Annotated in this window: 53 protein-coding genes and 1 tRNA gene (1 of these 54 running past the window's edge); 34 read left to right on the plus strand and 20 right to left on the minus strand. The window is 39.9% G+C overall.

The window, feature by feature from the left end; translation table 11 throughout:
- The 6 genes from EHQ52_RS20125 to EHQ52_RS17180 all read left to right on the plus strand — a co-directional run.
- Nucleotides 1–3,253 (plus strand): polymorphic toxin-type HINT domain-containing protein (locus EHQ52_RS20125; protein WP_279638308.1); only part of this gene is annotated, 3,253 nt, incomplete at its 5' end.
- Nucleotides 3,254–3,276: 23 nt separating this feature from the next.
- Entirely contained in the window at nucleotides 3,277–4,200 is a 924-nt protein-coding gene (locus EHQ52_RS17160) for an MORN repeat-containing protein (protein ID WP_135616403.1), read from the plus strand.
- Between the two features lie 258 nt (nucleotides 4,201–4,458).
- Entirely contained in the window at nucleotides 4,459–5,106 is a 648-nt protein-coding gene (locus tag EHQ52_RS17165; RefSeq protein ID WP_167492230.1) for an alpha/beta hydrolase family protein, read from the plus strand.
- Between the two features lie 386 nt (nucleotides 5,107–5,492).
- Nucleotides 5,493–5,756, plus strand: coding sequence for a putative periplasmic lipoprotein (locus tag EHQ52_RS17170; protein ID WP_135616405.1), 264 nt, complete (start codon nucleotides 5,493–5,495; stop codon nucleotides 5,754–5,756).
- Nucleotide 5,757: 1 nt separating this feature from the next.
- Entirely contained in the window at nucleotides 5,758–6,117 is a 360-nt protein-coding gene (locus EHQ52_RS17175) for a hypothetical protein (RefSeq protein WP_135616406.1), read from the plus strand.
- Nucleotides 6,118–6,234: 117 nt separating this feature from the next.
- Entirely contained in the window at nucleotides 6,235–6,636 is a 402-nt protein-coding gene (locus EHQ52_RS17180) for a TIGR04452 family lipoprotein (protein WP_135616407.1), read from the plus strand.
- 270 nt (nucleotides 6,637–6,906) lie between these two features.
- Here the strand turns inward: EHQ52_RS17180 and EHQ52_RS17185 are convergent.
- The 7 genes from EHQ52_RS17185 to EHQ52_RS17215 form a co-directional block, all read right to left on the minus strand.
- Nucleotides 6,907–6,983 (minus strand) — tRNA-Ile (locus tag EHQ52_RS17185).
- A gap of 44 nt (nucleotides 6,984–7,027) precedes the next feature.
- Nucleotides 7,028–7,528 (minus strand): hypothetical protein, encoded by a 501-nt coding sequence (locus EHQ52_RS17190; protein ID WP_135616408.1) that lies wholly within the window; start codon nucleotides 7,526–7,528, stop codon nucleotides 7,028–7,030.
- Nucleotides 7,525–8,016: an LIC_11959 family protein gene (locus EHQ52_RS17195; RefSeq protein ID WP_135616409.1), complete on the minus strand. Its 492-nt coding sequence runs from the start codon at nucleotides 8,014–8,016 to the stop codon at nucleotides 7,525–7,527. The genes EHQ52_RS17190 and EHQ52_RS17195 overlap by 4 nt, the downstream gene beginning before the upstream one ends.
- Nucleotides 8,016–9,401 carry a HEAT repeat domain-containing protein gene (locus tag EHQ52_RS17200; RefSeq protein ID WP_208653529.1) on the minus strand — a complete coding sequence of 462 codons (1,386 nt, stop codon included), beginning with the start codon at nucleotides 9,399–9,401 and terminating at the stop codon, nucleotides 8,016–8,018. The genes EHQ52_RS17195 and EHQ52_RS17200 overlap by 1 nt, the downstream gene beginning before the upstream one ends.
- A complete protein-coding gene (locus EHQ52_RS17205; RefSeq protein ID WP_100725242.1) occupies nucleotides 9,334–9,825 on the minus strand; it encodes a response regulator in 492 nt (163 codons plus the stop codon). Before EHQ52_RS17205 ends, EHQ52_RS17200 begins: the two co-directional genes overlap by 68 nt.
- Nucleotides 9,826–9,936: 111 nt before the next feature.
- On the minus strand, nucleotides 9,937–11,268 hold the full coding sequence (locus EHQ52_RS17210) for a 6-hydroxymethylpterin diphosphokinase MptE-like protein (RefSeq protein ID WP_135616410.1): 1,332 nt from the start codon (nucleotides 11,266–11,268) through the stop codon (nucleotides 9,937–9,939).
- 42 nt (nucleotides 11,269–11,310) lie between these two features.
- A complete protein-coding gene (locus tag EHQ52_RS17215; protein WP_135616411.1) occupies nucleotides 11,311–11,817 on the minus strand; it encodes a DNA primase in 507 nt (168 codons plus the stop codon).
- Between the two features lie 131 nt (nucleotides 11,818–11,948).
- On the opposite strand from EHQ52_RS17215, the gene EHQ52_RS17220 reads away from it, so the two are divergent.
- The 13 genes from EHQ52_RS17220 to EHQ52_RS17275 all read left to right on the plus strand — a co-directional run bounded on the left by EHQ52_RS17220 (nucleotide 11,949) and on the right by EHQ52_RS17275 (nucleotide 26,706).
- Complete coding sequence (locus tag EHQ52_RS17220) at nucleotides 11,949–12,578, plus strand: TlpA family protein disulfide reductase (protein WP_135616412.1); 630 nt, start codon at nucleotides 11,949–11,951, stop codon at nucleotides 12,576–12,578.
- Nucleotides 12,575–13,270 (plus strand): type 1 glutamine amidotransferase, encoded by a 696-nt coding sequence (locus tag EHQ52_RS17225; protein WP_135616413.1) that lies wholly within the window; start codon nucleotides 12,575–12,577, stop codon nucleotides 13,268–13,270. The genes EHQ52_RS17220 and EHQ52_RS17225 overlap by 4 nt, the downstream gene beginning before the upstream one ends.
- 66 nt (nucleotides 13,271–13,336) lie before the next feature.
- Nucleotides 13,337–16,057 (plus strand): preprotein translocase subunit SecA, encoded by a 2,721-nt coding sequence (secA, locus tag EHQ52_RS17230; RefSeq protein ID WP_135616414.1) that lies wholly within the window; start codon nucleotides 13,337–13,339, stop codon nucleotides 16,055–16,057.
- Nucleotides 16,054–16,542, plus strand: a complete 489-nt coding sequence (locus tag EHQ52_RS17235; protein ID WP_135616415.1) for a hypothetical protein — start codon at nucleotides 16,054–16,056, stop codon at nucleotides 16,540–16,542. Before secA ends, EHQ52_RS17235 begins: the two co-directional genes overlap by 4 nt.
- 107 nt (nucleotides 16,543–16,649) lie before the next feature.
- The gene (locus EHQ52_RS17240) at nucleotides 16,650–17,006 is read left to right on the plus strand and encodes a hypothetical protein (protein ID WP_244244941.1); all 357 of its coding nucleotides are present in this window, start codon (nucleotides 16,650–16,652) and stop codon (nucleotides 17,004–17,006) included.
- 234 nt (nucleotides 17,007–17,240) lie between these two features.
- Entirely contained in the window at nucleotides 17,241–18,533 is a 1,293-nt protein-coding gene (locus EHQ52_RS17245; protein ID WP_425269407.1) for a TolC family protein, read from the plus strand.
- Nucleotides 18,530–19,525 (plus strand): efflux RND transporter periplasmic adaptor subunit, encoded by a 996-nt coding sequence (locus EHQ52_RS17250; RefSeq protein WP_135616417.1) that lies wholly within the window; start codon nucleotides 18,530–18,532, stop codon nucleotides 19,523–19,525. Before EHQ52_RS17245 ends, EHQ52_RS17250 begins: the two co-directional genes overlap by 4 nt.
- Before the next feature lie 5 nt (nucleotides 19,526–19,530).
- Nucleotides 19,531–20,274, plus strand: coding sequence for a hypothetical protein (locus EHQ52_RS17255; protein WP_135616418.1), 744 nt, complete (start codon nucleotides 19,531–19,533; stop codon nucleotides 20,272–20,274).
- Entirely contained in the window at nucleotides 20,274–23,564 is a 3,291-nt protein-coding gene (locus EHQ52_RS17260; protein WP_135616419.1) for an efflux RND transporter permease subunit, read from the plus strand. Before EHQ52_RS17255 ends, EHQ52_RS17260 begins: the two co-directional genes overlap by 1 nt.
- 147 nt (nucleotides 23,565–23,711) lie before the next feature.
- Nucleotides 23,712–24,113: a hypothetical protein gene (locus EHQ52_RS17265; RefSeq protein WP_135616420.1), complete on the plus strand. Its 402-nt coding sequence runs from the start codon at nucleotides 23,712–23,714 to the stop codon at nucleotides 24,111–24,113.
- A 157-nt stretch (nucleotides 24,114–24,270) separates the two neighbouring features.
- Nucleotides 24,271–25,467 (plus strand): RtcB family protein, encoded by a 1,197-nt coding sequence (locus EHQ52_RS17270; RefSeq protein WP_135616421.1) that lies wholly within the window; start codon nucleotides 24,271–24,273, stop codon nucleotides 25,465–25,467.
- Nucleotides 25,468–25,630: 163 nt separating this feature from the next.
- On the plus strand, nucleotides 25,631–25,774 hold the full coding sequence (locus EHQ52_RS20130) for a hypothetical protein (protein WP_167492231.1): 144 nt from the start codon (nucleotides 25,631–25,633) through the stop codon (nucleotides 25,772–25,774).
- A gap of 341 nt (nucleotides 25,775–26,115) precedes the next feature.
- Nucleotides 26,116–26,706: a hypothetical protein gene (locus EHQ52_RS17275; RefSeq protein WP_135616422.1), complete on the plus strand. Its 591-nt coding sequence runs from the start codon at nucleotides 26,116–26,118 to the stop codon at nucleotides 26,704–26,706.
- A gap of 211 nt (nucleotides 26,707–26,917) precedes the next feature.
- Here EHQ52_RS17275 and EHQ52_RS17280 read toward each other — a convergent pair whose 3' ends face one another.
- The 5 genes from EHQ52_RS17280 to EHQ52_RS17300 form a co-directional block, all read right to left on the minus strand.
- Nucleotides 26,918–28,504 (minus strand): outer membrane beta-barrel protein, encoded by a 1,587-nt coding sequence (locus tag EHQ52_RS17280; RefSeq protein ID WP_208653531.1) that lies wholly within the window; start codon nucleotides 28,502–28,504, stop codon nucleotides 26,918–26,920.
- A gap of 282 nt (nucleotides 28,505–28,786) precedes the next feature.
- Nucleotides 28,787–30,082: a CCA tRNA nucleotidyltransferase gene (locus EHQ52_RS17285; protein WP_135616423.1), complete on the minus strand. Its 1,296-nt coding sequence runs from the start codon at nucleotides 30,080–30,082 to the stop codon at nucleotides 28,787–28,789.
- Nucleotides 30,079–30,438: a hypothetical protein gene (locus tag EHQ52_RS17290; protein WP_135616424.1), complete on the minus strand. Its 360-nt coding sequence runs from the start codon at nucleotides 30,436–30,438 to the stop codon at nucleotides 30,079–30,081. Before EHQ52_RS17290 ends, EHQ52_RS17285 begins: the two co-directional genes overlap by 4 nt.
- Before the next feature lie 151 nt (nucleotides 30,439–30,589).
- Nucleotides 30,590–30,985 (minus strand): ribonuclease HI family protein, encoded by a 396-nt coding sequence (locus EHQ52_RS17295; RefSeq protein ID WP_135616425.1) that lies wholly within the window; start codon nucleotides 30,983–30,985, stop codon nucleotides 30,590–30,592.
- 5 nt (nucleotides 30,986–30,990) lie between these two features.
- Complete coding sequence (locus EHQ52_RS17300; protein ID WP_135616426.1) at nucleotides 30,991–31,302, minus strand: hypothetical protein; 312 nt, start codon at nucleotides 31,300–31,302, stop codon at nucleotides 30,991–30,993.
- Nucleotides 31,303–31,358: 56 nt separating this feature from the next.
- Between EHQ52_RS17300 and EHQ52_RS17305 the strand changes: the two genes are divergently transcribed.
- The 3 genes from EHQ52_RS17305 to EHQ52_RS17315 all read left to right on the plus strand — a co-directional run bounded on the left by EHQ52_RS17305 (nucleotide 31,359) and on the right by EHQ52_RS17315 (nucleotide 34,519).
- A complete protein-coding gene (locus EHQ52_RS17305) occupies nucleotides 31,359–32,150 on the plus strand; it encodes an arginyltransferase (protein ID WP_135616427.1) in 792 nt (263 codons plus the stop codon).
- A gap of 132 nt (nucleotides 32,151–32,282) precedes the next feature.
- Nucleotides 32,283–33,008, plus strand: a complete 726-nt coding sequence (locus EHQ52_RS17310) for an SDR family NAD(P)-dependent oxidoreductase (protein ID WP_100725239.1) — start codon at nucleotides 32,283–32,285, stop codon at nucleotides 33,006–33,008.
- A 17-nt stretch (nucleotides 33,009–33,025) separates the two neighbouring features.
- Nucleotides 33,026–34,519: an FAD-binding oxidoreductase gene (locus EHQ52_RS17315; RefSeq protein ID WP_135616428.1), complete on the plus strand. Its 1,494-nt coding sequence runs from the start codon at nucleotides 33,026–33,028 to the stop codon at nucleotides 34,517–34,519.
- Between the two features lie 149 nt (nucleotides 34,520–34,668).
- On the opposite strand, the gene EHQ52_RS17320 is transcribed toward EHQ52_RS17315, so the two are convergent.
- A complete protein-coding gene (locus EHQ52_RS17320; protein WP_135616429.1) occupies nucleotides 34,669–36,198 on the minus strand; it encodes an LA_3751/LA_3752 family putative glycosyltransferase in 1,530 nt (509 codons plus the stop codon).
- Between the two features lie 121 nt (nucleotides 36,199–36,319).
- Here EHQ52_RS17320 and EHQ52_RS17325 point away from each other — a divergent pair, with 121 nt between their 5' ends.
- Entirely contained in the window at nucleotides 36,320–37,966 is a 1,647-nt protein-coding gene (locus EHQ52_RS17325) for a hypothetical protein (protein ID WP_244244942.1), read from the plus strand.
- Between the two features lie 95 nt (nucleotides 37,967–38,061).
- Nucleotides 38,062–39,345 carry an EAL domain-containing protein gene (locus EHQ52_RS17330; protein ID WP_208653532.1) on the plus strand — a complete coding sequence of 428 codons (1,284 nt, stop codon included), beginning with the start codon at nucleotides 38,062–38,064 and terminating at the stop codon, nucleotides 39,343–39,345.
- Nucleotides 39,346–39,348: 3 nt separating this feature from the next.
- On the opposite strand, the gene EHQ52_RS17335 is transcribed toward EHQ52_RS17330, so the two are convergent.
- Nucleotides 39,349–40,203 (minus strand): fatty acid desaturase, encoded by an 855-nt coding sequence (locus EHQ52_RS17335; RefSeq protein WP_135616432.1) that lies wholly within the window; start codon nucleotides 40,201–40,203, stop codon nucleotides 39,349–39,351.
- 123 nt (nucleotides 40,204–40,326) lie between these two features.
- The gene (locus EHQ52_RS17340; RefSeq protein ID WP_135616433.1) at nucleotides 40,327–41,487 is read right to left on the minus strand and encodes a DUF1577 domain-containing protein; all 1,161 of its coding nucleotides are present in this window, start codon (nucleotides 41,485–41,487) and stop codon (nucleotides 40,327–40,329) included.
- Nucleotides 41,488–41,574: 87 nt separating this feature from the next.
- On the opposite strand from EHQ52_RS17340, the gene guaB reads away from it, so the two are divergent.
- The 3 genes from guaB (at nucleotide 41,575) to EHQ52_RS17355 (ending at nucleotide 44,631) form a co-directional block, all read left to right on the plus strand.
- Nucleotides 41,575–43,101 (plus strand): IMP dehydrogenase, encoded by a 1,527-nt coding sequence (gene guaB, locus EHQ52_RS17345; RefSeq protein ID WP_135616434.1) that lies wholly within the window; start codon nucleotides 41,575–41,577, stop codon nucleotides 43,099–43,101.
- An 88-nt stretch (nucleotides 43,102–43,189) separates the two neighbouring features.
- Nucleotides 43,190–43,933: an outer membrane lipoprotein-sorting protein gene (locus tag EHQ52_RS17350; protein WP_135616590.1), complete on the plus strand. Its 744-nt coding sequence runs from the start codon at nucleotides 43,190–43,192 to the stop codon at nucleotides 43,931–43,933.
- Nucleotides 43,933–44,631, plus strand: a complete 699-nt coding sequence (locus tag EHQ52_RS17355; RefSeq protein WP_135616435.1) for a 16S rRNA (uracil(1498)-N(3))-methyltransferase — start codon at nucleotides 43,933–43,935, stop codon at nucleotides 44,629–44,631. Before EHQ52_RS17350 ends, EHQ52_RS17355 begins: the two co-directional genes overlap by 1 nt.
- Here the strand turns inward: EHQ52_RS17355 and EHQ52_RS20135 are convergent, their stop codons facing one another.
- Nucleotides 44,632–44,970, minus strand: coding sequence for a hypothetical protein (locus tag EHQ52_RS20135; RefSeq protein WP_167492232.1), 339 nt, complete (start codon nucleotides 44,968–44,970; stop codon nucleotides 44,632–44,634).
- Nucleotides 44,971–45,072: 102 nt separating this feature from the next.
- On the opposite strand from EHQ52_RS20135, the gene thiS reads away from it, so the two are divergent.
- The 3 genes from thiS (at nucleotide 45,073) to EHQ52_RS17370 (ending at nucleotide 46,878) form a co-directional block, all read left to right on the plus strand.
- Nucleotides 45,073–45,273, plus strand: coding sequence for a sulfur carrier protein ThiS (gene thiS, locus EHQ52_RS17360; RefSeq protein ID WP_135616436.1), 201 nt, complete (start codon nucleotides 45,073–45,075; stop codon nucleotides 45,271–45,273).
- A gap of 7 nt (nucleotides 45,274–45,280) precedes the next feature.
- Complete coding sequence (locus tag EHQ52_RS17365; protein ID WP_135616437.1) at nucleotides 45,281–45,949, plus strand: thiamine phosphate synthase; 669 nt, start codon at nucleotides 45,281–45,283, stop codon at nucleotides 45,947–45,949.
- A gap of 98 nt (nucleotides 45,950–46,047) precedes the next feature.
- Complete coding sequence (locus EHQ52_RS17370) at nucleotides 46,048–46,878, plus strand: WecB/TagA/CpsF family glycosyltransferase (RefSeq protein ID WP_135616438.1); 831 nt, start codon at nucleotides 46,048–46,050, stop codon at nucleotides 46,876–46,878.
- A gap of 1 nt (nucleotide 46,879) precedes the next feature.
- On the opposite strand, the gene EHQ52_RS17375 is transcribed toward EHQ52_RS17370, so the two are convergent.
- Nucleotides 46,880–50,614, minus strand: a complete 3,735-nt coding sequence (locus EHQ52_RS17375; protein ID WP_135616439.1) for a tetratricopeptide repeat protein — start codon at nucleotides 50,612–50,614, stop codon at nucleotides 46,880–46,882.
- 122 nt (nucleotides 50,615–50,736) lie between these two features.
- On the opposite strand from EHQ52_RS17375, the gene EHQ52_RS17380 reads away from it, so the two are divergent.
- The gene (locus EHQ52_RS17380; RefSeq protein ID WP_100707209.1) at nucleotides 50,737–51,615 is read left to right on the plus strand and encodes an early set domain-containing protein; all 879 of its coding nucleotides are present in this window, start codon (nucleotides 50,737–50,739) and stop codon (nucleotides 51,613–51,615) included.
- A 30-nt stretch (nucleotides 51,616–51,645) separates the two neighbouring features.
- The gene (locus EHQ52_RS17385; RefSeq protein WP_135616440.1) at nucleotides 51,646–52,368 is read left to right on the plus strand and encodes a hypothetical protein; all 723 of its coding nucleotides are present in this window, start codon (nucleotides 51,646–51,648) and stop codon (nucleotides 52,366–52,368) included.
- Nucleotides 52,369–52,381: 13 nt separating this feature from the next.
- On the opposite strand, the gene trxB is transcribed toward EHQ52_RS17385, so the two are convergent.
- Complete coding sequence (gene trxB, locus EHQ52_RS17390) at nucleotides 52,382–53,329, minus strand: thioredoxin-disulfide reductase (RefSeq protein WP_135616441.1); 948 nt, start codon at nucleotides 53,327–53,329, stop codon at nucleotides 52,382–52,384.
- Nucleotides 53,330–53,499: 170 nt separating this feature from the next.
- On the opposite strand from trxB, the gene EHQ52_RS17395 reads away from it, so the two are divergent.
- Nucleotides 53,500–54,810 carry an LA_2490 family SGNH/GDSL-type esterase gene (locus tag EHQ52_RS17395; protein WP_135616442.1) on the plus strand — a complete coding sequence of 437 codons (1,311 nt, stop codon included), beginning with the start codon at nucleotides 53,500–53,502 and terminating at the stop codon, nucleotides 54,808–54,810.
- Nucleotides 54,800–56,230 carry an MBOAT family O-acyltransferase gene (locus tag EHQ52_RS17400; RefSeq protein WP_135616443.1) on the plus strand — a complete coding sequence of 477 codons (1,431 nt, stop codon included), beginning with the start codon at nucleotides 54,800–54,802 and terminating at the stop codon, nucleotides 56,228–56,230. The genes EHQ52_RS17395 and EHQ52_RS17400 overlap by 11 nt, the downstream gene beginning before the upstream one ends.
- A gap of 111 nt (nucleotides 56,231–56,341) precedes the next feature.
- Here EHQ52_RS17400 and EHQ52_RS17405 read toward each other — a convergent pair whose 3' ends face one another.
- Together EHQ52_RS17405 and EHQ52_RS17410 are read right to left on the minus strand one after the other, a co-directional pair.
- Nucleotides 56,342–57,385, minus strand: a complete 1,044-nt coding sequence (locus EHQ52_RS17405; protein ID WP_135616444.1) for an LA_2486 family SGNH/GDSL-type esterase — start codon at nucleotides 57,383–57,385, stop codon at nucleotides 56,342–56,344.
- Nucleotides 57,382–57,671 carry the 3' portion of a tetratricopeptide repeat protein gene (locus EHQ52_RS17410; protein ID WP_135616445.1) on the minus strand. 259 nt of this gene lie beyond the right edge of the window, so 290 of the gene's 549 nt are visible here — the last part of the coding sequence; the start codon falls outside the window, past its right edge; its stop codon occupies nucleotides 57,382–57,384. The genes EHQ52_RS17405 and EHQ52_RS17410 overlap by 4 nt, the downstream gene beginning before the upstream one ends.

Raw genomic sequence — 57,671 nt, forward strand, 5'->3', positions numbered from 1 at the left:
GTCACAGAAGCTTGTAGTATTACAATCTTTGGACAGCCTCTATAATATTCCAAAAACCTATGAAGAAACAATAGGTGCCGCCAATAAGGATCTAGGAAAACAACTCGTCCAAAAAGTAATCCAAGATGGCTTTATGCCGGTTGGGGATTTGCTTATTAGGCAAACAGTTGGACCAGACGGACAACCTCAACAACAGATCCTTCCAAACTATACAATCTACGGATATGAAGGCCCTAAACAATTACCAAAAGTAAAAGATAGCGACGGTAAAGAGTGGGATTTAAGTAATTTCAATGCGCTTGCCGCAGATGGAGGACCATCCACCGCAGAACTCCAACAAATGGTTAAGCTTGCAATTAGCGTACTGGATAAGGACTTCAAGAAGACCTACGATCCAGTAAACCAAGAAAACAGAGAAGAGAAGATTGCAGCCTTAGATCCGATGGCCATGGCCAAAGTTATGCAAGCGGCACAGGGATCGTTAAGAAGCTTACTTAGTGATCCAAAATACATGATGGCTAGCGCTTCCGATAAGAAGCTGATGGAACAGAGTGCCATGTCATCCGGCTACTTAGTTGGATCCACAGAAGGTGGAGTCTTCGGAGATTGGCACTTTAATCAATTCTATACGCCTTTAAAATTAAAAGAGAAATACGACCAAATGAAGGCAGAGGGCGAATCCTTAAAGAGCGATGGATTTGCGAGTGCCGTAGGAGATACGGTAGCCTTTGCAGTTCAAATTACTCCGTTAGGATACGTAGTAGATACAAAAGCACTCTCGAATACAGTTTCTAAAGCCTACCATGATAATAAAGAAGTCGTGGATGCAATTACTGCAGTAGCAGCGATTGTAGGTGCGCCGTTTACAGGGGGAGCGTCCCTCATAGCATTCGCAGCTTATAAATCAGTGCAAGGAGCATACGAAGGTGGTGTCTTAGGTGCGGTAGCTGGCGCAGCGAACGTAGGTAATGCTTACTTACAAGGATTAACTGCAGGTGCAGTATCTTATGAAATGTCTTACAGTTATAAAGATGGCTTTGGAGTAAGTGTAGGTGGCGGTTACGGTAAAGCTGGCATAGGAGTTGGAGGAAGTATTTCTTGGAATGCGAAGACAGGAGATATTTCAGGTAGTATAGGACTACAAACAACGTTAGGATCAAGCGGTAGATTGACAGGTAACGTGGGAATGTCGTTTGATAAGAACGGATTTACCGGAGTGGATGCCGGTATTGGTATCGGTTTAGGCACCAAAACCAATGGCAACTATGCCGCCGCACTAAACTTAGGCTTAAGTTATGATAAGAACGCAGGATTTGGGCAGTCAGCCGGATTCTCTGAAAATACGAACAAATATCTACCTCAGTCAAGTTTGGATTACAGCCATACTGCTTTTGGTGGAAATACGTATAGTGTAACTACGCCATCTGTTGCAGGTATGACTGGAACATTATCTTATAATGATATATCGCAAGGTTACACAACTTCTTTAAATGCAAATGGAGCTACAGCATTAACTTACGATTCGATCAGCGGCGATGCAGTTTATAATAAGAATTTCTTTGGTGATGTTGGTAAGGCACAGGCTCTTTCTCTTGGTGGTATGACTGAGGAGGAATATAAGGATCATGTTAAGAACCAGTCTAAATTGAGAGAAGAATCCCTAGGATTGTGGGAAGGAACACTTGGAATTGTAGGATCCGCTTGGGATGGAATCAAGTCTGGTGCCCAGTCTCTCTGGAATGGAGCCGGTTATATGCTTGGTTGGGGGGACTCAACAGGGCATACGATTTACGGAGACGTAGGAAATTATGTAAGCGAGAAATGGACTGAAAAAGTTAAACCAAAATTGAATGCGTTAGGTGAAGGCATTCAATCTGCATGGAATGGAACAGTAGATGCGGTAACAAATGCCGCAAAATATGTAACAGGTTTCTCAGAGGGTGGATATTGGGAGAGAAGGTCAAATGAAGAGACGTATGGAGTAAATATAACGAATAAGGAACTTGCTGGCTCAATGGACCAGTTTACGAAGGATTGGTCTAGGAAAAGCTGCTTTGTAGCAGGGACACTTGTTCATGTGCCTGGAGGATATAAAGCGATCGATCAAATCAAAATGGGAGATCATGTATTATCTTGGAATGAACGAACGGGAGAATATAAATATAAAGAAGTGAGCGAGTTATTCGTTCATGATGTAGTTGAGTTGTTCGATTTAGAAGTAAATGGTGAAGAAAGCTTTCAGGTTACCGGGAACCATCCTTTTTGGGTAGTAGATAAGAATGCGTGGATAGAAGTGAAAGATCTATCTGTGGGTGATACATTACTACTTCATGATCGCTCAAGAGTTCCGGTCACCGGATTGAGGCAATATCATGTAGAACCAACGAAGGTGTATAACCTTGAAGTAGAAGACACCCACACATATGCGGTAGGAGAGAATGGTGTGGTTGTGCATAATTACCAAATTGGTTTTATGGAAGGTATATTGGGGACCATAAATGGTTGGTTCGGAAAACCGGCCCCATTTTTGGATAACCATGAGCAATTAGCACTTGCGGCAGGCTATGAATCGAACATGTCTGAAGCTGAGATCAATGCCTTGAAAGAAGGTATCCGTAATCCGGATGTTCCAGCAAGTGGACTCTTTACGGCTTTAGTAATCGGTTTACAACATGCGGGACTCGGTTTTCTTGTAGATGGGACAGAAACATATAAGTCACATTTTGGTGAAGATCAGTGGAAACATTCTATGGCATCGAAAAAAGGACAAACGAATGAAGAAGCAGTTACTGATATGAAGAATGGACTAAAGAACTTATATGAAAAGGCAAATGATCCTAATATAAGTTATTTGGATAGAGTAAAAATACTGGGAGAAATATTACATACAGTAACGGATGCATTTGCTCTCGGGCACGTAGCTAGAAACGAGAAGGGTGAGATTTATCAAGTCCAGGATTATACGAACCAGGATAGTACATTGCACGGAGGTCCGGATAAGGCGCCTCCTGATGTGGCACCAGGAACTACATCTGCTTTGGACGCGTCCAAAGAGATGATTAGAATGTGGCAAGCAGGTAAAAGCTGGGAGAAAGTAAGCGAATATTTAGACAGTAATGTCTATAACATCGCCGACGGACGAAGGGACGCAATTACAGGTTCCACGAAGGATTATCAGAAAGCGGAATCCGTTCCTTGGACCCTTCCGAGCTGGATGGAAAGACCAAATAATGGTTGGGCTCCCGTACACTAGTAGAATAGAAAGGATAATAAGATATGAGAATCGCATATAAAAGCTACTGGCTACTGTTTCTATGTATGTTTACCATGATGTGCAATCAATGTTCTCCCCCTCGCATGGGGACAAGATACTGTGTAAAGGGTGGATGCAAGAGCGGATATGGAGAGCAAAAAGTAGATTTTTTTGGTCCTGAACAAGGAGATAAATTCCGCGGTTATGCAATTTATAAAGGAGAGTTTAGGGATGGCTTGCGTTGGGGAAGGGGAACGTATGAAAAACGCACAAAGTCAATCGAAGGGGAAAACTACGAGGGTGAGTTTTTAGACGATAATTTCCATGGTTATGGTAAATGGGAGAAGTTACGAACGAGTCCTTGGCCTAAGGAAGAGTTAGATAGTTGTCCTTGGAAGTATGAAGGAGAATTCAAAAAAGGAGTTCCAAATGGTCAAGGGACTTTAACGATGAGAACAGGTAAAGTGTATAGTGGGATCTTTGGTAAGACCTATTATATTGGAGGACTTTGCTACGAAGGGAACTGCGAAAATGGAAAAGGTTCTGTGATCCATTGGAATGGTCTACATTATCGTGGTGAATTTAAAAATAGAAACTGGAACGGCCAAGGAACGGAGTATGATGCAAACAATCATGTAAAGTATGTTGGTAGTTTTAAAGACGGAAGATATGAAGGCTATGGTGTTCAGATACGCTACGATAATACTAGTTTATATAAAAATGGGAATTGGAATGATCCAGAGCCTTACGCACGCTATGAAGGAATGTTTGTGGATGGAAATATGAATGGATATGGTAAGCTTATTTTTCCTGGCAATGGTCCAGATGGGAAGGATGATATACAAGAGGGAGAATGGGATGGTAAACATCATTGCAGTGGACCAAAATGTAATGGGGCTTTAAAACCTCCTTCAGAAGAAGAGTGGGGAGAGGACGCTAATCAATAAATGGAAAAAAAGAAATCTATTGTTTTACTTATTGGAAGGATTGCTGGAATCTTTCTGTTTCTATTGACTTGTCGAACGTATTCTATCCGGATCTTGGAATCAACACCGATCCATCCAGGAAATTATATTAAGGCAAGGGAGGAGTTTTCATCTAAGAAAATCCAACCTAAAGCAAAATTACAATATTCCAAGAGTATAGTTCCTTCCGGAGCAAAGGAAGTATATTACCAATCTGGAAATTTACAACTGTCAGCTTGGTTGAGTGAAACTCCAAATGACGATATAAAACATCCAGCAGTAGTATATGCGCATGGAGGATTTTCAAAAGACCATCGCGATTGGCCAGATCTTAAACCGTTTATAGAAGCGGGTTTTATCGTATTGTATCCCTCATGGAGATCGGAAGATGGAAATGCAGGGGATTTTGAGTTTTTATACGGTGAAGTAGAGGATGCGATCGCCGCAGGTAAATATTTGGCGGATTTACCCTATGTCGATTCTAATTCTATCTACATTTGTGGCCATAGCATAGGTGCTTCTATAACTTTGTTTTCTGCGATGTTGCCTTCTCCATTTAAAAAAGCCGCGGCGATGGAACCGAATATTAAGACATCATATTTGATCGGCGACTTTGAATATTTTGTGGCCTTTGATGTGGAAAACCCGAAGGAAGTAGGGATCCGATCGCCACTTTCTTACGCAGAGAGTTTACAGATTCCCCTTCTTATATTACATGGCAAACATGACTATGAATCTCGCGGGAAAGTTTTTTTTGAGAAAGCGCGAAAAGCTGGACTGGATGTGGATTACAAGATAATCTTTGGAGATCATTTTACGGTGGTTCGAGAGGGGATTCCGACAGCAATTCAATATTTTTTGGGGACTGCAAAGTTAGTAAATCCATAAAACCAAAAGTATTCTTTAGTGTCCTGATCCAAAAACCGCCCTGTGCAGAGTATGCATTAAAAAATAGTAAACTAGTTTATTGCGTAGATAAAATAACTTTTTTTGGCAGAGATCATTCTGAGAATGAAGGATTGGACATAGAAGATCGTTTTTCTTAATCTCCGCGTGAGAAACGAGATCCGGGCTAAAGGCCTAAGCAGAGGCCATAGGCGGTGCAGCTTTTCTAATTTAACATTAGTTTCTGTTTCTGCATTCGGTGGAAGATGTTTTAATTTTAGGAGATTATTAACTGAAATATTCGATAATTCGAATTTATAAAGAGTTAGTTGTTATTGACTCTCTGAATTTACACGCAAAAATTAGCAAAATTTAAAACAGAGGAAAGAATGAAAAGAATTCTGATATTAAGTACAGCTTTAGTTCTTATGACAGGCTGCTTTACGATTGGTCGTGTCGGTTACGTAGTTCCAGCTCAAAATGATTCAGCTGAACTATCCGAGGAAATTATTGGAGAGGATTGTCCTTTCGTGGTAACTAATGTCCTGAACGATCTGAATAAGAACATAGAAAGTAAAGGTAAAGGTGACCTATCTAAAGTTGGGCTTAAATTTACAGCAGGGAATTGCGCACAAGCAAGGAGTTTGAAATAATATGAAAAGAGGAATTAAGTTTTCCATTTTACTATTCGCTTTTGCTCTTGCTGCAAACTGCTCCTATAACTGGGGTCAGTTCAATAGATATGCTGTAGTTGCTCCAGCTAATTTAGAAGTAGTTGGTAGTGGAGAAAGAGTAGTAGGTCGTGATTGTGGCTTTTCTCCTTCACGTTGGTATTCTAACAGTATAGCTGAAGCAGTTCGAGATGCTTTAATTGCTGCACCTGGATCAACTGGTTTAAAAGATGTGGATGTAAAAGCTAGATCTTATCATTATTTTTTCTTAAGCTGTGTAGAAGTTGAAGGAACTCCTGTTAAAGAAGTTGTAGCTGAGAAAAAAACAAATAAGAAAAAGTAGAATATATCAAATAGATTAATATATTTCTCTTTTGGTATGGAGAGTCTTATTCATTTAATGTGCTTAGGACTCTCTTTTACGTTTTCTGTCTTCTTTTGATAATATTTGAGGTATAAAATGCGAATCCTTACTGCTATATTGTTTTTAAGTTTTTTCATTAGATGTTCAGAAATAGGGCAGCCAAATTCATTTCGCGGAAATGAAGCTAAGGAAAAGTTAATATTAGCTGCTGAAATCGGAGACTATGCAGCCTACAAGGCAGTATTTACTGAGCAAGGGTTGACTGGATCGGATTTAGAAAATCGCACTACGGAAGAAGTGCTTAATGCAACTTTAATAAATTTAACAGTGATTGATTTGGATTCTTCCAAGTTCTATACAAAAGCTAAAATAGGCGAATGCGAGACAGTATTGCAGACCTACGGAGTCCTTTTGAAAATCAGTTCATATATTACATATTCAACTTTTGACGAATGCGATTTTTCTTCAGCAGGTATAATTGCTACGAAGAAAAAATAAGTTACATTGAGTGATTTTGCACCTGCAACCCGGAGATTCTGCATCTGCTGTATCGGCAAATGGGAAAAAAACGTTGGGCCCAGAAGGACTTGCCGTTACGCAGTCTCACATCCTGCTCGACTAAGCTCCACGGCGTCTTTTGCACTCGCTTCACCATCCTGGCTCGCGGCGCATTTGCGACGCTTCCTATGGGTCGCTGCAAATACTTTCGTGCAAAAGCTTCAAGCCCTTCTGGGCCGATTTAACTGAAATTGAAATATGGGAAAAAAATGGTGGGCCCAGAAGGACTTGAACCTTCGACCCGCAGATTATGAGTCTGCTGCTCTAACCAACTGAGCTATAGGCCCGGAGGCTCCATTTTTTGAGAACCACGCCTCCTAGCAAGTCGATTTTATTGAGCGTTTAGGTAACGGTTCGGATTAGAAAACCATTCTTTCAGGTCTTGGCGTTCTTTGTAAAAAGCGATATAGAATGTGTAAGCCTTATCTTCTTTTCGGAGCAGGAAGAAATAGAGTTGGAGTGGATTTCCACCGGAATTGTCCTCTTTGGACCAACGTAGTATCTCCGTCCTGGAGATGCTGAATTTTTCAGGTGTTGTGTTTGGAAACACAGCTTCTAATACCTTGGTTCCAAGAGTTTCTTCGCCGACTCTGTCCAGTTTGCGCCAGATTACAAGCCATGGTCTGTCTTTGAGAGGAACTGCTCTCCAACGGTTTCTAGATTCGGTGCGGACCAGTGCTTTTTCTGGGAAATCGATCTTAATAAAATCTTCTGTGAATGTTTCTCCCGGTTGGTAGACTTTTTGGTCTGGATCTAATGGAACTGAATCTAAAGATATACTCGTAAGGATGAATAAGAACGGAAAAATTTTGAAGAAGGGGAGACGGATCAAAAGATGATTTCCTCTAAGATCAATTCTCTATATTTTACTAGTAGGAATACTGGGATGGATTGTTTTTCTTTTCTGTCTGCGAGTGTATCTTCTCCCTTCTTCTTAAATCTTCGAATCGTTTTGTTTTCGAATACGAATACTCCTTGGTATTCTCCTGTGACTTCGTAAGGCGCACCGGAAGCTAATTTAGAAACATATTTTCTTAATCTTCTATCGAATTTATTATCTCTATATTTATAATATAATGTATGTCCGTTCCAATCATAGAATACTACGTAGTTCTCCTTTAGGCCTTGGTAATATAGTTTGATTGTTTCCGGATAATTAGGAGAAGAATCCGTTAAAGATTCTTTTATGTCGAGGGCTCTAGGTTCTTTTAGAGTGATTGTCCCGCGATAAGTATTTCCTGCAGGTTCTGCATCCAATCTTCTCCCATCCGATGTAGGTATCAAACAAAGGATTGCGGATAGGAGAAGGAATTGTTTCATTAATCGTTTTCCAGATCCTCAGATTCTCCGCCGGAAGGTTTTCCTCCTCCGGAAGAACCACCGCCGCCTGAACCGGATTCGCCACCACTGCTTCCTCCAGAAGAAGATCCGCTACCTTCTCCGCTTAATGGAACCGGATTGGAACCTTCTCCACCACCGCCGCTTGTTCTAGATCTTCTGGAAGAAGAACTAGAACCTCCAGCTTTTCTGGTACTCGTATCTTTTGCTGGTTTAGTCTCTGCACTTGCCGGAACAAAACTTGGATCTAGTTTTTTGCGAAGTTGGTCTAACGCATTTTGGGCAGCACGTTTTACTTTTTCACTAGGATCTCTTTGCGCCTTATATTCTAAAATTTCGATAACCGCAGGATCTTCTGTTTCTGCCAAATGTTTGATGGCACGAAGTCGGACCATTGCATCGTCGTCTCTTGCGAATGAATATAATTCTTCTATAATTTCCTTATCTCCTAAGGAAACGAGAGCAGTGATCGTATGTATCTTAAGTGCTTGGTAATCTTGGATATCGTTCTTGGATTTTAAGGCGCGGATCTTTTCCAGAAGTTCTCTAAGTGGAGTGATTGCAGCTTCCGATTTGATCTTTCCGAGTGCGTTTACTGAATAAGCGCGAAGTGTGATCGGTTCTTTTTCGTCTTTTACAGTTGCGATCAGAACATTCTCGATCGAGGACTTTTTTACTTTTCCGAAATAGAGAGCGATCTGTGCTCTTATTTCTGGATCATTAAATTTCTCCTGGAATCTTGCTTCTAATACAGAGAATGGTTCGCTTGCCTGAGGAAATTCAGCCAAGGTTTCAATGAGAGCGATGAGGAAATTCGAATTTTTGGTAAAATCCTGGCTTTTGAGTAATTCAGTTAAAACAGGAATTCCAGAATCGAATTTAAGCTTTTTGACTACATAAACTGCTTCTTTCTGCACGTCTTGTTGGTCATGTTTTAATAATGCGATGATCTTATCTTCGAATTGTGTAAGTTTTAAGATCCCAGAAATTCTAAGAGCATAAATTTTCATGGACCAATCCGGATCCTTGGAAAGGATCACTCCGACTTGGTCGTACAATTCTCCTGCGTCTTCTTTTGGAAAATCTTCTAGCTCTCTGAGAGCACTTGCTCTTTCTTTTGTGGTTCCGTATTTTAAGACCTTAGAGAGAACTTCTTTCTTTTTGCGGATCTGTTCTTCCGTATATTTAGGCTTAGGCGGAGCTTCTTTTGCGGCCAAGGAGCCGAAAGATAATAAACAAAGTACTAGGGAGAACGAGTAAATGTTTCCTAGGGAAATTTTACCGGACTGATTCAGCTGGTTATTCGCCTGTTTGCTGCAGTTTGCGGTTTTCTTCTTCGAGGTCCTTAATTCTTCTGTTAAGCTCATTGACTAAATGTTGATTCTCCAGGTTCTGCCGGAACTTTTCTATCAAAGATCGGATGTCTTTTGTTAGATCCTCTATGTTCCATGGTTTTTCCACGTATCTGCTCAATCCCCCGAAATTTATCGCATGGATGGCCGAATCCAAACCGGCCTGACCGGTGAGCAGAATTTTGATCGAATCAGGAGACCGTTTATGGACCGATTCCAGAAAATCGGCGCCTTTCATACCGGGCATCACTTGATCCGTAATGATAACTTCGATCACATAACCGGAAGCTTGGATCTCATCCAATAAGGCAAGTGCCTCTTCAGCGCTTCTTGCGGTTTCGATCTCGTGAGTTTTTCCGAACTCATTATGAAGCTGTTCCTGGAGAGTCTCCAGTACCGACACTTCATCATCGACACAAATAATATAACCTTTATTCATAATCCTAAACCGAAAGGTTGGCCGGTTTCCCGGAACTAGAGAGTTTTAGAGAATTCTCTCTGAATGTCAAGTAGTAGAATTCCTCTTCTTGTAGGATCTTCGACTGAAAAATTAGATTCTTGGGTCTAAAAGCCTAGTTTCTCTGGGAAGAAGGTTCTGGATCTCACTCGGAAGATCCGAAATTCCGGAACAAAGTTTTCTCCAGTTCTGTCCGGAGCCAGGAAAAGAAGAAGGATAACTGTCCAATGAATTTTCCCAACCTGAGAATTCCCGAGCCTTAGAATCGATTTCCGAAAGAATCGGGATTGGACTCCATTTTTGTAATATTTCTAGGACGCTCGTTCTCGTTCTCCATCGAGGTTCAGGTGTATATCTCGAATTGTATAAGCTTCTCTTGCGATTGATGAAAAACCTATCGTATCTTTCGTAACCTGTGGATCTACAGTGAGTTTTTCCTCCTTCTCTTTCGAAACCAAATCCTTTCAATAGAACGGATTCTGCTCCTAAGGATCGGAGTAGTGAAACTGCAAGGCCTGCCACGTTTAAGGTTGGATTTTCCAAGATTGGGGCTTTCGGATAAAATTTTGCTCCCAGTATCTGATCCAATGGATGGGTAGAAAGATAGATGATCTTTGGATTTTTGAGGTCGAAGATCCTACAAGCTCCTCCAAACCAAGTGAAGATTGGAATATTCTCAGGAATGTACTCCGGAAAATGGTAGAATGTTCCAAGTCCGCTGTCTATGGAAAGCACGGCATGTGGTTGGATATCATTTTCTAATAAATATCCAAGTGCAGTGTCTGAGCTAAGTAAGAATAATTTTTCTTTATTTTGGCGGATCCAATCGATCTCAAATTCTAAATTTGGCGAAGCTCCTACAAAACATCCAATTCTTCCAGGCTTTGGCGAAAGAGTTTTTCCTAAGATTCGATACGAGTCTGGACTTTCTGAGGATTTTTTCAGATGTTTGAAGAAGTTTCTGACCCATAGTCTTCCGAATTCCTGCTTCGCGAGTTTGTTTTGAAAAACAGATTCCTTTTTTTGGAAGAAGGAGAACATCCTTTCGCTCAGTTCAGGATAACGTCTGGAATAATTCGGGTGAATGAATATTCGCAGGTTCTTAGTGGAAGAAGGCATCCAGTCGGATCTATCTAAGTTTTCAAACTTCTCCCAACCATAATATACAGGAACTCCGCCTAATTTTTCCTTAAGTTCAGCTCCAACTAAGGGTTCTAGTTCGGAAAATGGTTCTAAGAGTAGGATTTTTGTAGTATCTTCGACAGATTTCAAATAAGAAATCGCATGATACCCGCAGCCAATCCCAATGATTACCAGGAATTCGTCTTTTTGGAGTGGAGAAGGAATAGAAAGGGAGATTCTCTCTCCCTCTTTGATTGGATTTTGTGTGGAATGTAGATGGAAGGAGGAATTCTCCTCCTTCAAATTATTAGAACCGTCAGATTGCCGGACAAGCTGGAAGATAGATTAATCCTCTTCTTTTTCTGTTTCCTCTTCCTCATCGTCGTCGGAATCATCATCATCATCGTTGTCTTCTTCGTCTTCATCCTCGTCGTCATCGGAATCATCTTCCTCTTCGTCGTAGGATTCTCCCTCTTCGCCATCTTCCATGTCCATAAGAGGTTTCGCAGCTTCTTCTGGAATGAAATCTTCTTCCATATCTTCTTCTGCGATTGGTGCTTGAGGAGCTTCGAATAGTCCGTTGAATTGGGAATACGTGGCTCCGTTGCCTTGAGCTTCTGCTTCAGTGATAGCTCTTTCTTCTTTAGTTACGTATTTATACTGAACTTCGTCGTTTGCGAGTGCAAACATCGCTTGGACTGCAAGTTTGCGTCCTTTGATTTTTTTAGGTAATTCGAGTCTGTCGATTCTATCCAGGATTTGGAAGCCGGCTACGGCTCTTTCGTACTTGTTTTTTTTGGCCAGTTCAATCAAAGTTACAATATCGAATTCTGAATTCTGGTTCTGGGTCATTTTGTATTCCTGAGAGGGGATAGAGGCCTTTGAAACTACCATCATTCTCAATTTCTCTTCTCTGTCAATCCCTTATATCTTTCGTTTATTCCTTGAATTCTGGGGAGAATCTCCGATTTTGGTAAACGCCCATGGATTCTCAGGCCAACTCCGATTCCAGGCTTAGTGTTCCCTTTTCCAAGGGAATTTTCTTCCGCCTAATCCCTTTATTAATAACGAGCCTTCTTACAGTTTGTGCTCCGTCAGAACAATCCAATCTAGGTGTCCAAGATTTTGAAGGCATCAGTTTGGAAGGAGACAATATCCGAATATCGGATATCGCTGCAGACCGTATTGCATTGAATGTATACGGGCCGAATTGTCCTCCTTGCGAAAAAGAAATTCCAGTTTTAAATTATCTGAATGCAGAACTGAAAAAAACTCCGCATATCAAGTTATACATGGTCGTTGACCCGGATGTATTTTTTGATAATCCGGAAGCTCTTTCTACAGAACAAAAAATGAAACAAGCTGCGATTCTGATGAAAGAAGAAGTTAAAAAATTCGGGATACAACTTCCAGTCATCATTATGAAGCCACCATTCAAAGTGGTCCGTACAGATGGACTCGTAACTGGAACTCCTGAAACACTTCTATTCAAAACAAAACCTTTGATCTTATATTATAATTTTATCGGGGCTATCAGCGAAGAGTCTGATCCAAATAAAATCCCTAAAAATATGAAAGTGATCTTCTTCAAAAGAATGGCCGGGCAATCATGAGATGTCTCATCGTTCGGTTCAAGGACTGCGAAGGTCCTGGAACTCTATTAGATTCTTTGCAAGCTAGGAATTATAGGATTACCTATCATAACGCGTATGATGAACGTGTGCATATCGTTCCTGCAGCTCACCAAATGTTTGATCTGGTTGTATTCTTAGGCGGACCTCAAACAGTTCATGACCCAAGTCAGCATAAATTTTTCAAACCTTGGCTGGAACTTGCATCTCATCTGGTATCTATGAAAGATAAGAAGGTGATCGGTATTTGTTTGGGTTCTCAAATTTTAGCAACTGTTTTAGGAGCTAAGGTCTACGAAGGGGAGAAGGGACCAGAAGTAGGGTTCTCAGATGTAAAAGTGGTGAATCCTTCTAATCCTGCATTTTCTAAATTGAGCGGTACTTCTTCTTTTCCTGCATTCCATTTACATGAGGATGTATTCGAGATCCCTAAAGGTGCGGATCATTTGTTACAGGGTAGTTTTTATTCTAACCAGATGTTTGGATATGAGAACCGAGTATTCGGTATACAGTGTCATCTGGAAGTAACAGAAAATATGCTAGGCGTTTGGAAGAATGTACATTCTGAGTTTATTAAAAAAGCAGGATGGATTCCCGGACCCGAAACGGAAGATCTTAGGTCTCAGATGGAAAGAGCAGGCAGAGCGCTCTTTGAAGGAATTTTGGATTTATAATATTTTTATCCAATGTCCCGAACTACGGGACTATTATTTTGAATTGAAACGGTTGATGGTGCATACATGATTCAGAAATTACTCAGGGTTCTATTCGGAAGTAAATACGAAAGAGATCTTAAAAGACTCACTCCGATTGTAGTCCAAATCAATTCTTTGGAAGAGTCCATGCGCTCTCTAAACGATTCTGAACTTTCTTCTCAGACTAGAAAGTTCAAAGAGAGACTCGCTAAAGGGGAGACATTGGATGATATTCTTCCAGAAGCATTCGCTACTGTAAGAGAAGCAGCCTTAAGAAAATTAGGGATGCGCCATTTCGATGTGCAGATGATGGGCGGTATTTCTCTTCATTGGGGAAATATCTCCGAGATGAAAACTGGAGAAGGTAAAACTCTAACTTCTACACTTGCAGTTTATCTAAATGCGTTGGCCGGTAAAGGTGTTCATGTTGTTACAGTGAACGATTACCTGGCAAGAAGGGACGCTTTGTGGATGAAGCCGATCTATGATTTCTTGGATTTAACTGTTGGGATCATCCAGCATGATATGGAACATGATGATCGTAAGAATGCTTATTCTTCTGATATCACATACGGAACTAATAACGAGTATGGATTTGATTATCTGAGAGATAATATGGTTTCTCATATTGATCATAAAGTACAAAGAAGTCATTACTTTGCGATCGTGGATGAGGTAGACTCGATTTTGATCGACGAAGCAAGAACTCCACTTATCATTTCGGGTCCTTCTGACGAATCCACAGACAAATATACTCGTATTGATAAGATCATTCCTAAACTCGTTGAGGGAGAAGATTACGAGAAGGATGAGAAGGCCAAAAACACTCTGATGACAGAAAAGGGTGTTGCCCATGTCGAAGAGATCCTTGGGATCGAAAACTTATACGCTCCTCAAAACGTGGATTTAGTTCATCACGTTCACCAAGCATTAAAAGCTCATAAAATATTCCAAAGAGACGTGGACTATGTGGTCCAAAACGGAGAAGTGATTATTGTAGATGAGTTCACTGGGCGTTTGATGTCCGGTAGGAGATACTCTGACGGACTTCACCAAGCTTTGGAAGCAAAGGAAGGAGTTACGATTGCAAGGGAATCCCAAACTCTTGCAAGTATCACTTTCCAGAACTATTTCAGATTATACGAAAAACTTTCAGGTATGACTGGAACAGCTGATACAGAAGCAGAAGAATTCCATAAGATCTATAATTTAGATGTAATTGTAATTCCTCCGAACGTTCCTGTTCAAAGAAAGGACGCGGCTGATAGAGTTTATAGAACTGAAAAAGAAAAGTTCACGGCTATCTTAAATGAGATCAAAGATTGTAGAGATAAAAAACAGCCTGTTCTTGTCGGTACGATCTCCATCGAAAAATCTGAGGTCCTTGCTAGACTTTTAGCTCAAGCTGGAATTGCACATAACGTTCTTAACGCTAAGTTCCACGAAAAAGAAGCAGAGATTATTGCAAACGCGGGAAAACCCGCAGCGGTTACAATTGCTACGAACATGGCAGGAAGGGGAACTGACATCGTTTTAGGCGGGGCCCAGTTATTTAAAGAAAGTCTGGAATCTTGGAAAGAATCCGATCCTGTAATCAGCGAATTTAAAGAAGCAGTAGTTCGTGCAGATTTTGAAAGAGCAGAATCCGTTTCTCAAAGATTAGATTCTCAAACAAAAAAATCTAAAGCAAATGATATCTTAACCAGCGCAAAGATCTGGAGAAAGAACCATGAAGAGGTTCTGGAAGCAGGCGGTCTTCATATTTTAGGAACAGAAAGACATGAGGCGAGAAGGATAGACAACCAGCTTAGAGGTCGTTCCGGTCGTCAGGGAGATCCAGGTTCTAGTAGATTCTACCTTTCCTTACAAGATGATCTAATGAGGATTTTCGGATCCGATAGGATTTCGGGCATCATGGAAAGACTCAAGATGCCGGAAGGACAAGAGATTGAGCACCCGATGGTGTCTAACGCAATTGCCAGGGCGCAAAAAAGGGTAGAAGGTCATAACTTCGATATTCGTAAGCACCTCTTGGAATATGATGATGTGATGAACCGTCAAAGGATCGTTATCTATAAGATGAGAAACGAAGTCCTGGAAGGCGGAGATGTTACCGGTCAGGCAAAAAGTTTCTTAGAAGAAATGATAGAAGCCCAAGTAGTTGCTACCTGCGAAGGTGGAAATCCTAACGGTTGGGAATGGGATGTTTTAAAAGAATGGTTCGAAGGACTCGGACTTCCTTGGAAAGTAGACCAAGACGAAATTAAAAAATCCAAAAATCCTCAATTAGCTATTTTTGATTCTTTGAATAATGCTGCTCAAGGTTTCTATCAAGAAAAGGCAGACCGCATAGGCGGGGATGTTTGGAAACTTTTAGAAAGAAATATCTTCTTAGATATTCTAGATCATCGCTGGAAAGAACATCTATATTCCATGGACCATCTGAGAGAAGGTATCTGGACTGTTGGTTACGGAGAAAAGAATCCTCTCGTAGAATATAAACTACAAGGTTTTAGATTATTTGACCAAGCAATCGAGAACATGAAATATGAGATCGTTAGCTTCCTCGTACGTGTAGAAGTTACCGAAAAAACTCAGTTGCCTGAAGAGAAAAAAGAGTATAAAAAAGTAGGACAAGAGCTTACTGGAGGCTTCCAAGAATTGCAGGGGGCTAAGCCTAAAAATCCTGCTGCAGAAGCAATGCCAGTGACTTCCGGAGGCGGCGGTTCTTCTGAAAGGAAAACCAGTAGGAGAAAAAGAAAATGAGATCCTCATTTGTATTCGTATTTACTCTTTCTTTGTTCTCTATTCTTCAGTGTGCGTATTTTTCGCCTGAAACGAATCGAGAATCTAAGAGCCCGAAACGTTTGTATTCTGAATGTATGGAAACATTTGCAGACGATGCAAAGTGTAAAGAATTCGTACTCAAATCTATTCCTGACGCGGACATAAGTTTATTAGGTAAAGATGCGGATCCAAATGTTGTAGAGGCCTCGGTAAATATTTTTATACGTTCTGAGCTGATCCGTTCTTTACTGAGCCAAAATAAATTATATGTAAAAAACAAACTAGGTGAGCCGGACGAAAAAAGAGTCGTGAACAATTGGGCACCAGGAATGGAAGAATGGTTATATTATAGGCCTATTTCTAAATTTGCAGAAGGTTCAAGACCAGATCGAGAGATCCTGATACGCTTTCAGCGCGGTACAGTAGTCCATGTAGGTTATACTCCACCTAGCCCTAATCGTTAGTTAATCTTCTATTTAATTCAACAAAAACATATTGGAATATTAAGCATTTCCTCGTAATATATAGTTAGGATTGACGGAATATACACCTATATTCCTTTGGCTTAATAGTGCGGCGCATACCTTACATTCTGCTGATTTTATTACAGATAGCTCTGGTAGTCTTTTCATCTACTTTGGAATGGGTAGATAAGGACTTAGAAAGCCGTGCCATTTCTTTATCCCAAACAAAGAAAAATATTTCCACCGCCCTTGAATCGGATCTTACGGATTCTGAAGGACTACTTTATACTCAAGCTAGAGAAAGAGACAGCAGACTTGTTGATTTTATAGCTGATGAGTTGGTTGGTTGTCCTTGGTCCCCATCCACATTCGATTCTAAGATCGTTAATGTAGACGGTCGATATAGATCAAACCGACATCTCCACTTTTCCCTAACAAATCTTCCCCCACCTAACCTGGCTTAATTACTAATATTACTTTCGGAACGATTTTCGCGCCCTAGGTCTATGATCTTCGTTCCATAGGGGGTCTTTGCGTAAGCTTAAAGCTATCTTCAGGGATAACTTCGTACAACTATGAATAAAAAGATACTAACGTTGCTAATCTTGGTCTGGACTACAAATCAGACCGTATCTCAGCCGGATTCGTCCTCAGGTGGTGTGCCTGGGGGAAATGATCCTTTATATTCTGAAGCAAGGATTGCTGCTGCTTCGGGAGATCAGGAAAGGACACAAGTTCGTTTGGAACTTGCAAAAGCAGAAGAGCTACTTTGGAAGAATAACCTTCTATTACTCGCTTCCAAATTTAATATAGATGCAAGAAAGGCAGGCATAGAACAAGCAGGCCTCTATGCGAACCCGAATATTTTTATAGATCAGAGTATTTTCGCTGAGCCTACTCAACGTTATTTTGATTTTACCAGATCTGGACAAACTGTGGTGCAGATCCAACAAGTATTCTTACTTGGCGGTAAGATAGACAAACGGATCAGAGTAGCTGAGTTAAGCGCGAAGATGAGTGAGCAGGAGTTTTATGATCTTGCTCGAGCTTTGATCACTAAACTTCGTAGGACCTTCTACTTTATTCATTATTATAGAGATGCGATTGCTTTCTATGACAGAAGTTTGATCGCCTTGGATAAAACAGTAAACTCTGCGGAGCTTGCTTATAAAAGAAGAGCGGTTCTTCAGTCAGAAGTTTTACGTTTAAAAGCACTTCTATTCTTCTTAAGAAAAGAAAGAGAAGATCTTAGGATCAAAGTTTTAGAAAGAGAAGCAGATCTAAGAGTTTTGCTCAACGAAGATACTTATAAAAGCCAAACAATTGCAATCGTTCCTGTTTTGGATCTAGACTTCGTAGAAAAAGCCACATTGGATGGTTTTAAATTAGATAATATGCTTACTAAGGCTAGGGAGTATAGACCTGACCTGAAAAAAGCAGTGCAAGCTTTAAGATACGAAGAAGCAAACCTGGAATTGCAACATGCGAATGCGATCCCGGATCTTGCGTTTGGTCCTATGTACAATAGAGGGGGAACGGCCTTCCAGAATTATTGGGGGATTACCGCTCAGTTGAACATTCCTATCTTTGATAGGAACCAAGGTAATATCAAGGCTGCCGAAAAATCCATCCAAGTCAGAAAACAAGAATTGAAAAACCTGATCTTGGAAGTGGAGAACGACGTTAGTGTTGCTTTAGCCACCGCGAGAGCAAAAGACGATCTCTATAAAAAATTCAGAAACACTTATACTAAGGATTACGCTGACCTAGCGGAGGATATGATCCTTAGTTACGAAAAACGTTATATATCCATTTTAGAATTCGCAGACTTCTTCGAAACATACAGATCCAGTATCGTGGAAATGTTACGCCTCCAAACGGACAGAATGGAAGCGATCGAAGGAGTAAATTACTCGGTAGGAACGGGGCTAATCGTCCCAAGTTATAAATCCAACGGAGATTCCGGTGTTAAAGAAGGGGGCTCGAAATGATTCCATCATCTAACAAACTTAGAATTATATTAATCGTTCTGGTGGCGGCTATTTCCGTTTCCATCGTATCTTTCACTTTAAACAAGGGCGGGAAGAAAAACGCTCTTCGTCCTCAAAAAGCAATCGTCCATGATCATGGCGAAAGGATTGAATTTAAAGAGAACAGTCCTGGGCTCGAGATTGTTAAAAGTGCTGAGATCGGTAAGCCAGGAGAATTCGTGAATGTGGAAGCTCCTGCAAGGTTGATTGCCACTACTTCTCCTTCCGTATCCGATTCTGAACAGATCGTATTATTTGAATCAGCAGAGTTGAACGATCTGTATGTTGGTTATGTTCATGCTAAGAACAGTCTGAACAGATCACGCAAGAATTTGGATCGTATCAAAGATATGTTCAAACATAGGGTCGCTACAGAGAAGGATCTGATCGAAGCAGAAACCGAAGTGAATAATGATGAGGCAGAATTCGCAGAGTTCGAAGGAAAATTGAGAGCTGTAGGTTTAAATCCTGCATTGATCAAAAAAGCTGCCGGTCAAACTGCTTGGATCATTTCAGATGTTCCTGAATCACAACTTTCCAATCTGCAAAAAGGGAAAAGAGTGAAAGTTGTTTTTAACTCTTTTCCAAACCAGGAATGGAACGGAACCGCAGAAGCATTGGGAGATAACGTGGATCCTTTTACAAGGACAGTAAAAGTAAGAATAGCGATCAAAAATGAAGGTTATAGATTAAAACCTGGAATGTTCGCAACCGTAAAATTTCCTGAAGAAACAGGGGGTGATTCTGTAGTTATCCCTTTCAACTCTGTGGTAACTGTAGAAAGTAAAAATTACGTATTTGTAGAAGAAACTCCTCATGAATTTTTCAGAAGGGAAGTGGTCCTTGGGATCTCCACCAGAGAAAGGGTTAATGTTCTGGAAGGCCTGACCAAAGGTGACAGAGTGGTAGTCGAAGGTGCCATCTTATTAAAAGGACTTAGTTTCGGATTTTAATCTTTATGAAAAGAATACTAAGTTTTATTATTATAATATTCTTATTTTCTTTTGTTTCTTCCATATATTCGGAAGAAACAAAGAAGGATGAGAAAAACGAGAAGAATGGAGAATATTCTCCCGAGTGGACTCCTGACTCGGATCGTAAAAGCAGATTTGGGGAAGAAGAAAAAGATGATCTTACTCAGAAGCCTCTTCCTAAATCTACAAATTTCTTCGTATATGGAGCAACTGTAGGTTCTCCAGGAAGTATCAATTTCAATTTAGGTTACTATTATAAAGATATCGTAATCCGCGGATCAGGCGGGCATTGGGGACCTCATTGGTGGGGATGGCAGGCAGATCTAGGATTTAGTTTTTGGAAAACTTCCGTAATTGCACATAGCGTTTCTGTTGTAATCGGGCAATTCCAAGTAAACCCATTTGCTCCTGAGTTAGGAAGAGGTGGGCAAACTTCTTATCCTACAGGCACTGATTTTCCTGGATACCAGCATAGAGATCCTACTTTTGAAGATATGATCATTCGTTCTTATGTAGCGGAACAAAATCCAAACCTGGCTGCGTTATTGGAATATGATAGCAGGGACAAACAAAAGGTAACTTTGAACCAAAGATATATAGGACTTACTTACGATTTCCTTCTTGGAAATTTTTTCCTACAAGTTGGTGGAGGGATTGGAAGTGGAGATTATAAAAATCCTCAACTTCTCATTCAGTTGGGTTACTTGTTTGATACGAGGTCTTACTAATGATAGATAAACTTATAGAATCGGTACTAAAGTATAGAATTCCTACTATCATTGCCTCTCTCTTTATCGCAATCTTAGGAGTATGGGCTTGGACAGATATTAGAAAAGAAGCATATTCGGATATTGCAGATACCCAAGTCCGTTTAATTGCTAAATTCCCGGGAAAAGCAGCTGTAGAAGTAGAGGAAAGAGTCACTCTTCCGATCGAAAGGGTTTTGAATGCAATCCCGAAAGTAGCAGTTCGTCGTTCTAGAACAATCAATGGTCTCGTAGTATTTCAGTTTGTATTTGAAGATGGAACAGACGATTATTTTGCAAGGATGCGACTTATGGAAAGGGTCGCAGATGCGGACATTCCTGAGGAAGTCCAACCCGCTTTAGGTCCTATGAGTTCTCCCGTGGGTGAAATTTTTAGGTATGTTGTGGAGTCTTCCGGAAATCACACACCTATGGAATTAAGAACGATCCAGGATTGGATCGTAATGCCGAAGATGCTTTCTATCCCTGGGATTGCAGACGTAGTTACATTTGGAGGTTTGCCTAAACAATTCCATATCGTAACTTCTCCGGATAAACTAGTACGTTATAAACTTACGATAAACGATGTGATCCAAGCGGTTCAGGTGAATAACTTGAATACCGGAGGAAACCTTCTATTACAAGGAGAACAAGGATTTCCGATCCGTTCTTTGGGTGCGATCCGTGAAGCCCAACATATAGAAAATATTGTAGTAAAAACTGTGAACGGTGTGCCTGTTTTTATCCGTGATTTAGCCACTGTGGAAATTTCCCATCCGATCCCGAGCGGTGTCTTAGGTTATACGGTTCGTATAGACGATCAGGTCATGGACATTGATTCTTCTGTCCAGGGTCTCGTGGCGATGCGTCGATGGGGAGATCCGAATGAGATGGGTGATAGGATCCGTGCCAAGGTAAAGGAGATAAACGAGAATTATCTTCCAGATGGAGTCCAACTAAGAACTACGTACGATAGAAGTGACCTTGTAAATTATACGTTACGCACTATCGGGCGCACACTTTTAGAAGGTGTGATGGTGGTCAGCTTAGTCCTAATTTTCTTTATAGGAAGTGCCAAGGCTTCTCTTGTGGTAGTGGCAACTATTCCTTTCGCTTTATTATTCGCTTTTCTTCTCATGGATATGACCGGGATCCCTGCAAGTTTACTCTCCTTAGGGGCTATTGACTTTGGGATCGTAGTAGATGGTGCAGTCATCATGGTGGAAAATATCATCAGAAGATATAGGGATGCCACTCCATCCGATAAGAGTAAGGGAATCATTAAACTTACTGCGGAATCTGCGGGAGAAGTTGGGACCGAGATCTTATTTTCCATTCTGATCATCATACTTGCATATTTACCTATCTTCTCCTTTGAAAGGATAGAAGGAAGATTGTTTAAGCCGATGGCATTCACCATCTCTTTCGCGATCCTTGGAGCGTTGATCTTCTCTATGACGGTCGTTCCAGTCTTGATGACTTTTATGTTCCGAAAATATTTCGAATCTGAGAAGCCCGGACCGATCGCATGGCATAACCCTTTTTACGGCTGGGTGGAAGAACGTTATAAAAAGCTAATAGTCTATCTAGTGGATAGATCCAAAAAAGTAGTCATTTATACATTCCTTGCGGTGACCGTATTTTTAGGAATAGGCGGATACAAACTTGGGACCGAATTTTTGCCTGAAATGGACGAAGGTGGTTTTAACTTAAGGATCTTTTTCCCAGTAGGGATCTCCCTTCCGGAAGCTCGTAAGTTTATGCCTAAGATCCGAGAGACCATCTATAAAAACGAACAAGTAAGTGTGGTGCTTTCTCAGTTAGGAAGGAATGATGATGGAACCGATCCACTTCCTCCGAACAGATTAGAAGTTTTAGTAAGTTTAAAAGATTACGATGATTGGAAGGAGAGGATCACTAAACAAGAACTTCTTCTTAGAATGAAAAATGACCTGGAAGCGACACTTCCAGGTGCAAGGATCAGTTTCTCTCAGCCTATCATGGATAACTTGTCCGAAGCGATCATGGGAACCATCGCGGACCTTGCAGTATTCATATCCGGACAAGACTTAAAAGTGATGCGTAAACTTGCAGAAGAAGTCCTGGAAATCGTAAAGGATATGCATGGAGCAAGTGAGTTTGGGATCGAGCAGGAAGCGGATAGTCCTCAGTTGACCATTCGGATCGATAGAGAAGCTGCAGCTCGTTACGGGATTAATGTAAGTGATATACAACAGATGGTAGAAGCTGCCATCGGAATGCAGAGAATTAGTACTCTTTATGAGGGACCTTCCGACATTCCTCCAAGAACACCTGCTAGATTCGGGATCGTGGTACGATTCTCTAAGGATTACAGAGCATCCAAAAGAGCGATAGAGACAATGCCTATCATTTCTCCCAAAGGTGAAAGGGTCCCACTTTCTCAATTAGCTAAGATCACTTTGGAAGACGGACCTACCATGATCTTCCGCCAAGAAGGAAGAAGGACAATCACTGTTCGTACTAACGTAAGAGGAAGGGACCAGGGTGGATTTGTGGCCGAACTCAGGAAGAAGATCCAGGCAAAGGTCAAACTTCCAGAAGGTTACGAGATCCGTTACGGTGGACAATACGAGAACCTTGCCCGCGTTGGTAAAAAATTGGCGAGTGTTATTCCGGTCACGATCGCAATCATCTTCGGGGTACTATTCTTACTTTATAGAAATTTAAAGTATGTATATGTAGCCTTAGCATGTCTTCCGCTTTCCTTGGTTGGAGGAATGTATGCGCTTCTACTCAGAGGATATTATTTTAACGTATCCAGTGGAGTGGGATTTATCTCACTATTCGGGATTGCTACGATGTCTGGAGTTCTTTTTGTTTCGAGGACAAATCACCTCCTAAGAGATGAACCTACATTAACAACAAAAGAAGCAGTCACACAGGCTGCAGTGATCCAATTGCGACCTATGCTAATGACAATGCTACTTGCACTTCTTGGATTGATCCCTGCTACCTTGGCATCTGGGGTAGGTTCTGACGTCCAGAGACCTCTTGCAACGGTAATTGTAGGAGGGTTATTCTCCGCTTTATTTCTAGTGTTGAGCGTTCTTCCTTCCCTATATTTAGTAGTGGTGGGAGATAGAAAACATCCTGCGGAAGAGGAAACATTCGAACTTCATCCAGAAGCATACGTTTCCTTATACGATGAAGAAGATCTAGAAGATACTTCTTCTCACAGGAATGGAAGTAAGAAGGCTAAGAAAAAAGTGCTCTCCAAAAAGAAACGTTAGTTTGAAACTAAAATCGAATTATCCTAAGAGGCCGCGGATTAACGCGGCCTTTTTTATTTTCTTCTCATTTTCCGAAGAATGAAAACAGAATTGACTCTTGCTGGCTGAACGATATCAACTTAGCCAAAATATAAATAGGTGATGACCATGAATTTACCCGAAAAAATTTTGATCCTATCCGGAGTTTTAAATTTGGCATATGGAAGTTTAACTGGATTTGCATACGCGTTCGCGAGAATGAAGGCGGAATTTCCCTCCAGATACCTGCAAGCAGCTCATATAGGATCACTCATGCAAGGCGCTATGCTCTTAGGGTTGGTATTTGCATTTCAACTAGCGCCTCTTTCTGAAACCGCTGCTTTGGTGGGAGCAATCTCATTTGCAGTTTCTTCTGGATTTCTTGCTTTGAAAGACACAGTGAATTGGCTACAGGGTATCAAAGATGAATTCAAGGAGAATCCTCCTCTTGGAAAGATCCTAGGTGGAATTGGAGTCACTGCTAATATCGTAGGGATTGCGATTATCGTTTATGGTGTTTTAGCTGCTTAATATCCTTCTCATATTTCGAAGAAAATTTCGACGGATGATTCGCAGAGAAATTTTCTTTGAGATGACTTTTTGAAAATAAATTCTCTCCTGATTTAAAAAATATGTCTGCCTTCTTTGCAGATTCGTATATATCAACCGAATTAACAAGGTAAAGTAAATGTGTAGATCAGAATTAAAAGGAGATAAAGTAAAAGTCAAATTGTGGACCGATTTGGATAAAGTGGAATCTGCCGCTTTACAACAATTACGTAATATTGCTTCTCTGCCATGGGTTTTTAAACATGTTGCAGTGATGCCAGATGTACATTACGGAAAGGGTGCTACAGTTGGATCAGTTATTGCTATGAAAGATGCAGTTGCACCTGCAGCGGTTGGCGTTGACATAGGATGCGGAATGGCAGCAGTTCTTACGAATTTAACGGGAAATGATCTGCCTGATTCCCTAAAAATAATTCGTTCCGAAATTGAGAAAAAGATTCCAGTAGGATTCGGAATGCATAAACGTCCAGTCGTCGAAAAACTTTTTAAACATGGAGAGACTTACGCCCTAGCTAAATCTCTATTTAAACAAGAGTTTGAATATCTTTCTGACCATGCGAAACCTCTTTATGAGCGTGCGTTAAACCAATGTGGTACTTTGGGAGGAGGAAATCATTTTATAGAACTTTGTTTAGATACAGAAAACAGAGTTTGGATGATGCTTCATTCCGGTTCTAGAAATATTGGAAAAGAACTAGCAGAATTCCATATTCATAGAGCACGTAAACTTGCTCATAATGAACTTTTACCGGATAGGGATTTGGCAGTGTTTCTTTCTGGTACGACAGAAATGGAAGAGTATAGAAGGGATTTATTCTGGGCCCAAAGATACGCTTACTTAAATCGTCTCTCAATGTTGGAATTGTATTTTGAAGCTTTGAGGAAGTTTTTTCCTCAAATCCAAGAAGTGTCTAGAGTTATCTGTCACCATAATTATGTTTCTGAAGAAACTCATTTTGGAGAAGATATTATTGTCACAAGAAAAGGAGCTATTAGCGCCAAGAAGGGAGAATTAGGGATCATTCCTGGGTCTATGGGTACTCGTTCATTCATCGTAAAGGGTTTAGGAAATCCTGAATCTTTCGAATCCGCATCTCACGGGGCCGGAAGAAGAATGAGCAGAGGCGAAGCCAAAAGGAAATTTACCGAATCGGATCTTCTAGAGCAAACGAATGGAGTTGAGTGCAGAAAGGATACTGGCGTTTTAGATGAAATCCCAGGTGCTTATAAAGACATCCACGATGTAATCGATTCCCAGAAAGATTTGGTAGAGGTTGTCTCTGAACTCAGACAAGTTCTCTGTGTAAAAGGTTAGTAGTTCCAGGATTGTCCTGAATAGGACGTATAAATCATAAAAATCTATCCGGGGGATCCACAATTTCTTGGATAGATTTTTAAAATTCTGATCCACGAAATATCGAATAACCCGAGGTTTTTTTAACCTTTTTTCGCTCTAAAAATTTAAGTGAGGATCTGAAATGAGCGAGCACTTAAAGGCAAAACTGAAAAAAGCAGATGGCGGCTTTTGGAAAAAGACTTTCAGATCCTGTTGGAATATCCTTCCTCATTCTTTCAGAAGACAATTGGTTGCCATGTCTGGACAATCAGATCTAGATTTCTGAGAATCTACTTAAATAAAATTACTCCTAAACACTGGATATCCATTAAAGTATCCCAATCGCTTTATATAACTCGTTATCCGACATTTCTTATTTGCTTAATCATAAATATAGCTACGCAAGTGCAAAAATTGGCGTATTAGCTTCGCAATTACGTTGAATTAATATCAATCCATCATACACCGGATGGTTAGGTCTGACACACTAACCCAGGGGTCGCAAAAGCACTTTGATAACATTGATTATGTCATGACCAAGCATTCTTTCCGGCGCTCTATTTAATAATCGTAAATAAAATGAGATAAGATATTAATTATCATTACCAATTTTTAGATCATTGAAATTTGGATGAAATTGCTATGTTAGTGAATGATGAACCTTTGATAACCAAGGATGAATATTGGCATCCATGGTTTGGTAATAAATATTTTTTGACGATGCTTTGTGTTGGTGGGATATTAATGCAATCGTTTCATATTGGAAATATATTAAAAAATTATAAGATGAAACCATCATTATTTGTGGCAATAGTTGTGCTTGTATTTGGTATTTTGCTTTTAGTAAATTTAATGTTTCTTTATATTAAGGGGCCCCGCCAGACAATAGTCAAAGCTGATGGAATTCTTTTTATAAATTTGTATAATCGGGAAAGATTTATCAAGTATGACGAAATATTAAAAATAAAACCTTTGCTTTGGGATTGGTCAACATTGGCAGTTTACACAGCAAATGATTATGTTTTACTTGGGGCAAAGATTGAAAGATTTGGCGAACTGATCGAAAAAATCTTACCAATGGTATCAAGCGCAACTGAAATAGAACTTTTGAAGTTACCTTATGTTCAGAGGGCTTGGCAGAAAGAACCAGATATGAAAATTATCGAAGCGGCGATAGAGAGAGCAAAAATAAATCAAAGAAAATTGAGTGGCAAATAAAAAAGACAAGAGCAATCTATTCAAGTGCGGCCAGAAATACCTCAGTTTTATACAAAATTATTGTAATTGAAAACAAACTCAGCACGTTTAATTCCTCTGTCCATCTCCTTAACCGTTTCCTATGCTATAATGATAAGGGATGATCTGGCTGTTTATAAAAAAAGAGCGCCCATTTGGACGCTCTTTTTCGTAGAAATCTACTTAATCCGAATTAATCGAACTTAGCAACGACACCTAAGGTTATACCATATTGGTCTTTGCTTTTCTCACCAGAAGAAGTTACGAATTGATAACCGGTTGCCCAGTCTCTTCTCATATCCAATTTGATGAGTAGATTTTCAGTATAGTTCCAAACTGGAGTTACAGTAAATGTTTTATACTGTCCGTAGTTGGAAGCTGAACCGTAATCTTTGTAGTTTTTCGGGTCTAAAGCTGCAAGTAATTGATCAGCAGTTAAGCCTCCCAATGCAGGAGTAGCTGCAATGATTTGCTCTGCGATCGCTTTGTCTTGCGCATATTTTCCCTGATACCAAGCGTTAGCTGCTTGAGATCCAGCAAATGGGTTGAAGGTAGTCAAACGGCCGTTGTTATTGCTATCGTCGATATACTCGAAACGAACGTTGATTCCCCAAGTTTCACCGATCTTAAACTTACTGAAGATACCATAAGCTTGGTAAGAGCTTTTAGTTTTTTCAGTAGTTACAGTTCCGCCTAAGATAGTTTCAACTGTAGCTGCACCTGTTGGGTTGTACTGTTGTTGCGCAAGGTTAGCCGCTGCTGCACCACCAGATTTTTCACTCCAAGTATAGTCTAAGTCAATTTGGATCCTATCAGTAGGAGTCATGGACAAGATTGCATGGTTCATGAACCAATAATCTTTATTATACTTTGCTGCAGGAGCAGTAAGAGCGGAAACAGCTGGGTCTCCAGTTTGAGCCGCTAATTGATCAGCAGCTAATTGTTTGAATGGATCGATCCTTCCAGTAGCACCATCTTGAGAATACAAAGTGTTCCAAGTAATGGATAATTTGTCTTCGATCAAGGTTCCTTTTAACTGAGTTCCAATCGCTTTATGTTGAGTAGCTGCTTCGTAGAAGTAGTTATTCGTAGTGCTTCCGTCAGGAACCCCAGTTCTATAACCAGTACCACCACCACTGTTATACAGATAAAAGGTTCCAGCCCATTTGTCTGTAAATTGAGTAGTTAAGCGCGCACCGGTGTGGATGAAGGGGATTGTGTTTTGGAAGATGGCCCCTATCGAGTAGTTAGGGTTGTTCATCGATTCCAATACTTCGTATCCAATATGGGTTGCCATTTTACCAACGTCTAAGGTCATCCCTTTCAACACTGGGAAATACATGCTGATATAAGCTTGTTTCAGCATGTTGTAGTTGTATACTCCGTTAGCTTGAGAGTATGGCGCCTCTTGGAATGCGTTGTTTTGTCCGTTTTGGAAATCCACACGGAATCCCCAAGGGCTGGATTTTTCAGCGGTTTTCTGAACAGCAAGAGCTGCTGCGTTAACACCAAAGTTCTTGTTACTAGTTTCGAACGATCTAGTCGTATCTACGGCGCTTCCTTGGAGTGGGTTGTTATTGTACATGTAGTACACATCCACAAATCCAGAAAAGTCTACCTTATCATACCATTTCGTATCTTCAGGTTCTGGGGCTGGAGCAGTTTTAACTGCCCCTACTGCCTTCGGGTCCGGCGTTTCCTTCTTCGCTTGGGCAAAAATCGAAGAGGCGGTCACCAGAGTAAAGGTAGCAATGAGGCTAGCTGTTTTTTTTCTCATCATTCTCCTAAATCTCCTATGCCGATTAGTATGCAACTAGCGTGCCAACATGTTAAAAATAGGCAAAGAGACTAAATTAGGCTTAAAAACGATTCTAAATCAAATATTCAATGCTTATAATTTATAAACTTTTTGGACTATTTTTTATATATTAACATAGTGCTTATAAATTAAGCACATGTTCGACTGCTGAAGTACTAGGCAGAGTAGAAGATGTTTTGGTGGAGAATGGGGTTTGTAGGCACTTCGACTTCGACGAAGTTAACCCAAACTAAGGCCTTTGGATTAGAGGGATTTACGGATCAGGTCCAGTAGATATTGCTCTGAATTTTGATTCGGATCCTGGAGCACAGCAAGCAAAGAGGACCGCAATACTTCTCCCAATTTAGGCGCTGGAAGTTCTGGGAACTTTTCTCGGATCAGGTTTCCATCTACGGCCAGGTCAGAGAGTAGAAGTGGGGGATTTTTCTTCCATTCTTCTTCTGCGTTTGTTCGCCAAGATGCTTCTTCGTTTAGGAAAGCTGACCAAAGATCGGAAAGTTCTAAGCACCAATCCCAAAGATCTTTTTTTCCAACATATTGTGCAATTGGATGAAGCAGATGAGTGCGAAGTCCAGCAGAAGTTTTTAATTCTTCCCGATGCTGGATGATTGAATATAATGTTTTGATGAGAAACTGAGAATCTTTCGTTCTTTGATTTGAGAATCTGAGTTCTTTAAAAAATACGGTCGAGTCAGAAACCCAAGTTTGTTCTGAAAAGCAAGAAGCTAAGAAGTAAGTAATCTTTATTCTTTCGGATGATTGTAAAAGTTCGGAAAATCCGTTTACACGTTTTTCCCATTCCCCAGAGTATAATTTGGTTTTGCTGAATAATTCTAGAATTTTATATTTTTTGAATAGATCTAATCCACCGATTGGATTTTTGCTTTTGAGTACTTTTAGAAATTCGTCGTGTATTCTTTCCGGGGAGACTTTTGCAGTGATTGGTCTACAGGTTTCAATTGCTTCTGCAGTTTCTGGGTGAATCGAAAATCCAAGTGTGGAAACAAATCGAATCGCACGCACTGGCCTAAGTCCATCTTCTGTAAATCTGGAGACTGGGTTTCCTATTGTTCTTATTAAAGAATTTTGAATATCTTCTATCCCGGAATGTTCATCCACCAATGTCTTTTCTAATAGATCTAAAGCCAAGGCGTTCATTGTGAAATCTCTTCTTTTTAGATCTTCGCTGAGACTTACTCCGAATTGTACAGTTTCGGGTCTTCTTCCGTCTAGATAATCTTCGTCCTTTCTGAATGTGGTTAATTCATAGGATCTATCTTGGAATAAAACTGTGATTGTTCCATGTTTGATCCCAGTGGGCACTGTTCTTTTAAAGATCTTCTGCATTTTTTCCGGGGAAATAGAAACTGCAAGATCGTATTCATGAGGGACCTTATTTAATATCAGATCTCGGACACTTCCTCCGACAAGGTAAGCTTCTCCTTCATGTTTTCGTATAGTATTACTGATCTCTAATAGGTCTTCTAAAAAGGGAGAAGGGATTTGGGAGATAAGTTTATTCGGATCCGGATTCATCATTCCTGGACGATCTTTTTCCAAATTGGCAGATAACGATCTTTGAGTGCAGGATTTTTGGAAAAAATTTCTTCTACCTGCTTTTTGGTTTTTTGGTCTACTGAAACTCTTAGGAAGGGAAGATCAGCTTGTTGGGAAAAGATTTGGTCGATCTTTTTTCCTGTTTCGTCCCAGGCAGTATTGCAGATCTCTTTGTATTCTTGGTCAGTGTGTTCATTGCATAAGATTGCAAGTTCCAGATACTTTCCTTCTTTTTGCAGCTCTTTCATTTTGTCTAAGATACTGGCCTTGCAATTGGATAAAACTAGAAGTGTTAGTAGACCAAGGAAGATCGGAAGTGAATACTTTCGAAAGCTCATCCTAAGATTTTTCTGGAAGCATGAATATCAGGAAACCTTTTTTTAGGTTCGTAGGAGTTCCAACAAAGCGAACCCTGTGTGCTCCGTGGCCTCTGCGCGAAACTTTTAAGCGTTTTAAATTCGCACAGAGAACACAGAGTTCACTGAGTAATCAAGATTCGAAAGCTAGGTTTGCGAGCTTATCTGCACGCTTGTTTTTTTCACGAGGGACATGATGGATGGAGAAAAGTTTCAGTTTAGAAGTCAGGGCTTTGACCTTTTCTTTCGCAACTTGCAGATGAGGGGATTTGACCTTATATTCTCCCTTGAATTGTTTCACCACCAGTTCTGAATCCAGGTATGCCGTGACTTCGCTCGCATCTTGGGAGAGGCAGTATTCTATCCCCGCTTCCAGGGCAGCCCATTCCGCTACATTATTGGTTCCGTCGGAGATCCTACGCGAGATGGAATGCACCTCGGTTTCGTCTTCGTAAACAGCAACTCCAATGGAAGAAGGTCCCGGATTTCCTTTAGAAGCACCATCGCAGTATATTTTGAACTTTTTCACTGGGTTTAGTCTTTATTTTTAGATCCAAAAACGAACTGGATAGGTCTCCAAAAAATTAAATAGCCAACCAGGATCAGTAAGGAAACTAAAAAGGAAAGTATACCTAAAACCAAAAATTGGAAAGTTCGATACAATTGATCGAATGTATGCGGGAAGAATAACCCTCCGATCAGGCAGAAAAGTCCAGCTGCTAATAAGGCGAACAGAACGAAAGGAAGAGATAAAAAATAAAAAATATAACTTAAGGCAGTGAATCCGAAAGCCAATCTATAAGCGTTCCAACGTGCCGGATGATCCATCATTAAACCAAATACCATCAATAGTCCTATCCTTCGGAGGCTTTGGTTTGGCAATGTAAAAATGGATCTATATCATGGCAAAGATGGGCTTGGATTATTTTACATTCCTCGGTTCTCTTCCAGAGACTCCTGAGTCTGAATGCGCCTATTATCCGGAAAGGAATTCCAAGGTGAAGGGTTTCTTCTCTAAGGAGAAACTTCCTCCCGAAATTTTAGATGATCTTTTTCGTTTTGGTTTCAGAAGGTCGGGTAATTTCTTTTATAGGACCAATTGTTCTGTATGTTCTCATTGTCTCAGTTATAGAGTTCTATTACCTGAATTTTTTCCTTCTTCTAATCAGAAAAGAATGATCAAAAAGAATCATGATCTGATTTTGAGATCTTCTCCGCCTTTTATTGATGCTGATAAAAAGAATTTATATGTGAAGTACCAAAGATCCCGCCATGAAGGATCTTATGGTGAATCAGAATCTGAAATTTTAGAAAATATGAAGTTCCAAATGTATGAGGGTTCTGAAAATTCTGGGGAGCTTCTTCTTTATAAAAATGATATGCTCTTAGGTTGGATCTTATTAGATCTGGGACTTGAGACAGTGTCTGCTGTGTATTCTGTTTTTGATCCTGAAGAAAGTAAAAGAAGTTTGGGAAATTTTCTAATCCTTTCTTCTATACTTTGGGCAAAGGAGAATGGGTTTAAAGAATTTCAATTGGGTTTATTTCTTCCGGGTCATCCAAAGATGGATTATAAAAAGAACTGGAAGCCAGCAGAAATTTTGGATCGTAACACTGGTGTTTGGAAGAAGAGCGAATCTTTTCTTTCCGATTATATTTTAGAAAATGGTCCTGATGGAGATCGATTAAAATAAAAACTCTTGTTATCTTTGCGGCTTCGCGTGAAAAACTGAGCTTTTCGAATTTGGGTTCGTAAGGAAGGATTCTCCTCAAAAACAGCCCAAATCAGGCTTGTCAGTCTGGCCTTGCGTCTCAGAAAGGTTGGTATGGCTAAAAAGATCATCGTAGTAGGCGCTTCTAGCGGTATCGGAAAAGAAATTGCATCTCAATTGATCGAAGAGGGACATCAAGTCGCTGCTTTTGCAAGAAGAGAGAAGGAATTGAAAAAACTTCCTTCTTCCAAAGTTAAAAACTTATTTGTCAAACATGACGTTACTGAATACTCCAAGGTCCCAGGAGAATTCGCAAAGGCTGTTAAAGCATTAGGCGGCTTGGACGAAATTTATTACGCATCCGGTGTGATGCATAGAGTCGGCGCAGAAGAATTTTCTGTAGAGAAAGACTTAGAAATGTTAGAAGTAAACCTTTTAGGTTGTGTTGCTTGGTTAAACTCGGCAGCCACTTACTTCCAAGAGAAGAAAGCTGGCAAAATTATCGGTATCTCTTCCATCGCAGGTGATAGAGGCCGTAGAGGAAATCCGGTTTACAATGCATCTAAAGCTGGAATGTCCACTTACTTGGAAGCTTTACGTAATCGTTTAGCAGTAAAAGGGATCCAAGTAGTTACTGTAAAACCTGGAATGATCGAAACTCCAATGACAGAAGGTCTATCTGGCCTTATGTGGCTCATCACTGCTAAAGAAGCTGCTCAAGTCATATTAGCAAAAGTGAATGCAGGAAAAGAGAATTTCTATGTGCCAGCTCGTTGGGCCTTGGTCTCTTTGATCATTAGACTTATCCCTTCTTTTATTTTCAGAAAACTTTCCGTTTAAGGAAAAGGTGATCTAAAATGGCAACCGCTTCTAAAAAAAAGACAGTTAAAAAAGCGACATCTTCCAAAACTAAAAAAGTGGGTTTCGATCTGAAAGAGTTCGAATCCCATTTAAGTCCTGCTCAAAAGGTAGAAGCCTGGGGAATGAATCATTACTCCAATAGTAAGGTTTTTTTACCAACTTCTATCCAGAACTTTAAGGATCTGTTCACTTACGCAAGAGCTACGAATACTAAAGTAGCATTTAGAGGCGGCGGTTGTAGTTACGGTGATGCAGCTACGAATGAGCAAGGGATCGTAGTTGATATCCGTAATTTTAATAAAATCTTATCCTTTGATCCTAAAACTGGGATCTTGGTTGCAGAATCCGGAGTCACGATCAAACAACTTTGGGAGTTTGGGATCGAAAGAGGATTTTGGCCCCCTGTTGTAAGTGGAACCATGTTCCCAACTTTAGGCGGAGCACTTTCTATGAATATTCATGGAAAGAATAATTTTGCTGTCGGACCAATCGGTGATCATATCCAAGAATTTACTTTCTTAAGTCCTGACGGAAAAGAATCAGTTTGTTCTCCTAAAAAGAATTCAGATCTATTTTACTCTGCTATTTCTGGCTTCGGAATGCTTGGTGCATTTCTAACAGTAACCATTAAACTTAAAAAGATCTACTCAGGTAAGATGAAGGTTTGGCCGGTCAATACTTCAAACCTACAAGAGATGTATGATTATTTCGAAAAAGAGTACAAACAGTCTGACTATTTAGTTGGCTGGGTGGATGGATTCGGTTCCGGAAAAGGTTTAGGCCGCGGTCAGATCCATAAAGCAGTTCATCTAAAAGCAGGGGAAGATCCTGGCTTTCCTGAAAATTGCAAATTGGAAAATCAAATTTTGCCAAGCACATTCTTAGGTATTATTCCTAAGTCTTGGATGTGGCTGTTCATGTATCCATTCAGCAATAAGTTTGGAATGAGATTTGTGAACTTCGGCAAATGGATCTCTGGGTTTTTAAATAATAATAAACCTTATGAGCAAGGACATGCAGAATATGCTTTCCTTTTGGACTATGTTCCGAATTGGAAATTTATGTACAAGCCTGGCGCAATGATCCAATACCAAAGTTTTATTCCTAAAGAGAATGCAGTCAAAGGTTTTGAAGAGATCCTAAGTCTTTGTCAAAAAAGAGGGATAGTAAACTGGCTTGGTGTATTTAAGAAACATAGACCAGATAAGTTTTTACTCACTCATGCTGTAGATGGTTATTCCATGGCTATGGATTTTCCTCTGACTAAAGGAAATAAAACGAAACTTTGGGAACTTGCAAAAGAAATGGATGAGATCGTTGTGAAAAATGGAGGAAGGTTCTATTTTGCAAAAGATAGTACTCTTCGTCCTGAAGTTTACAGAAGATCCATGCCAAAACAAAACCTAGAAAAGTTCAGAACAATGAAGAAGAAATTAGATCCTAAAAATCTTTTAGAGTCTGATTTATTCAGAAGGGTTTGGGGAAAGTAAAAGGCTCTTTTTATCTTTGCGGCTTTGCGTGAACATTGAGAGTTTTTTCTCACGCAAAGGCGCTAAGATCGCCAAGGGATTTTTCTTTGTTTTCTTCTCTGTGTGCTCTGTGTGCTCTGTGTGCTCTGTGAACTCTGTGCGAAATTAGATTACTTTTCTATTTTAGAAAATTCTAAAGTTTCCATATTGATTGATGGACTTTGATGGAATGTCCTATTCTTAAATTCAAAATGTTCTGATTTAGGAACTAAAATATCCTTCGGATAAAAATCCTTAAAACCAACCACTGTCGCTTGAGTTTTTCCGATCCCATATAATTTTTCTAAAAGAGTATCGAAAGATTCATTAGAATCGATTTCATATACCTCTCTTTCTTCTCTAAAAGAATTGGAAGGTAAAAACACTGAACCTTTTCTGTAGATCACTATTTTGGAAGTATGATCGCTTAGTTCTTTCTGTTCCGCCACAACTGATTTTGTAAATTTATAATATAACCTATTGAATATCACCCCTCCTACGATTGAGTAAGAGAGAAGAAGGATAGCTGTAATTTGAAATGGTTTGCTAAGAGTTTCCCAATTTTTATCTAAGATAGAAAATAAGAACAAAAGTAAAAAGGGGAGAATGGTGATTAAGAACCTAGGTCCGAATAGCACCCCCTGCCAAAATTTGGTAGAAGTCAAAAATCCAGAAAGAAGTATAAATATCCCTAGTCCGTATAAGATCCGAGTTAAAGGATCAGATTTTGGTCTCCATAAAACAATAAATGCCAATGCAGGATAGGCTCCTAATAATCCGAGAGAACCATTTCCTAAAAACACCAATTGGCCTAAGTAGTAGATTTGCGCTACTAAATCATAAGTAGATGATTCTTGTAGGTAGCCTCTTGAACCTAGTGGATGTCCTACCACCGAATAATTGATCACTGCTTGTATGATCAAAAATGTCCCGAATGTAAATGGGAATAAGCTGGTTCTGGGGTTTCTGAATATTCTAAAAGCATAAACTAAAGAAAGGCTTGCTGCTAATAGGATTGTTTCTTGCCTAAAGAACGCAGCAAATCCAAAAAATCCTCCGGCAAATACTAGATCAGAGGAATTAGACGATTCGTCTTCTTTCAGTAAAAAGTAAATACCTTGGGTAACTCCATAGATTGCTATGATTGTTTCGGAAAGATCCGTGGAGAATAAACTGAAAGCAGAACCTAAAAGTAGTAGAACCAAAAAGAAAAATTTAGATTTTTCTTTGAGCTGGAGAATATCTGAAATTTGAAATAATGCTCTTAGAGTTAAAACTCCAAAAACTAAAGATAAGAAGAAGCTTCCGAATCTTCCCATCAAAAGTGCAAATGGATATTGGATCGCTGTATAATAAAAAGGAAATACGTAATAACATTTTCCTTTATAAACATGGGTCATGGTGGATCCTTTTTTAAGATCTAAAGGTAAAAATCTAAACTCAGGATCTATTTCTTTTCCGGAGTATCTGCAAGAAAAATCAGGCAAACCATTTTTTTGAAGATCTGCAAGTTGTTGCTGCTTAATTGCCCCGTCTCCCACCCGAATTCCTGTTTGGTACTGCCATGCCAAAAATAAGGATAAAAATACTGCTCCAAAAATCAGAAAGCCTGAGGGCTTATCTGTAAAGGAGGATACTCGGGATAGAAGACGATTGAACATTCTGCTAAAAAGTTCCGTTAAAACCCAAGGTCAAGAAGAAATCCCAGAGGGAAGTTTTAAGACATTTTTTAAGACCCGAATTCTGAATGACACTTAGGTTTAGAATGTTTCTTTGGAGCTTGTGAATTCTATATTAGAAAAGATCCGGTCCTTCTTCCAAAAGCCTCTTCCTAAATTCTTTTTTCCAATCTCCAGTATTTTATTCGTATATGTGGTGATTGTAAATTCTTGGGTCACTGAAGATGCTTATATCAGTTTTAGGACCGTAGAGAATTTTTTAAATGGGTTCGGACTTAGATGGAATACTTATGAAAGAGTTCAGGCTTATACTCATCCACTTTGGTTATTCGGCCTGATCTTTTTTTCTTTTTTAAAGATCCCAGTATATTATTCTTCTTTAATTCTTTCTTGGATTTGTGTGGGAGCAACCACCTTCTTGCTTATTTCTCGTTTTGGGAAAGAAAAAGGGGGATGGATCTATGCTTCTTGGATACTTATGGTATTGCTAATCTCTAGAGCATTTGTGGATTTTTCTAGTTCAGGTTTGGAAAACCCTCTTTCTTTTCTTTTAATCGTTTTGTTTTTGTCTAAGGCGTTCGATCTGGAGAAAAGATCCGATTTTAAGGACATTTTTCTATTCTTCTTTTATCTCTCTTTATCTTACCTAAACAGACAAGACACAGTTCTTTTAGGACTTCCGTTCCTTCTATATTTATATAAATCCTTAAAAGAGAAAAAAATCTGGGGCAATTTTATTGGAGCAGCTCTTTTAGGAATTCTGCCTGTTCTTCTTTGGTCGGCATTTTCATTAGTTTATTATGGATATCTATTTCCGAATACTGCTTATGCAAAATTAAATACTGGTCTGACCACTTCTAATTTATGGCCATACGGTCTGGACTATTTAGAGAATAGTTTTCGTTGGGATATTTTCACTTCGCTTTCAATTAGTATAACGATCTTACTTTTTCCTTATTTTTTCTGGAAAAGAAAATTTTTACATTCAGCGCTGTCTGCCGGTGTAGGTTTGTATATTCTATATATATGCTCCATAGGCGGAGATTTTATGGCAGGAAGATTTTTTGCTCTTCCATTTGTAGTCTGCGTGTTCCTATTTGCGGAATATTCTCCCGCTTTTCTACCTAGAGCGAGCGTTCTATTCTTCGTCGCCTTATTCTTGTTAAACCAAAACTCTTATTTGTATATTACAAAAGATTATACTAGACTTAGAAATGACCGAGAGATCCAGGATGAAAAAGGTGCTTATTTTAGAAGCACGAACCTTCTACGTTCCTTTAAATTTAAAGAATTTCCAACACATGGCTGGGCAGACGCTGGTAGAAAGTATAAAATATTGCCTAAGGACCCAGGCAAGGCATGCGCAACGATCAATGTAGGCTTTTATGGCTATTTTGCGGGAGAAGATCGTAAGATTGTAGATGCGAATGCTTTAACAGACCCTTTATTAAGTAAATTGAAATCAGTTTCTAACTGGAGAGTGGGGCATTTTACTCGGAATATTCCTCTAGGATACTTAGAATCTGTATCTTCTGGGCAAAACCAGATCCAAGATCCGAATCTAAAAGTATACTATGAGCGATTGAAATTGTTAACCGAATCGCAAGATCTTTTCACAAAAGAGAGATTTGTGGAAATTCTCCGAGAAAACTTAGGCGATAATAGATACTTAATACTAAATTCTGAACCAAGAACTCCTTGGGTTGGAATTCCTGAAGGTTTCGGTTGTGGACTGGGAGTCGGTTACTAGTTTAAGTAGTCTTCATTCTTCTTTTATCATTTGCTCTGAACTTTTGATTTTAAATTCTTGATCCTTCTTACAGGGTTTCCATTTTATTGTTAAGAATGAGTGAAGGAAGAGCTTCTTGGAATGCATCCAAATGGCGGGAATGGTTTTCCGAAGGTGAGATTGTTCCGTACTTCCAGCCCATCTTGTCCGTCGAAAAAGATTCTATCTTTGGTTACGAGGCTCTTGCTCGGTTTATAGATAAACAGGGTACTGTTCATAGTCTTGGCCCATTCTTCTTAGCTGATATTCCTCATTCTTTTTCCATCACCGAAAGAGAAGAATTCAAAAATCTTAAATTAGAAATTGATAGGACCATCCGCAAAAAAGCGGTGGAGAAGATCAGTAATACTCCAGGCCTTGATCCTAAAGCAAAACTATTTCTGAATATTTCTCCTTCTTTCATGCAGGATTATCTTTCTTCCAAAACGGATGAAGAGCCTTATACTTTGCAGATTGCTAAAAGTTCTGGTCTAGATCCTAAAAGGATCGTGATTGAAATTGTAGAGGAACATTTTTCAGGAGAGATAGATCAACTAAAACCTTTGATCAACCTATACAAAAGATCCGGATTTTTAGTAGCAATAGATGATCTCGGTTCTAAATCTTCCAACCTGGATCGGATCGGCGCATTACATCCTGATATTATTAAAGTAGATCTGGGGTTGATCCGCAGCTCAGTTGCTTCTCGGAATTTCCAAGAGATCTTATTCACTTTATCTAGACTTGCAGAAAGTTTAGGATGTTCACTTCTATTCGAAGGCCTGGAAACTGAGACTGAATTATACAATGCTCTCACTTATGGCGCCAGATTTTTACAAGGTTTCTATTTTGCAGAGCCTGCTCCTGAGTTAATGGACATCAATGGTCTGAGTATTCGATTTTCTCAACTTCATGAACTATTCTTTAATTATAAAAAATACCAGTTATTACGGCGTATTAAAAAAGAGAAGGAGCTGGAAGATCGTTTAGAATCTTCCGGCATCGAAGTTATCTCTTCCGATGGAATTGTAACTATTAAATTAAGAAATTCGTATCTACTAGAAAAATCAGTTTTTAGAATGTATGTGACCAACCATGAAGGAAGACAACTTTCTCCGAATTACTCAAGTATCTCAGATTCAGGAATGTTAGAAGATGATTCTTTTGTAGGAAGGAATTGGAGTTGGAGACCATACTTTTTAGAACAATTTTACAAAAATGCAAAAGATTCTTCCGGTGGTTGGATAGCAAGCAATCCATACTTTGATTTGGAAAGCCATCTTCTCCTAGTGACTTATTCCAAAAGTATGGAAGAAGGAAATGTACTTTTCGTAGATGTACGAATGTGGGATTTTCCTTAGGTTTTATCTTATCTCCACTACATTCGCTGTTTTGATCCATCCAAATAAACTTAAAAATTGGATACACCACCAACCTGGATCTAATTCTCCTTTTTGGAGAGAAAACTTACTGGATTCTGGAAATGCATGATGATTATTATGCAGAGATTCTCCCATGGTCAAAAGAGAAATGAAAGGAACATTATAACCTTGGGTGCATGCATCTGGAACTACTCGGACCAACTCTCCTCTCTTATGGGCATAATGGCTCACAAGCCAATTTCCTATGGTACAGATTGAAATTCTTCCGCAGACTCCCCAAACAATCGCTCCAATCCCGCCGACAAAACCTAAGATTGTAATGATCGGGATCTGCTGCCATAACCAAGTTTTCTCCAGAAACTGTATCACCTTATCTTCTCCATACTCGTTAGAATAATGAAAGACTTGTCGTTCTTTCATCTTTATTGTGAAGTTATTTTGTATTATAAAATCTTGAAATATATTATCGTAATGGCAGAAGTAGGGATGGCATGCCTTACTTCTTTGGGCCCAGTCTCTTAGATCATGAAAGTATCTAAGAGATAAAGGACCACCGAACCCAGTTAAAACTGCAAAATAGAGTAATATTCTTTTTAAGTGTATAGAAGAAGAGAATGAGTCATGTAATATTCCTCGATGTAATCCTACTGAATGACCAAAACTGAGTGTGATCAATGTTAAGAGGAAAGAGGTAAAAGCATTTGTGAGAGAGTAGGTGGAATAACCGAAGACCAGGAAAACGGTTAAACATGTTATGAACAGAAGTGATTTTGTTGGCGCCCAGACAATCTTGCCATCGCAAGGATCTAAAGTTTTGATTTCTGGAGAGTATATCATAGAGCCTCCATGAAAGCGGGGCTCTAAGAGGGTTAGGCGTTACCCGCTTCTCTCTATATGATATACCTTTTTGAAAGACGATGAAGCCAAATTCATATCGTCTTTTGGAAATTTTTTTCCTTTTTAGCCAACTTTTACACCGGAGTCAGAAAGCATACGATTTACGTTGTCTGTAAAACGTTTTTTCTCCCCAGGTCTTGCAGAGTTTCCTTCTAAGGAAAGTCCTACATATAAGTTTCCATCCGTATCTCTTGCGATAGAACGGACTACTCCGTATGCAGTGATCGGAGATTGCATTTTGAAAAATATATCGAATGTGAATCCTTTTCTTCTAGGAAGCTCGCTATTTAGATCAGGATGATTGATCTTTACTCTCAAACCACCTGTAGAAAGATCTATAACTGAAAATCTTTCCTTTACTAGAATAGTATTGGATTCTCTGATCCGGTCCACCATATCAAAAGTAAGGGTCTTAATTTCCATTACTTCTGTAATATCTATTTCTCTGGTCCTATTTTGAGCATGAATATATCCGATTGGAATTGCCTGCTCATCATGGTTGATATAGATAACTGGAACGATCAGCTCCGATCTGATCTTTTGATTTGCGTATTCTATGATCTTTTTACGGACATCGTCTTCATCACCAAGTTCATGCTCGTAATCTATAAAACCATTGGGATCAGAAGACTTAAAAGAATCTGGCTTTTGTGTATTCGGAATATATAATATCTTACCTGTCTTTTTGACTAGGTCGAACTTGTCCCCAATAGAATTAAAAACATCTATTTTGACTATATCAAACTTAGGTTTAAGAGTTCTTTCCGTATCTGCAAAATTTACTTTTACTGAAGTGGGGATATTGAATAAGTTCGCATCAATTGTGGTTTTACTAGTACGCAGATTTGTGATCCAAACACTTCCATCTGGAGGTTTGATCCTAGTGAATTTTCTCTCTCTACTTGCGATGGAAACATGCTCCACGAGCATGATGTATTGATTATTCGGTTTTTCTTCCAGGACCTCGCATTCTAGTTCGACGTATCTCGCGAGCAATTTGTACAAAACAATATGAGCATTCAGCTTAAATTGTTCGGCCATTCGACCTTGTACTAAAATTTTTGTGGCGTCCTTATTGACGGATAGGAGTTGAACGGATTCGTGAGTTTCCGTATCCCTTACGAGTAGATCTGTTTTGAGTAGAAATTTTCCAATGATATGGAGTTTTTTACCAGGATCTGTGATGAACTCTTTGTCTCTTTGTTTCCTTTGAACCTTTTCCATTAAATTCCTAGGTGATCGGATTCCGGCGGAAAATTATCTTGATTCCAGCCTTTGGCTTCGTTTTGATGTAATAGGTAAGGTACACTAATGTCAAACCAATCTTACCGAGACTCCCAATTTTTAGACGGCCTATCCGGCGAAGAACTTTTCAGTATGCAAATCGGGCTTACCTATCGGGACTTTTTAGTCCTGCCCGGTTTTATAGACTTCAATCCTTCCGACGTAGAACTAGAGACTAGATTAACAAAAAAAATCAAACTCAAGAGACCTTTCGTGAGTTCCCCAATGGACACTGTGACTGAGTCCTCAATGGCTATTGCACAGGCCCTTATGGGAGGGATTGGAATTATCCACTATAATAATTCTGTAGAAGAGCAGGTTGCTGAAGTTAGCAAAGTGAAACGTTTCGAAAACGGTTTCATTTCAGACCCAGTTGTTCTCGGACCAAAAAATACAATCCATGATCTGGACAGGATCAAAGAAACTTTAGGATTCACTGGAATTCCAATCACTGCAGATGGGACCAGAAATTCTAAATTGGTTGGGATTGTAACTAATAGAGATATCGATTTCGAAAGAGATCGCTCCATCCCTGTGGAAAAAGTTATGACCACAGAAGTGATTACTGGAAAAGCAGGGATCACTTTAAAAGAAGCAAACGATATCATTAAAAAAGAGAAGATCGGAAAACTTCCGATCATAGACAAAGACGGAAAACTTGTCTCTTTAGTGAGTCGTTCTGATCTGAAAAAGAATAAGGAATTTCCTGATTCTTCTAAGGATGAGAACAAAAGACTTAGATGTGGAGCCGCAGTTTCTACCTTACCTGAATCCAGGGACAGGGTCGCTGCATTGTATGAGGCAGGAGTGGATGTGATCATCATTGACTCTGCCCAAGGAAACTCGATCTACCAGATAGAGATGCTCCAATTCATTAAATCTAATTTCAAAAATTTAGAAGTCATCGGTGGTAATGTGGTCACTCGTGGCCAGGCAGAAAATCTGATCGGTGCTGGAGCAGATGGACTTAGGATTGGAATGGGACCTGGTTCCATTTGTATCACCCAAGATACCATGGCTGTGGGAAGAGCCCAAGCAACTGCGATCTACCAAACTGCAGCTCATGCCGCAAAACATGATGTTCCAGTCATCGCAGACGGTGGAATTTCCAATATTGGGGATATCGCAAATGCTTTGGCAATTGGGGCTTCTGCATGTATGATGGGATTTATGTTCGCTGGAACATCTGAGGCGCCTGGAGAGTATTTTTATGAGAATGGAATACGTCTCAAGAAATATCGAGGAATGGCAAGTATAGAGGCCATGAAAGCAGGCGGAGACAAACGTTATTTCAACGAGGGCCAAAAAGTAAAAGTGGCTCAAGGGGTGAGCGGTTCCGTGGTGGATAGAGGTTCAATTCTGAACTTTATTCCATATTTAAGCCTAGGACTAAGACTTTCTTTTCAGGATATGGGATTCCGTTCCGTCCAAGATTTACATAAAGGACTCCGAGAAGGAAAGCTCAGATTCGAAAGAAGGAGTGAATCCGCCCAAGCCCAAGGTTCTGTTCATAGTCTTTACTCTTATAGTGCACCTAGTTTAAGAGCAGAGTAATTAAATTTAGATCCCTTGGATTTACCGGGAAGGAAAGGTTTTGAAAAAGTTTCATCTTATTTCGATAATCCTAATATTCCCAATTTTGATGACAGGGGATGTTTCCCACGCTCAAGCTCCGCCGGATAAAGCAAGAGTCGCCCAGGAATTAGTCGCAAGACTCGACCAGGCACTCTTGAAGGCGGACGGCTTAGTAAAAGCAAATCTGATCCTTATCAAAAAGACCGGAGATTCCTGGACCTGGGACATGAGCATTTTCAGAAAGGGAGAAGATTCACTCTCTCTATTCGAAAGCAAAGGCCGTGGTCTAGAATATAAGATCTTATTCAAGGAAGACGGAGAATTGATCTTCGCTTTCAATGCACTTTCTCGAAAAATTTTCAAAAAGAACGACGAAGAAAAATACGAGAACCATCTGAATACTGGATTCAGTTTTGTGGATCTGGCAGGAACTTCTTACCAAGCAAATTATAATCCTATCGTACAAAGTGATTTGGATATAGCGGGGAAGAAGATGAAACGAGTGGCACTAAGACCAATCGTCCCTTATTTTTATTCCAAACTAATCTTACTATTGGAACCGGATACATTGAGACCAACTCGTTTGGATTTTCATGATAAAGACGGGGTACTTTATAAAACAATGAACATAAAGTACGGTCCGGTTAAGGTAAAAGCAAAACAAAAGGTGAGCAAAGAAGATATAGTCAGTAGATTGGAAATGTTGGATCTGAATACCGGTGCGATCAGTGTATTGGAATATACTGAAGTGGACCGAGATGTAAAACCGGATCCTTCTTTATTCGAATTGGATAATCTAAACAGACTGTAATGTCCTCGGAAGAAATTGTTTTTTTTCGACCTGGATTTTCTTCTTCTCCTGAACTAAAACTTGAAGGAGAAGAGATCTCTCATCTAAAAGCATTTAGAGTTTTTTCAGAAGAGAAACTAGTGATCATCAAAGACGGCGCAGGCACAAGTTTCGCCTACAGTGTACCTTCTTCTTCTAAAACCGGAACTCTGATCGGTACTGAAAAAAAAGAAAAACCTAAAACCAAAGCAAAGATCGCAACTGCAATTCCGAAAGGAAACAGATTAGAATGGCTGATCCAAAAAGGAACTGAGCTCGGGATCACTGAATTTATTTTTTTAGTATTTTCTCATTCAGATCGAAAGGATTTAAATCCAGAAAGGCTTTTGAAAGTTGCTGCGGAAGCTTCTTCTCAATCAGGCCAGGATTTTTTGCCTGAGATCAAAGGACCGTTTGTACTTTCTAAATTTTTAGAAGAGTCCAAGTCTCTTAATGAGGAGCTCCTACTTTTTGATCCGAGATCTTCAGTCCAGATCAATCCTGAAAACATTCAAAACAAAACAATTCTGATCGGACCGGAAGGTGGATTTAGGAAAGAAGAATTAGAACTGATCTCTCAGTTTGGGGTTTTATCTGTGAATGTGGGAGAATCTATTTTGAGAATAGAGACCGCTGGAATTTTTGCGGCCTCTTTATTTAGGTTAGGAAGTTTGGGCTGATTATTGTCCGAATCCGGTTGAGCCCAGAATTAAGACGCAGGTGTTCAGATAATTATCACAGTCACTTTTGCAGCTTTGGGATAATTGGAAACAAAACGTAGAAATATTACAGCTTGTATTACAGTTAGAAAGACATGTATTCAAACCGACCAAATTGGTTGTAGTTACCGTTGTGCCGTATTTATTTTCACATGCGTTCTTGCAGGCTGGATAAGATCCACCGGTGCAGTTTGCGTAGAAAGTCGCCAAGGCATTTCCCTTGATATCTCTCTCTCCAGTATTACATGATAAAATGCCTAAGAGTGCGATTGTTAGAAAAATCGGGAGAAATCGGGTCATATAAGTAAATCGTTTTCGGCCAGGACAGAATGGTAAACTAAAAAACATTCGACGTTAGCGGAGAATCGGCCGGAATGAAGTATCTAGACCGAGGTGCATGGAATGATCGTAAACGGTAAAGATTTCTCTCTTAGGGAACTTTCTTCTCCGGATCTATTTTCTCTATTAGAATCCTTAAAATTAAAACCGGAAACGGTAGCGATCCAGAAGAATGGAGAGATACTAAAAAGGGATCTTTGGAAAAATTCTTCCTTAGAAGACGGGGATAAAATAGAGATCCTGAAATTTGTGGGCGGAGGTTGAATCATTTTTGGAATTCCCACTTAGACCCAGGCATAGTATCTGGAGAGCACCCGGTATTTATCCAATCCTAGATCTAGAATATTGTTCCAAATTTTCCAAGGACCCGGTCCGTATAGTGGAACTTTGGAGTTACCAAAGAGAATGGATCCCATTCTATCAGATCCGCGCTAAAAAAGAGACACCTGAAACATTAAAGAAGGTTTATAAAAGTCTTATAGACGCATTTCCTGATTTCCCGATTATACTAAACGATTATTGGAAAGAAGCTTTGGAATGGAGATGTTTTGGACTTCATATTGGAAAGGAAGATTATACTTCTCTTTCTTTAGAGGATAGGAAGAAGGTCCGTTCAAGCGGATTATACCTAGGCACTTCCTGTCATAATTCCGAAGACATAGCTAATTTAGAGCCTGGGGTCTGGGATTATACTGGTCTTGGACCTGTGTATGCAACAAGCTCCAAGGACACTGAAGACGTTCCTGTAGGACTTGCAGGCTTGCAAGAAGCCTTACAAATTGCTAAAATACCTGTCACTCCGATCGGAGGGATTGGTCCTAAACAGATCACAGAGTTGTCGGCGCTCGGCCCTTTATCCTATGCAATGATCGCTTCCGCTTCCGAAAGAGATTCCTTTTACGATTGCATTCGTATCCTTAAGGAGATAAAAAATCCGTAAAGGACCTGAGACTTGTAGGCCGCTTCTTCCTTATTTTTGGCAGCTAAGAATCCCAAGTTTCAATTGACTCACAAATTATGTCCAATAAGATGATCCCTATGAAACAGCCAGGGGAAATACGCCATCTATCTGCAAAGGATGATCGCGACTACTTACTAGATTATCAGACCCTGGATGTGGATAATTTGGAAAAGGCTCCTATCTTAGGCGTACCTTTTGATAACGCCAGCCTTGATGAGGCAGTGGCAAAAATTTATCATCTCATGGAAGAGAAGGATAAATTCCATCATGTTCTTCTTTTAGATCCGATCAAGACAATGGCTCTTCGCAAAGGGAAGAAGTTACATCGTATAGCCCAAAAAGCTAGCTTGATCCTTGCAGAAGGTGCAGGCCTTCAATGGGCCGCTAAAAAATTAGGTGGAGAATTAAAAGAGAGAATTCCCACAATCGCACTCATGATGGACTTGGTCCGTCTTTGTGAACTCAGAAATTATTCTATTTTTCTTTTAGGCGGAAAAGAAGAGATCGTCGAGAAAGTTTATTTCAATCTTTCCAGACATTTTCCTGGAGTGCGTATCGTAGGGCGTCATGCGGGATACTTAAACACTCAACGTGAGTTGCTTGTTAAAGAATCTATCCGCAAGACCAGCCCGAATATTATATTTCTTGCAATGGATTTTCCGGACCAAGAGATCTGGGTAGAGAATAATACCGCATTTTTTGGTCATGCAGTGGTGATCGGTGTTGGTCCTGCTATGGACATTCTTTCCGGAAAAGTAAAAAAGGCTCCGAATGTTTTCAAACTAAAAGGGCTAACTTGGTTTTGGAGAATTATGGTCCGCCCTTGGAGACTAATTCGCCTAAGTAGGATGTTCGGATTCTTTATCGTAGTAGCTATCAAATCTCTTTTTGTAAAAAAGAAGAAGTAAGCTATTTTCTTACTAAATCTTTAATTGAATCAAGCGTTGGGGAAACCCAGTCTTCTAAGAGAGGTTCTCTTTTGAGAGCTTCTTTTTTGAATAAAAGATCTTTGTTAGCAAGCGAGATTTCGCTCGCCTCGTTGATCTTACGCGCAGTTTCGATTGCCTTCCAATAATTCTGTAAAGCTTGTGCAGTATAATTTTCTGATTCTTGTGCATTCGCTTTTTTAGAAAGAGTTTCGTAACAAGCACCAATATTATTATAAGCAGCAGTCAGAGTTTGATATACTTCTTGGTGATATGGGTCTTCCGTTTTAGGAGAACTCATTTGAGGAAGTTTTTCTTCCATATCATCCTTTACTCTTAGGAAATATCCAAGAGCAGTTTTTGTCTGGCCAGTATAGAAGAATGCATTTCCTTTTGCCATTAGAAGAGTAGGATTATAATATTCGTCCCTGTCTTCGAAACCTGTCCAATCCGCCAAAGATTTGTCGAAGTCTGAATCCATATATTCGACCCAACCTTTGAAAAACTTCATTTCTCTCAGCATGGTACCAGGGAGTTCTCTTCTCCATTTACGGATCAGATCAAACTTAGGTTCTTCTGAATCCACTTTTGCAAATTCTTGGAGTGAATTTCTAAGTTCGTTTCTACGATTTCTTTTTTCTTCTTCTTCTTTTAAGACAGAAAGACTTTTTCCATCCGATTCAGAACGGGAACGGAATGGGTAAATTTTTCTTCCAGGAAATTCTTTTAAGGAATCTTTGTCAGAAAGCCCTGCAGATAATAAATATCTGATCTTTCCTAGATCGAAATGGATACGAGCAGGATTTCCTTCGAATAAGGTTTCGTCTTCGTCTTTAGAGCCGAACCAGCGCTCACTGTTTTCATAACGTGATTCTGCTTCTTTCAAAAGATCTTTTGCTTCTTCAAAATTTCCTACGCGGATAGAATGTTCTGCGAGTTCCAGAACTGCTAACCAATGTTTTGGATCTAGAGTAGCCGCTTTTTCGAAAAATCTTCTAGCTTGGCTATTTTCCTTTTGAGAAAGGAAATATTGTCCGCGTTGGTAATAACCTTCTGCGTAATCTTTTCCTTCTATTTCAACTCCGGTTCTTTCGTCTTCCATGGACTTTCTATAGATCGTATCTAAGAGACGGATCGCACTTTCTTCTATCTCTATTCCAGAAACTTGGTCTACAGGATTGATATTATATTTAATCCTAAGTTCTTCCGGATCGATAGCCGCATAAAAGGATGCTAATTTTGCAAGAGTGTAGAAGGGGAGTTCCGACTCCATGTCCAGATTGTTCCTAAGCAAACGGTGATGATTTAAAACGAATTGAGGGTCCCCGCTTTCTTTCCACATTTCCAAATAAGTGGAAACAAGTCCTGCTTGGCCAGGGATACTTTTAGGATTTGCTTCTACAATTCGATTATAGAAGGATGCTGCTTTTCCGAATTCTCTTCTATTATAATATATTTTAGCGATACCTGCGGTAGAATCCTCATCATAAGGACTTTCTCCGTCAGTGAATACCTTGGAATAATAATCAACAGCTAAGGCGTCGTTTTTATATCTTCCTTTTTTACCTTCAGTTGGTTCTGCAAAATCAGGCATGATCTGAGAATGGAACCAGCCAAGATTTCTGTAGGTATTATTATCATGAGTTCTTTCTTTCAGCCTCATCGCGAGGAATGCACCAGCGGCTAATACTTTCCTAGGGGTTTTTTCCTGGTCTAAAAGGAATTTAATTCCTTCTATTCCTTTGTTTACACCCGCACTGGTTTTTAGTTTTTTATCATTCCAGGATTCTCCTTGGGCCAATCGGACCATTGGAGATTGTTCTCTTTTATTCCAAGAATCTAATGTTCCCATTCCTAGATCCGGCTCTATCTTACCGAATAATTTTTGGAAGGAGAGTTCGTATTCTCCTGCGCGGCTATATTCCACTCCGTACAGGTTCATGTATTTCAGATTATAAGGATCAATATCGAATCCTTTATCATAGGAATCTTCTATATTGATCAGATATTTTTTTCTATCTTCGTCACCCAAAGTTCCTGAGAATTTTTTGGCTCCCATTTCACGGATTTGTTCTAGACCTGCTTCATAATTTTGAGCGGCCTGTCTAGGAAGAATGATATGTTTGTAAGTGAAATAACTTCCAAATCCGATTAAAAGTGCTGCGGCAGCCGCGAAGAAAGTTCTGCGGATCTTCTTCCTTCTTTCTAATACACCTTCTCTTGTATAGATCGGGTCGGAAGAAATGATAGGAACGCCATCTGCAGAATAAGCACCACTTCTATCTGTAAGAGCAACTGTGACTCCGAGTGCAGAAGATAAGAATGCAGCAATATCCTCAGGGCTACTTTCTATTTTAATAAGTTCTAATAGATCTCTTTGGGCCTTTTTAGAAAGGCGGTCTTGGACTATCGATTCAATAACAGTTCTGCGTAGAAGTGGAGGATAACGAAGTATTTCTCTTTGGATGATTGCAAGTTCTTCGTCTGTTAGGGACTTATCTATTTCGTCCTTATCTTCTCCGCCTAAAGAACGTAAGTCTTCTTCGAATGCTGCGGATCCAAGATCATCATCACCTGAGTCTGAATCCAGATCAGGGGAGAAACTTGTAAAATCTGAAGATTCGGGCACAGATTCCATCTCCATTTGGGAAGCTGGTTCTGATGCAAAATCAGCAAATGGATCAGATTCAGGAATAGAAGTTGCGCTGGAAAGATCAGAGAATGGATCGTGATCTCCTCCAGAAACTGGTGCGAAGTCTGCAAATGGGTCAGAATCTGTAGGAGCTTCGGCAAAATCGTTTCCACCAAAATCTCCAGAGTCGTCCGGTTCTGAATCGAAACCACCTAAGTCCCCAAAATCAGAATCGCCGGATGTAGGAGAGGCGCCGAATGGGTCTCCTTCTTCTAATCCGAATTCGTCTCCAGGAGTATCTTCCATTCCGGAAGCATCAAATGCAGCAAATGGATCATCGGAAGCTGAAGAAGCAGGGGCGTCAAAGTCTTCGAGACCAGAATCTCCAGGCTCTTCTCCACCCATTCCCGCGAACGGATCCTCTGAAGAATCGGAAGCTCCTGCTCCGAAATCATCCATTCCAAGATCAGAATCCGCAAATGGATCAGCACTTGGAGTGGAACCGAAATCTTCTGTAGGTGAAGATTCAAAAGGAGTATCTAGGTCAGGAGCAGAATCAAATCCACCAAATGGATCTTCTTCGCTTGTAGGAGCTCCGAAATCTTCCAAACCTGCTGAAGGTTCTTCTGGCTCAGATGCTGCCCCGAAATCATCAAGGCCTGAGTCCGCAAATGGGTCAGATTCTGGCTCTGGGGTCGCAAAATCACCGAAATCGTCGGATGATGTAGGAGCTTCGTCAAATCCTCCAAAAGGATCTTCTCCTGCATCAGCGCTTGGTTCGCCCCCTTGAGAAGGCTCAGTTAATAATTCATCAAGATCGATATCATCGTCTTCAGAAAAAGATAATGGCTTTGGCTTTTGGATAGGCTCTGGGGCTTCGTCGTCGCCTAGATTGAAACTTTCTTCGGATCCTTCTTCTGGTTGGTCTTCATCGTCGTCCCCGATAGATATAGGAACACCGTATCCCATCTTCTCTCGGAAGGAGGAAAGCATAGGATTCAAATCTTCGGAAGATTCCGGATTCTTGTTTAACGGATCCAAGATGGAGCGGATCTGCTCCAGTTCCTGTTCTGAATAATCAGCCATAAAGTCCTTCCAATAGTATCGGCTGGTCTCGGAAAGAGCAAAGATTTTTTCCTTATGTCGGATCTAGGATAGGCCCCGGAAATACGCTTAGGGTTTCCGGGAAAACCTACGACAATCGGTTTATGGTGCATAAAGCCAAGGCGGTTGCCTTACTTACCTTGATATTGACCTTCGCCCTTGCTGCGGAAGAGGCGGAAGATTGGATCGGAGCCTTCCGGTCTGTGGATTATGAGGAAGGAGAAGAAGCCCTTCCTGAAGAAAAAATTTATTATTTCTGGCAATTGGAAAATTTGAGAAAGGCTGTCCCACCTAGATTTATCAGATTTGTGGATACATTCTCCGCTTTGAAGACCGGAAAGTTATTAAACCGTGGAGTTTTGTTCAGTTATGAGGGTCTTGCAAACGACGAGGTAAGCGTTTGTGGAGAATTCAGTCATTGGCAATGTGTTTCCTTACAGAAGAATGATAAGGGAATTTTTTATGGAGTCGTGGACATTCATGGGGACCAACTCTATGAAGCAAAGCCTGCCTACGAGTATAAGTTCAAGGTAGATGGTATCTTCACACATGATCCTGAAAATCCAGATACTGTAGAAGATGGAGAAGGTTCCTTAGTTTCCAGGATCGCATTCAGAGAAGGCGGACCAAATAAACAAACAAGTACAAGGGTTTTAGAAGATTCTCCTTACGAAGAAAAAGAATTTAGAACTGTAGAATTCAGAATTTATCAGCCACAAGCAGAATCAGTAAGTCTGATCGGAGATTTTAATCATTGGGATCCAGAGTCCGACTTTTTGATCAAAGAAAGGAACGGGACCTTCAGGGTTGTCAAAAAATTAAAACCGGGTGAATACCAATACAACTTCTTAGTCGATGGAAAGATCGTAGTCGATACATATAATCCTCTTACAGTGTTAAGAGAAGACACTGGAGAGATATCTTCTGCATTACTGGTTCCTACCAGAACCGGAGTTTTGGAAAGAAAGAAGATTGACCCCTAAGGCATAAAACGGATTCTTTAGATCCGTTCTATGGAAAAGTTTCGTCTCTCCGTATATTTTGTGATCGGGATAATCATTATCCTGATCGTATTTACCCTCCTAAAAAGTTGGTTCGTATACGACCGAGGGATTGAACTCGCAAAAAGTCCGTCTAACAGCATCCAGACTGTATATGTGGAACCAGATGATGATCTGGTAGAACATTCTTCCGTAGTTTGGGGAAAATTTTTATACTATCCACTCGGACTTAATAGGGACAGAGAAAACTTTGGTCCTCGTAAAACACTGAATCATGCCCAGAACCTTGTATTCGTAGATCTTCAAACTGGAAGAAATCGCAAAGTATTCAATAAGAGCGTTTATATCTGGGATTATTTTTATGGAGCAGAACCTGAAAAATTGACTTCGGATTCAGAAACTGGGGAAAATTCTGAGGATGTTTTCTCTGGTCTAAAAACTGGAAAAAAATTCGTGATCGTTGGAATGCCAGAAGACACTAATAAAGACGGATATCTGAATCAAAAGGATTCCAAAAAGGTTTTTGTATACGATCCAAACTCTGATGAACTACTTCCAATTCTTCCCAAAAAATTCTATTTGGAAAAAATCCTGCCGGATACTCCAGAAAATAAACTAGTAATGATCGTAAAAAGGGAAGAAGAGTCCAGCCCCAACAAAAAGAAGCCGAACCTTCCTACATTATATATTTATGATACTCTTCAAAAAAGAGGTCAGATGATAGAGCGCCCGTAAGAGCGCAAATTTTCTACTCTTCTTGAGCTTCTAACCATCTTTCTGCTTCAAGAGCTGCCATACATCCAGAACCTGCAGCTGTAATCGCTTGGCGATATGTTTTATCCTGAACATCTCCAGCAGCAAATACACCATCTACACTCGTGCGAGTTGTCCCTGGAACAGTTTTAATATAACCTGTTTCGTCCAGATCTAATTGGCCTTCGAAAATTTCAGTATTTGGTTTATGACCAATCGCGTAGAATAAACCGCCCACAGAAAGTTCTTTGGTTTTTCCAGTAGTAAGTTCTTTTACAGAAAGGGAAGTGAGTTGGTTTCCATTTCCTTGCGCGCCTTCGACAGCAGTATTCCAGATAATTTCTATCTTAGGATGAGTGGTGGCTCTTTTCTGCATGATCTTGGAAGCTCTTAAGGAATCTCTTCTGTGGATCAAATACACTTTAGATGCAAACTTAGTTAGGTGAGCCGCTTCTTCTACTGCGGAATCTCCTCCGCCCACAACAGCTAATTCTTTATTTCTGTAAATTGGAAGTGCGCCGTCACAAACTGCACATGCAGAAATTCCTTTTTGCCAATAAGAATCTTCACCTGGGATGAACATTCTTTTTGCGGTGGCACCCGTTGCGATGATCACAGTTTCTGCTTCAATCAATTCATCGTCTGACCAAATACGGAAAGGTCTTTTGGAGAAGTCCACTTTGGTGATTGTTTGTGTAATAATTTTAGTGCCGTATTTTTCAGACTGAGCACGGAACAAATTCGTAAGTTGGGTCCCATCTATTCCTTCTGGAAAGCCTGGGAAATTTTCTACCTCAGTGGTGGTGGTGAGCTGTCCACCTGCGGCGATTCCTCCTGCCATAAATCCCTCGTACATAACAGGGTTCAAATTTGCTCTGGCTGCGTAAATTGCTGCCGTATGACCCGCAGGACCGGATCCAATGATGACTACTTTATGGGGCATCTCATTTCCTCTAATGATTTAGAACGATTCTAAATTGATTTTATTTTTAGACTGGGGAATTGTAAAGTAGATCTTTTTTTTCCAGAAGAAAGAGTCGGAATTCCAACAGTCCCTTTCCTAGATGAATTGTCTTGTCATCCGGGTAGGAATCCAAATGCTATCCAGTATTCATGGATTTCGCCAAAAAATCATTTTTCGGCCTAGTTTTTTTGATCTTAATCTTCCTCGGAACCGAAGCCGGTTTGGTTCTATTACGCAGTCCTTCTCTCCAATACTATAGAGATCTCAAACTCATTCACAGTTTTCATCCGGATTATTACGTAGCTTTAGAGCCAGGCGAATCCAAATATGTAAGCCATTTCGCAGGTAAATGGGAAGGCCAGTTCAGTATTAACTCGCTTGGTCTTAGAGGAAAAGAAGAACCTATTCCAGGAAAACCAAAACTTCTATGCTTAGGGGATAGTTTGGTAATGGGATTTGGAGTAGGCGACTCAGATACATTTTGCCAACTCTTAGATGGGATCGAATTAAAGGGAGAAGTTAGACAGGCCTTAAACCTGGGAGTGGATGCCTACGGATCCAGAGGTTCATACTACAGGCTCAAAGATATTTCCGCGAAACTAGACAATGTAAAAGAAGTTTTGTTTTTCATTTCTCCAAACGATTTTGATATGCCGGAAGCTCTTGCGAAAAAAGGGATCCTGCCTGATGACCAAACTGACGCGATCAGAGAGAAGGACCCGAACTACGCTCGTAACTTTAAATTACAATTTATTTTAACACGAATTTCTTATACACTCCAAGCACTTAAACTCGCTTACGAGCAGATCCAAGTTACATTTGCAGTTACTAAACTTTCAGTCTGTAAAGAATTGGATTCAGTTGGATTCTATAGATGCCGCTTATTAGATGGAGATCAAATTTCTACCGAATCTAAGCAGGCTTCTGGAAATGTAGTTTCTTATTTTGAATCTTCTTTTTTTAGATCTGTTAAAAAGCCAAATTGTGATTCAGATATAACTCCAACTTCTGCAGTATTTGGGGCAATGTGTCCTGAACCTGTGCCGGCTCATGTTTCTTGTGTGGATTCGGCTCCTTCTTTCGAAACTCTTCCTGTTTTACCCGAACTCACTCAAGAATATTACCAAAAGATGATAGATCTTGCAAAGGAAAGAGGATTTAAACTGGTTCCGGTCATTCTACCTATCCAAATAGAAGAGATCTATTGTTATAATAATGGAAAATACCATCCTTTAGAGAATTATGCAACCCGCGCCTCTGCATTTTTCGAAAAACGAGGAGTGAAAGTTTTACGTTTCAAAAAAGAAACAGGATCGATGTGTGGTTTTGACCAAAACGGCAAAAAATTCGGGATCTTAGATCATTATATCCCAGAAGACGGGCATTTTACAAAAAGAGGAAATATTTGGGCGGCGGATTCTCTCAAGGCCAAATTGAAGGAGACTGATCTTGCTCTTTAATTCCCTTCATTATTTATTTTTTGCACCTATAGTTATCCTAATATATTTTTTGGTACCTTCTAGGTTCCAAAAACTTTGGCTGCTCGTAACTAGCTTATATTTTTACGCGGTCTTTAGAGTTCCATTCATCTTATTGCTTATCTATTCGATTGCGATCACGTATTTTTGTACGTTATGGATGGATAAATCTGAATCCAGATTTGGAAAATTATTTTTCCTGAATATAGCGATTTGGGGAAACTTATCTCTACTTTACTTCTTCAAATATCTGGATTTTTCTTTTGCAGTTTGGAATACGATCCTTGGACTTGTTCCTTGCGAACCATATTATGCCTATCCATCCGGGATTTTGCTGCCGATGGGGATCTCATTTTTCACCCTGCAGGCAATTGCATATGCGGTAGACGTATATCATAAAAAAGTAAAAAGAGCAGAAAGTTTATTTCAGTTTGGACTATTTTTGAGTTTTTTCCCGCAGTTGGTGGCTGGACCGATCATTCGTGCTCAGGACATGCTTCACCAATTCCTGGACACATATACATTCAAAAAAGAAAATTTACTACCAGGGATCAGACAACTCGCCTGGGGACTTTTCAAAAAAACATTTGTAGCTGATCCAATTGCGGCAGTTATCGATCCAGTATTTGCAGATCCACTTCACTATGGTTGGTTTTCTTTAGCAGTCACAGGTTCCTTATACATCATCCAAATGTATTGTGACTTTTCCGGATATTCAGATGTAGCCATTGGGACTGGAAGGATCATGGGCTTTCATATCCCGATCAACTTCAGACAACCATTTCTTTCTGAAACAGTTTCTGAATTCTGGAGACGTTGGCATATTTCATTCAGCTCTTGGCTGAAAGAATATGTGTACATTTTCTTAGGCGGAAATAAAAAAGGGATCTCCAGAACTTATATCAATTTATTCCTTACAACATTCGTGAGCGGGATCTGGCATGGAGCCGATTGGAATTTCGTAGTCTGGGGATTTGTTCACGCAAGTTTAATGGTAATCGAAAGATTTGCATTCTCATTCGAACGTATCAAAAACTATTGGGATAAGATCCCAGGGACCATCAAAGTAGCTTATCCATTTACCATATTCGGGATTTCCATGTATTTCTTCCGAGCAAGACCTGTCGAAGGTATCGGCAATAGTGTCCAAGTAGGTTGGGCAATGGTAAGTAGAATGTTCTCCGGAGTAGAAGGAGACTTCTTACCAGTACCTTTATCTGTTCTTTCTACAGTATTTATATTAATGCTCGGTGATTATCTAATGGAAAAGGAAACTCCTTGGGCCAAGAAACTTTTCGAGAATAGGATCTGGGTCTATGGGATCTCAGGAATTCTGATCTCTATCTGTTTTATCTTATATAGTGTGACTGTAAGCGCGCCTTTCTTATATTTTCAGTTTTAATACTTGGGGTTCGCACAGAGATCACGGAGAGCGCAGAGGTATTTATAATGTAGGACTTCTTCGCGAGCTATTTATCCTCCGTGTTCTCTGCGAACTCCGTGCGAAAACATTTTAATGAATGTCTTTTGCTATTTCTTGGGCAATGAAATGATATAATAATGAATTCGGATGTCCGTCTTTCGGAAGAAAGATTTCGTGATTTCCTTTCTTCCAGAAATCATAGATCGGTTGTTGGAGGTCCAACACTTGAATTTTGGAATCGATTGCGATTTGTCTGACTTCTTTCACTAAGGCAGAATCAACTATTGGTTCGTATTTTTCGTTTGGTTCAGGAAGAAATACAAGAGTGAGAGGGATCTTTTTTTTCTTAGTAAATTCGAAGAGAGAATTTAATGCCTTTTTATGAGGATGGTCCGGACCTAAAACGGAACCACTAGATGGGATCACTAGATTTTCAGCAGATTCCGGTTTATACTTCTCATACAAAATTTTTAAACCGTTAAATATTGCACTATATTTAGAAAGAATATAGGAAATCCGAACAATCGTCCTTTTTTTGAAAGAGGTTCTTAGCTCTTCTTCTCTATAAGAGTCCGTAAAATCCGAAATATGATAGATCCAATAGGCCGTCTTTGGAGGAGGGGAATTTTCTAAAACTTCTTCCAGTCTTTTCTCGATTCCAAAACTTCCTAATGCATCAATTCCTAAATTACGGATTAATAAATTAGAATTTTGCTTTGTTATAGAGGCTCTAAGTATCCAAGGTAGAGTTTGACTATTTGGAACTAAATAGCCCATAGCGACCGAATCTCCTAAGATCCAAATTTCCTTTTCATTCGGAGTTTCGGCCTTAATTTCGTATTCTCCGGTGGATCTTTCTCCCCTTGAGTCAGTAGACATGTAGTAAAGTATGTCCTTGTCTGGATGGTATAGGTTGGCGGCCTTATTCTGGCACAATCTCATCCAAGGGATTGAAGAATCGTCTCCTGCGAAATCTAAAACATTTTTTAGACAATGCAATTTTTTATCCGCGAGCCTGAAGTTTATGGAATCGAAATACGGTAATCTAAGAATAAATTCTAAAATGATAAAGAGTTGGATCAAATATGCAATAATCTTGAAACATATTTTTTTAATATTCGAATCATTGCTCATTTCCCAGAATTGTTCTCGTACAATTTTTTATTGCAAAGTTCAAACAATCTTTTGGAAGCAGGATTGGATTCAGGGATACGATTCTCTTGGAAACGTTTTCTTTCTGAAACATTCTTTTTGGAATCTAAGATGCAGGAGCTTAAAAACTTGGCGAGACTCTCTCTGTCTTTATCCCAACTTTCAGAAAATCCTCTCAAAACGGTTTCGGTTTCATCTTTGGAACCAGCTAATAAATAAATTTCTAAAAGATAAAGAAGTATCTCCGGGTTTTTAGGATCTTTTTTGA

This window comes from Leptospira koniambonensis (assembly GCF_004769555.1).
GTDB classification, from domain to species: Bacteria; Spirochaetota; Leptospiria; order Leptospirales; family Leptospiraceae; genus Leptospira_B; species Leptospira_B koniambonensis.

Bases quoted from the DNA above. Each gene is read 5' to 3' on its own strand.
- EHQ52_RS17160 (WP_135616403.1), top strand. From the start codon at position 3,277: ATGAGAATCGCATATAAAAGCTACTGGCTACTGTTTCTATGTATGTTT.
- EHQ52_RS17170 (WP_135616405.1), top strand. From the start codon at position 5,493: ATGAAAAGAATTCTGATATTAAGTACAGCTTTAGTTCTTATGACAGGC.
- EHQ52_RS17175 (WP_135616406.1), top strand. From the start codon at position 5,758: ATGAAAAGAGGAATTAAGTTTTCCATTTTACTATTCGCTTTTGCTCTT.
- EHQ52_RS17180 (WP_135616407.1), top strand. From the start codon at position 6,235: ATGCGAATCCTTACTGCTATATTGTTTTTAAGTTTTTTCATTAGATGT.
- EHQ52_RS17195 (WP_135616409.1), bottom strand. From the start codon at position 8,016: ATGAAACAATTCCTTCTCCTATCCGCAATCCTTTGTTTGATACCTACA.
- EHQ52_RS17200 (WP_208653529.1), bottom strand. From the start codon at position 9,401: ATGAGCTTAACAGAAGAATTAAGGACCTCGAAGAAGAAAACCGCAAAC.
- EHQ52_RS17205 (WP_100725242.1), bottom strand. From the start codon at position 9,825: ATGAATAAAGGTTATATTATTTGTGTCGATGATGAAGTGTCGGTACTG.
- EHQ52_RS17215 (WP_135616411.1), bottom strand. From the start codon at position 11,817: ATGACCCAGAACCAGAATTCAGAATTCGATATTGTAACTTTGATTGAA.
- EHQ52_RS17220 (WP_135616412.1), top strand. From the start codon at position 11,949: ATGGATTCTCAGGCCAACTCCGATTCCAGGCTTAGTGTTCCCTTTTCC.
- EHQ52_RS17225 (WP_135616413.1), top strand. From the start codon at position 12,575: ATGAGATGTCTCATCGTTCGGTTCAAGGACTGCGAAGGTCCTGGAACT.
- secA (WP_135616414.1), top strand. From the start codon at position 13,337: ATGATTCAGAAATTACTCAGGGTTCTATTCGGAAGTAAATACGAAAGA.
- EHQ52_RS17235 (WP_135616415.1), top strand. From the start codon at position 16,054: ATGAGATCCTCATTTGTATTCGTATTTACTCTTTCTTTGTTCTCTATT.
- EHQ52_RS17250 (WP_135616417.1), top strand. From the start codon at position 18,530: ATGATTCCATCATCTAACAAACTTAGAATTATATTAATCGTTCTGGTG.
- EHQ52_RS17255 (WP_135616418.1), top strand. From the start codon at position 19,531: ATGAAAAGAATACTAAGTTTTATTATTATAATATTCTTATTTTCTTTT.
- EHQ52_RS17260 (WP_135616419.1), top strand. From the start codon at position 20,274: ATGATAGATAAACTTATAGAATCGGTACTAAAGTATAGAATTCCTACT.
- EHQ52_RS17265 (WP_135616420.1), top strand. From the start codon at position 23,712: ATGAATTTACCCGAAAAAATTTTGATCCTATCCGGAGTTTTAAATTTG.
- EHQ52_RS17270 (WP_135616421.1), top strand. From the start codon at position 24,271: ATGTGTAGATCAGAATTAAAAGGAGATAAAGTAAAAGTCAAATTGTGG.
- EHQ52_RS20130 (WP_167492231.1), top strand. From the start codon at position 25,631: ATGAGCGAGCACTTAAAGGCAAAACTGAAAAAAGCAGATGGCGGCTTT.
- EHQ52_RS17280 (WP_208653531.1), bottom strand. From the start codon at position 28,504: ATGATGAGAAAAAAAACAGCTAGCCTCATTGCTACCTTTACTCTGGTG.
- EHQ52_RS17285 (WP_135616423.1), bottom strand. From the start codon at position 30,082: ATGATGAATCCGGATCCGAATAAACTTATCTCCCAAATCCCTTCTCCC.
- EHQ52_RS17290 (WP_135616424.1), bottom strand. From the start codon at position 30,438: ATGAGCTTTCGAAAGTATTCACTTCCGATCTTCCTTGGTCTACTAACA.
- EHQ52_RS17300 (WP_135616426.1), bottom strand. From the start codon at position 31,302: ATGGTATTTGGTTTAATGATGGATCATCCGGCACGTTGGAACGCTTAT.
- EHQ52_RS17305 (WP_135616427.1), top strand. From the start codon at position 31,359: ATGGCAAAGATGGGCTTGGATTATTTTACATTCCTCGGTTCTCTTCCA.
- EHQ52_RS17310 (WP_100725239.1), top strand. From the start codon at position 32,283: ATGGCTAAAAAGATCATCGTAGTAGGCGCTTCTAGCGGTATCGGAAAA.
- EHQ52_RS17315 (WP_135616428.1), top strand. From the start codon at position 33,026: ATGGCAACCGCTTCTAAAAAAAAGACAGTTAAAAAAGCGACATCTTCC.
- EHQ52_RS17320 (WP_135616429.1), bottom strand. From the start codon at position 36,198: ATGTTCAATCGTCTTCTATCCCGAGTATCCTCCTTTACAGATAAGCCC.
- EHQ52_RS17330 (WP_208653532.1), top strand. From the start codon at position 38,062: ATGAGTGAAGGAAGAGCTTCTTGGAATGCATCCAAATGGCGGGAATGG.
- EHQ52_RS17335 (WP_135616432.1), bottom strand. From the start codon at position 40,203: ATGATATACTCTCCAGAAATCAAAACTTTAGATCCTTGCGATGGCAAG.
- EHQ52_RS17340 (WP_135616433.1), bottom strand. From the start codon at position 41,487: ATGGAAAAGGTTCAAAGGAAACAAAGAGACAAAGAGTTCATCACAGAT.
- guaB (WP_135616434.1), top strand. From the start codon at position 41,575: ATGTCAAACCAATCTTACCGAGACTCCCAATTTTTAGACGGCCTATCC.
- EHQ52_RS17350 (WP_135616590.1), top strand. From the start codon at position 43,190: ATGACAGGGGATGTTTCCCACGCTCAAGCTCCGCCGGATAAAGCAAGA.
- EHQ52_RS17355 (WP_135616435.1), top strand. From the start codon at position 43,933: ATGTCCTCGGAAGAAATTGTTTTTTTTCGACCTGGATTTTCTTCTTCT.
- EHQ52_RS20135 (WP_167492232.1), bottom strand. From the start codon at position 44,970: ATGACCCGATTTCTCCCGATTTTTCTAACAATCGCACTCTTAGGCATT.
- thiS (WP_135616436.1), top strand. From the start codon at position 45,073: ATGATCGTAAACGGTAAAGATTTCTCTCTTAGGGAACTTTCTTCTCCG.
- EHQ52_RS17370 (WP_135616438.1), top strand. From the start codon at position 46,048: ATGAAACAGCCAGGGGAAATACGCCATCTATCTGCAAAGGATGATCGC.
- EHQ52_RS17375 (WP_135616439.1), bottom strand. From the start codon at position 50,614: ATGGCTGATTATTCAGAACAGGAACTGGAGCAGATCCGCTCCATCTTG.
- EHQ52_RS17380 (WP_100707209.1), top strand. From the start codon at position 50,737: ATGGTGCATAAAGCCAAGGCGGTTGCCTTACTTACCTTGATATTGACC.
- EHQ52_RS17385 (WP_135616440.1), top strand. From the start codon at position 51,646: ATGGAAAAGTTTCGTCTCTCCGTATATTTTGTGATCGGGATAATCATT.
- trxB (WP_135616441.1), bottom strand. From the start codon at position 53,329: ATGCCCCATAAAGTAGTCATCATTGGATCCGGTCCTGCGGGTCATACG.
- EHQ52_RS17395 (WP_135616442.1), top strand. From the start codon at position 53,500: ATGGATTTCGCCAAAAAATCATTTTTCGGCCTAGTTTTTTTGATCTTA.
- EHQ52_RS17405 (WP_135616444.1), bottom strand. From the start codon at position 57,385: ATGAGCAATGATTCGAATATTAAAAAAATATGTTTCAAGATTATTGCA.